The 41,320-nt window shown below is 57.7% G+C and carries 39 protein-coding genes and 3 pseudogenes; 16 read left to right on the forward strand and 26 right to left on the reverse strand.

What is annotated here, in order from left to right; genetic code table 11:
• Nucleotides 1–294: 294 nt before the first annotated feature.
• The 9 genes from hflX to dusB all read right to left on the reverse strand — a co-directional run bounded on the left by hflX (nt 295) and on the right by dusB (nt 12,026).
• Nucleotides 295–1,569 carry a GTPase HflX gene (gene hflX / locus ACJ5NV_RS19120; RefSeq protein ID WP_411646321.1) on the reverse strand — a complete coding sequence of 425 codons (1,275 nt, stop codon included), beginning with the start codon at nt 1,567–1,569 and terminating at the stop codon, nt 295–297.
• 2 nt (nt 1,570–1,571) lie between these two features.
• Nucleotides 1,572–1,805, reverse strand: coding sequence for an RNA chaperone Hfq (gene hfq, locus ACJ5NV_RS19125; protein WP_007204924.1), 234 nt, complete (start codon nt 1,803–1,805; stop codon nt 1,572–1,574).
• A gap of 113 nt (nt 1,806–1,918) precedes the next feature.
• Nucleotides 1,919–3,439 (reverse strand): TrkH family potassium uptake protein, encoded by a 1,521-nt coding sequence (locus ACJ5NV_RS19130; RefSeq protein ID WP_411646322.1) that lies wholly within the window; start codon nt 3,437–3,439, stop codon nt 1,919–1,921.
• On the reverse strand, nt 3,439–4,815 hold the full coding sequence (gene trkA, locus ACJ5NV_RS19135) for a Trk system potassium transporter TrkA (RefSeq protein WP_411646324.1): 1,377 nt from the start codon (nt 4,813–4,815) through the stop codon (nt 3,439–3,441). Before trkA ends, ACJ5NV_RS19130 begins: the two co-directional genes overlap by 1 nt.
• Nucleotides 4,815–6,215 (reverse strand): nitrogen assimilation response regulator NtrX, encoded by a 1,401-nt coding sequence (ntrX, locus tag ACJ5NV_RS19140; RefSeq protein WP_411646326.1) that lies wholly within the window; start codon nt 6,213–6,215, stop codon nt 4,815–4,817. The genes trkA and ntrX overlap by 1 nt, the downstream gene beginning before the upstream one ends.
• 10 nt (nt 6,216–6,225) lie before the next feature.
• Complete coding sequence (locus ACJ5NV_RS19145) at nt 6,226–8,439, reverse strand: sensor histidine kinase NtrY-like (RefSeq protein ID WP_411646382.1); 2,214 nt, start codon at nt 8,437–8,439, stop codon at nt 6,226–6,228.
• 139 nt (nt 8,440–8,578) lie between these two features.
• On the reverse strand, nt 8,579–9,952 hold the full coding sequence (locus tag ACJ5NV_RS19150; protein WP_411646328.1) for a response regulator: 1,374 nt from the start codon (nt 9,950–9,952) through the stop codon (nt 8,579–8,581).
• Nucleotides 9,952–11,028, reverse strand: a complete 1,077-nt coding sequence (locus ACJ5NV_RS19155; RefSeq protein ID WP_411646330.1) for a two-component system sensor histidine kinase NtrB — start codon at nt 11,026–11,028, stop codon at nt 9,952–9,954. The genes ACJ5NV_RS19150 and ACJ5NV_RS19155 overlap by 1 nt, the downstream gene beginning before the upstream one ends.
• Complete coding sequence (gene dusB / locus ACJ5NV_RS19160; RefSeq protein WP_411646332.1) at nt 11,025–12,026, reverse strand: tRNA dihydrouridine synthase DusB; 1,002 nt, start codon at nt 12,024–12,026, stop codon at nt 11,025–11,027. The genes ACJ5NV_RS19155 and dusB overlap by 4 nt, the downstream gene beginning before the upstream one ends.
• 185 nt (nt 12,027–12,211) lie before the next feature.
• On the opposite strand from dusB, the gene ACJ5NV_RS19165 reads away from it, so the two are divergent.
• From ACJ5NV_RS19165 to ACJ5NV_RS19185, 5 genes are all read left to right on the forward strand, one after another.
• Entirely contained in the window at nt 12,212–13,345 is a 1,134-nt protein-coding gene (locus ACJ5NV_RS19165) for a bifunctional 2-C-methyl-D-erythritol 4-phosphate cytidylyltransferase/2-C-methyl-D-erythritol 2,4-cyclodiphosphate synthase (protein WP_411646334.1), read from the forward strand.
• On the forward strand, nt 13,342–13,830 hold the full coding sequence (locus tag ACJ5NV_RS19170) for a phosphatidylglycerophosphatase A family protein (RefSeq protein ID WP_411646336.1): 489 nt from the start codon (nt 13,342–13,344) through the stop codon (nt 13,828–13,830). The genes ACJ5NV_RS19165 and ACJ5NV_RS19170 overlap by 4 nt, the downstream gene beginning before the upstream one ends.
• Nucleotides 13,827–14,318, forward strand: a complete 492-nt coding sequence (locus tag ACJ5NV_RS19175) for a CinA family protein (protein ID WP_411646337.1) — start codon at nt 13,827–13,829, stop codon at nt 14,316–14,318. Before ACJ5NV_RS19170 ends, ACJ5NV_RS19175 begins: the two co-directional genes overlap by 4 nt.
• A 125-nt stretch (nt 14,319–14,443) precedes the next feature.
• A complete protein-coding gene (locus ACJ5NV_RS19180) occupies nt 14,444–14,752 on the forward strand; it encodes a hypothetical protein (RefSeq protein ID WP_411646339.1) in 309 nt (102 codons plus the stop codon).
• 244 nt (nt 14,753–14,996) lie between these two features.
• Nucleotides 14,997–16,178: an ammonium transporter gene (locus ACJ5NV_RS19185; RefSeq protein WP_411646340.1), complete on the forward strand. Its 1,182-nt coding sequence runs from the start codon at nt 14,997–14,999 to the stop codon at nt 16,176–16,178.
• Between the two features lie 176 nt (nt 16,179–16,354).
• Here ACJ5NV_RS19185 and ACJ5NV_RS19190 read toward each other — a convergent pair.
• The 10 genes and pseudogenes from ACJ5NV_RS19190 to ACJ5NV_RS19230 form a co-directional block, all read right to left on the reverse strand.
• A pseudogene (locus ACJ5NV_RS19190) lies at nt 16,355–16,666 on the reverse strand (5-deoxy-glucuronate isomerase); the annotation flags it as partial.
• Nucleotides 16,641–16,799: a 5-deoxy-glucuronate isomerase gene (locus ACJ5NV_RS20450; protein ID WP_459167133.1), complete on the reverse strand. Its 159-nt coding sequence runs from the start codon at nt 16,797–16,799 to the stop codon at nt 16,641–16,643. The pseudogene ACJ5NV_RS19190 and the gene ACJ5NV_RS20450, both read right to left, overlap by 26 nt.
• Nucleotides 16,779–17,195, reverse strand: a pseudogene (locus ACJ5NV_RS19195) (PfkB family carbohydrate kinase); the annotation flags it as partial. The gene ACJ5NV_RS20450 and the pseudogene ACJ5NV_RS19195, both read right to left, overlap by 21 nt.
• Before the next feature lie 3 nt (nt 17,196–17,198).
• Nucleotides 17,199–18,053, reverse strand: coding sequence for a Gfo/Idh/MocA family oxidoreductase (locus ACJ5NV_RS19200; RefSeq protein WP_411646384.1), 855 nt, complete (start codon nt 18,051–18,053; stop codon nt 17,199–17,201).
• Between the two features lie 9 nt (nt 18,054–18,062).
• On the reverse strand, nt 18,063–18,197 hold the full coding sequence (locus ACJ5NV_RS19205; protein WP_411646341.1) for a hypothetical protein: 135 nt from the start codon (nt 18,195–18,197) through the stop codon (nt 18,063–18,065).
• Nucleotides 18,198–18,212: 15 nt separating this feature from the next.
• Nucleotides 18,213–18,992, reverse strand: a complete 780-nt coding sequence (locus tag ACJ5NV_RS19210) for a TIM barrel protein (RefSeq protein ID WP_411646343.1) — start codon at nt 18,990–18,992, stop codon at nt 18,213–18,215.
• Nucleotide 18,993: 1 nt separating this feature from the next.
• A complete protein-coding gene (locus ACJ5NV_RS19215) occupies nt 18,994–19,212 on the reverse strand; it encodes a hypothetical protein (RefSeq protein ID WP_411646344.1) in 219 nt (72 codons plus the stop codon).
• 12 nt (nt 19,213–19,224) lie between these two features.
• On the reverse strand, nt 19,225–19,377 hold the full coding sequence (locus ACJ5NV_RS19220) for a hypothetical protein (protein WP_411646345.1): 153 nt from the start codon (nt 19,375–19,377) through the stop codon (nt 19,225–19,227).
• Between the two features lie 392 nt (nt 19,378–19,769).
• Entirely contained in the window at nt 19,770–20,858 is a 1,089-nt protein-coding gene (locus ACJ5NV_RS19225; RefSeq protein WP_411646347.1) for a Gfo/Idh/MocA family protein, read from the reverse strand.
• Between the two features lie 3 nt (nt 20,859–20,861).
• Nucleotides 20,862–21,572 carry a GntR family transcriptional regulator gene (locus tag ACJ5NV_RS19230; RefSeq protein ID WP_411646349.1) on the reverse strand — a complete coding sequence of 237 codons (711 nt, stop codon included), beginning with the start codon at nt 21,570–21,572 and terminating at the stop codon, nt 20,862–20,864.
• Nucleotides 21,573–21,675: 103 nt separating this feature from the next.
• Here ACJ5NV_RS19230 and ACJ5NV_RS19235 point away from each other — a divergent pair, with 103 nt between their 5' ends.
• From ACJ5NV_RS19235 to ACJ5NV_RS19260, 6 genes are read left to right on the forward strand one after another with little or no spacing between them, the layout of a single operon-like run.
• Nucleotides 21,676–22,830: an LLM class flavin-dependent oxidoreductase gene (locus ACJ5NV_RS19235; RefSeq protein ID WP_411646351.1), complete on the forward strand. Its 1,155-nt coding sequence runs from the start codon at nt 21,676–21,678 to the stop codon at nt 22,828–22,830.
• Nucleotides 22,830–23,714, forward strand: coding sequence for an aldo/keto reductase (locus ACJ5NV_RS19240; RefSeq protein WP_411646352.1), 885 nt, complete (start codon nt 22,830–22,832; stop codon nt 23,712–23,714). The genes ACJ5NV_RS19235 and ACJ5NV_RS19240 overlap by 1 nt, the downstream gene beginning before the upstream one ends.
• Complete coding sequence (locus tag ACJ5NV_RS19245) at nt 23,711–24,196, forward strand: flavin reductase family protein (protein WP_411646354.1); 486 nt, start codon at nt 23,711–23,713, stop codon at nt 24,194–24,196. Before ACJ5NV_RS19240 ends, ACJ5NV_RS19245 begins: the two co-directional genes overlap by 4 nt.
• Before the next feature lie 57 nt (nt 24,197–24,253).
• Nucleotides 24,254–25,009 carry a TRAP transporter small permease gene (locus ACJ5NV_RS19250; RefSeq protein WP_411646356.1) on the forward strand — a complete coding sequence of 252 codons (756 nt, stop codon included), beginning with the start codon at nt 24,254–24,256 and terminating at the stop codon, nt 25,007–25,009.
• The gene (locus ACJ5NV_RS19255) at nt 25,009–26,550 is read left to right on the forward strand and encodes a TRAP transporter large permease (protein ID WP_411646358.1); all 1,542 of its coding nucleotides are present in this window, start codon (nt 25,009–25,011) and stop codon (nt 26,548–26,550) included. The genes ACJ5NV_RS19250 and ACJ5NV_RS19255 overlap by 1 nt, the downstream gene beginning before the upstream one ends.
• Before the next feature lie 42 nt (nt 26,551–26,592).
• A complete protein-coding gene (locus ACJ5NV_RS19260; RefSeq protein WP_411646360.1) occupies nt 26,593–27,654 on the forward strand; it encodes a TRAP transporter substrate-binding protein in 1,062 nt (353 codons plus the stop codon).
• Between the two features lie 507 nt (nt 27,655–28,161).
• Here the strand turns inward: ACJ5NV_RS19260 and ACJ5NV_RS19265 are convergent.
• The 5 genes from ACJ5NV_RS19265 to ACJ5NV_RS19285 form a co-directional block, all read right to left on the reverse strand.
• Entirely contained in the window at nt 28,162–29,298 is a 1,137-nt protein-coding gene (locus ACJ5NV_RS19265; protein WP_411646362.1) for a sensor histidine kinase, read from the reverse strand.
• Nucleotides 29,295–30,299 (reverse strand): ATP-binding protein, encoded by a 1,005-nt coding sequence (locus ACJ5NV_RS19270; RefSeq protein ID WP_411646364.1) that lies wholly within the window; start codon nt 30,297–30,299, stop codon nt 29,295–29,297. The genes ACJ5NV_RS19265 and ACJ5NV_RS19270 overlap by 4 nt, the downstream gene beginning before the upstream one ends.
• Nucleotides 30,296–30,646 (reverse strand): ATP-binding protein, encoded by a 351-nt coding sequence (locus ACJ5NV_RS19275; protein ID WP_411646366.1) that lies wholly within the window; start codon nt 30,644–30,646, stop codon nt 30,296–30,298. The genes ACJ5NV_RS19270 and ACJ5NV_RS19275 overlap by 4 nt, the downstream gene beginning before the upstream one ends.
• Nucleotides 30,647–30,707: 61 nt before the next feature.
• The gene (locus tag ACJ5NV_RS19280) at nt 30,708–31,061 is read right to left on the reverse strand and encodes an STAS domain-containing protein (protein ID WP_411646368.1); all 354 of its coding nucleotides are present in this window, start codon (nt 31,059–31,061) and stop codon (nt 30,708–30,710) included.
• Nucleotide 31,062: 1 nt separating this feature from the next.
• A complete protein-coding gene (locus ACJ5NV_RS19285) occupies nt 31,063–31,938 on the reverse strand; it encodes an STAS domain-containing protein (RefSeq protein WP_411646370.1) in 876 nt (291 codons plus the stop codon).
• A 179-nt stretch (nt 31,939–32,117) separates the two neighbouring features.
• On the opposite strand from ACJ5NV_RS19285, the pseudogene ACJ5NV_RS19290 reads away from it, so the two are divergent.
• The 3 genes and pseudogenes from ACJ5NV_RS19290 to ACJ5NV_RS19300 all read left to right on the forward strand — a co-directional run.
• Nucleotides 32,118–32,321 (forward strand): annotated as a pseudogene (locus ACJ5NV_RS19290) (IS481 family transposase); the annotation flags it as partial.
• Nucleotides 32,322–32,525: 204 nt separating this feature from the next.
• On the forward strand, nt 32,526–33,170 hold the full coding sequence (locus ACJ5NV_RS19295) for a DsbA family oxidoreductase (protein WP_411646372.1): 645 nt from the start codon (nt 32,526–32,528) through the stop codon (nt 33,168–33,170).
• 102 nt (nt 33,171–33,272) lie between these two features.
• On the forward strand, nt 33,273–34,469 hold the full coding sequence (locus ACJ5NV_RS19300) for a multidrug effflux MFS transporter (RefSeq protein WP_411646374.1): 1,197 nt from the start codon (nt 33,273–33,275) through the stop codon (nt 34,467–34,469).
• Between the two features lie 63 nt (nt 34,470–34,532).
• On the opposite strand, the gene mfd is transcribed toward ACJ5NV_RS19300, so the two are convergent.
• A complete protein-coding gene (mfd, locus tag ACJ5NV_RS19305; protein WP_411646375.1) occupies nt 34,533–37,979 on the reverse strand; it encodes a transcription-repair coupling factor in 3,447 nt (1,148 codons plus the stop codon).
• A 39-nt stretch (nt 37,980–38,018) separates the two neighbouring features.
• Complete coding sequence (locus ACJ5NV_RS19310; protein WP_411646377.1) at nt 38,019–38,543, reverse strand: component of SufBCD complex; 525 nt, start codon at nt 38,541–38,543, stop codon at nt 38,019–38,021.
• 123 nt (nt 38,544–38,666) lie between these two features.
• On the opposite strand from ACJ5NV_RS19310, the gene hemB reads away from it, so the two are divergent.
• Nucleotides 38,667–39,665, forward strand: a complete 999-nt coding sequence (hemB, locus tag ACJ5NV_RS19315; protein WP_411646379.1) for a porphobilinogen synthase — start codon at nt 38,667–38,669, stop codon at nt 39,663–39,665.
• Nucleotides 39,666–39,825: 160 nt separating this feature from the next.
• Nucleotides 39,826–41,148: a methyl-accepting chemotaxis protein gene (locus ACJ5NV_RS19320; RefSeq protein ID WP_411646380.1), complete on the forward strand. Its 1,323-nt coding sequence runs from the start codon at nt 39,826–39,828 to the stop codon at nt 41,146–41,148.
• Nucleotides 41,149–41,320: the final 172 nt, after the last annotated feature.

Here is a 41,320-nt window from a genome sequence, read left to right on the forward strand (position 1 = left end):
TATCTGCGCCAAGCATAGGGAATCACATCATACGTGATCTGGGAATCCTGAATCTGAAAGCCCGCGACACGCTCTAATTCCAAATTGAATTTCCCACTATCACTCAGGTGTCGCTGTATTAACTTGCATGTCTGACTTGCTTTTTAATGAATGCAGACATTGGTGTACATGCAGCGAATTAGTGATTTGTCCGCAAAGTCGACGCTCACTTATACTGCAACGAAAGTCCATATTGGCGCTGGCGTCCCGATTGCCGTTTGCTTTCGGTATTTCAATCGGAATGCTGTCGGACTTTCAGAGCCTGTTGAACCGTTCTTTTTGCAGCGCGGTCCAGAGGACGGAGAGTTCGTAGCCCTCATCACTGCTGGTTTCTTTGACCACGACGCCTGCATCGAACAGCCATGCCCGTTTTTGCCCTTCGGCGAAACCCAGTGACAGTGTTTCTTCGCTGCGTGGGTCTTTGATCTTTTCCGACACAGCGGTCAGCAATCTGTCCATCCCCTCGCCCGTGCTGGCGGAGACGGCGAAGAGGTCGTCGTTGCGGCTGGCCTGGGTGACGGCGCTGTCGCGTGCGTCGCCGTCAAGCTTGTCGATCTTGTTCCAGACCTCGATCAATGGTGCCCCTTCGGCGACGCCCAGACTGTGCAGGATCGTGTTCACATCCTCGGCCTGATCTTCGGATTGCGGGTGGCTGATGTCGCGGACGTGTACGATCAGGTCGGCCTCGAGCACCTCTTCGAGCGTGGCGCGGAAGGCGGCGACCAGTTCGGTGGGCAGATCGCTGATGAAGCCCACGGTGTCGGACATGATCACCTCATCCCCGCTGGGCAGGGCGATCTTGCGCATGGTTGGGTCGAGCGTGGCAAAGAGCATGTCTTTGGCAAAGACCTCTGCCCCTGTCAGCCGGTTGAAGAGCGTTGATTTACCGGCGTTGGTGTAGCCCACAAGGGCCACAATCGGGAATGGCACCTTGGCCCGTGAGGCACGGTGCAATTCACGGGTTTTGACCACTTTGGCCAGTTGTCGCCGCAGACGGCCCAGTTGTTCGTCGATGGCCCGCCTGTCAGCCTCAATCTGAGTCTCGCCCGGTCCGCCCACGAAGCCCAAGCCGCCCCGCTGCCGTTCCAAGTGGGTCCAGGCCCGTACAAGCCGCGTCCGCTGATAGGAGAGTGCGGCCATTTCGACCTGCAACACGCCCTCTGCTGTGCGAGCGCGGTCGCTGAAGATTTCGAGAATCAACCCGGTCCGATCGAGCAATTTGACCCCCCAGGCTTTTTCCAGATTGCGTTGCTGGACCGGTGTGACGGGGCCGTCGATCAGGACGAGTTCAACCTCACCCGCGTGCAGCACAGTCTTGAGCTCTTCGATCTTGCCTTTGCCGAACAGCATGCCCGGATGCATTTTGGGCAAGCGCACCACATCAGCGCCGATCACTTCGAGATCGGGCAAGGCCGCGGCCAGAGAGACCGCCTCTGCCAGTTTGGGTTCAGGTGCACGGCGATCCCGATCCGTTTTCAGATCGGGATGCAGCACCCAGGCGCGGGTGACCGGCCTGTCATGTTCTTGCAAGGTTACTCTTCACCTTCATAAAGGCTGATTGGCTGAGCTGGCATAATCGTTGAAATGGCACTTTTGTAAACAAGCTGGGATTGCCCATCACGGCGCAGCAACACGCAGAAGCTGTCGAACCATGTAATGACACCTTGTAGTTTAACACCGTTCACCAAGAAAATTGTCACAGGTACTTTGGTCTTGCGGACGTGATTAAGAAATGCGTCCTGCAGATTGGCCTTGTCGGCAGCCATGGCGAAACCCTTTTTTGTTCTTGCGGCCGCGCATCGGCCCCCCTCGTTGTGGTTGCAGTATGTCTTGGCGCTTCGCGAGTTTCCACCCCCAAAAAGCACCCGTTTCCCGCAGCTTAGCGTTGCCAGATTTCAGGGTTGAACAGGGCGATAATTGCCAGTGTTTCCAGCCGTCCCAGAACCATCGCAAAGGCAAGGATCATCTTGGCCGCATCGGGGATACCGGAAAAGGCGATGGGGGTTTCGGCGGCGATTGTGGCCAACGGTCCGGTGGTGGACAGCGCGGCGACGGTCATCACCATTGAGGTTTCGAATTGCACCCCGGTCAGCGACAGCATGACCATGACTGCTGCAATGCTGAGCGCGAACATCATGAAGAATATCCATGAAATATAGGCCCCTTGCTTGCGAATGCGCCGTGCTTCGCGCCCACCGCCGCCCACGGATGAAGGGTGCACAAGCCGTTCTTGTTCCCGTTCCCCATGCCGGTAGAGCGCGTAAATCCGCAGCAATTTCACCCCGCCAGCGGTGGTCGCCACCCCGCCCCCGATCAGCGAAAGCCCGATCAGAAACAGCCCCGGCGTTTCCAGCCCGGACCAGAGTGTTGCGCCCTCCCAATACCGGGATTCAAAGCCGGTTGTGGTCAGAAAAGAGGTCACGGTGAACAGCGCCCCCCACAAAGCAGAGGCCATATCCCGCAGTGAGGCCGCATCGCTGCTTTCTGCGGCACCCAGAAAATGCCGCAGAAACAGCAATCCGGTGACAGACCCGATCAGAAACATTGCGGTCAGGAATTCCGGGTCTTTCCACAGCGCCTTTTCACTTTCGCCAATCAACCCTCGGCTGAAGGTCAGCCGCGACAGCGCGAAGATGAAGAACCCGATGACCAGCACTTCGCCCCAGAACCCTGATGCGGCATAATAAAGCCCGTTGATCGGGGAAATGCCGGAGGTCGATAGCGTCGACATGGCGTGGCAGAGGGCGATATAGGGGAACTCTCCGGCGATGACGAGGCCGAGCCAGAGCAGAAAGGTCAGCCCCACATAGATCGGTGCGAGTGACATGGTGTAGCGGATCAACCGTTCGGACGGGTCGGCGATGCGGGTGATCTGCTTAAAGGACTGCCCTGCCCCGCGCCCTGCTGTGGCTGTTGCCCGCACCTCAAACCCGCCGAGGTTCATGGGCGCAAATATCGACACGGCGGTCACCCAGACCAGCAGCCCGCCCAGCCAGCCCACCAACGCCCGCCAGAGATGCAGCGACGGCGTCAGCCGCCCGGCGGTGTCATAGACCGACGCCCCGGTGGTGGTGAAGCTGGACACCATTTCGAACCATGCGTTGATGTAGGTGGTGTTCCCCACAGCCTCGTAAAAAGGCACGGCGAACATCAGCGGCAGCAAGGTGAAGGCCGCCAGCAGGCTGAGCAACTGGCTGCGCGCCACGCTTTGCGGGGCATAGCCTGACGTTGCCAGCGCCATCAGCAAGGTCAGGATCGAAAACAGGATGAACCCGTAAAAGAAGATCCGCATTGTGGTGAAATCTTCCATCACCACCCCATGCGCGGCGGGCACGATCATCGCGAGGGCGCCAAGCCCCATCAGCACCACAAAGAATGGCAGGCGCGCGATCCACTGCATCAGAAGAAGTCGATCGAGACCTGCAGGAGCCGCTCGACCTCTGGCACGTCATTGGCCATTGCAAAGATGGCGATCACGTCGCCTTCGTCGATCCGCGTCTCTCCGGTTGGTTTGACGAGCTTGCCGTTTTTCATCACCCCGCCGATCAGGGTACCTTCGGGGAAGGCGACCTCTTTGATCCGCTGGCCCGCGATCGGCGATGTGCCGAGCACCTGTGCTTCGATCACTTCGGCCTCGGCGTCGCCGATGGAATAGACGCCCCGCACCCGCCCGTGCCGCACATGCCGCAGGATCGAGCTGACGGTAGTGGCGCGCGGGTTGATATAAGCGTCGATATCAAGCGGCCCCATCAGTGGCACAAGGGTCGGGTCGTTGATCAGGCAGATCGCCATCTGGCAGCCCATTTCCTTGGCCCGGACAGAGGCAAGCAGGTTGGTTTTATCATCATCGGTGACGGCCAGTACCGCATCGGCAGAGGAGATATTCGCCTCTTCCAGCAGGGCGCTGTCCAGTCCGTCGCCGTTCAACACAATAGTCCGGTCCAGCACGTCGGCGGCCCGTTCAGCCATTTTGCGGCTTTTTTCGATCACTTTGACGCGGACCCGTTCGGTGCGCGATTCCAGCGCCCGTGCGACGCTAAGCCCGACATTGCCCCCGCCAATGATAACAACCCGTTCCTGTTTTGAATGGGTCTTGCCAAAAATTTCCAGCGTGCGGGTCATGTCCTCTGTGTCGGTGAAGATATAGCAATCATCGCCCACAAATATCTGGTCACCGGGGGATGGCACGAAAAGCGCCCCGTCGCGCCGGATGCCAACGACGATGGCCCGCAGCGTCGAGAACAGATCAGTCAGCTGCCGCAGCGGCGTGTTGATGACCGGGCAATCCGCATCAATCGTGATCCCCAAAAGCTGCGCGTGGCCCTCCAAAAAGCTTTCAGTGTCAAAGGCGGCTGGTGATGCAAGCCGCTGCAATGCGGCTTCGGCCACTTCTTTTTCGGGTGAGATGACCACATCAATCGGCAGGTGGTCGCGCCGATAGAGGTCAGAATAAATCGCGTCGAGATAGCTTTGTGCCCGCAGGCGCGCGATTTTGCGCTGGATGGAGAAAACCGAATGCGCCACCTGACAGGTGATCATATTCACCTCATCCGAATAGGTGGCGGCGATGATCATATCCGCGTCGCGGGCCCCGGCCCGGTCCAGAACGTCAGGATAGCTGGCAAAGCCCGCGATCCCCTGCACATCCAGCGTATCCGTGGCCCGGCGTACCAGCTCCGGGTTATTGTCGACAACGGTCACATCGTTGTTTTCATTCGACAAATGCCGGGCGATCTGCCAACCGACCTGACCCGCGCCACAGATGATGACTTTCATTATGCCTCGCCTTCAACATAGGCGACCCTGCCGCCTGCCTTGTTCGATGTCACAACGCCTAGCGATTTCAGCTTGCGATGCAAGGCCGAGCGTTCCATGCCAACAAAGGAAGCGGTCCGGCTGATGTTGCCGCCGAAGCGATTGATCTGGGTCAGCAGGTATTCGCGTTCAAAGAGTTCGCGCGCTTCGCGCAGTGGCAGCGTGGCCAGCCCGCCCGCCAGCACGATGCGGCCTTCTTCGCCGCCGCCTTCTTCGGACGCGGGCAGTTCCTTGGCGGTGATGTCGCCGCCGGATTCGCCCAGGATCAGCACCCGTTCGATCACATTCTTAAGCTGGCGCACGTTGCCCGGCCACAGCATCGTTTGCAGCAGTGCGCGTGCGTCATCGGCCAGCTTGCGCATGGGTAGCCCCTGCGCTTTGTTGAAAATTTCGATGAAATATTCGGCCAGTACGGGGATATCTTCGCGTCGTTCTTCCAGCGAGGGGACACAGATTGGCACAACGTTCAGCCGGTGGTACAGCTCTTCGCGGAAGGTGCCGCTAGCGATCCCGGCGGTCAGATCCTGATTGGTGCTGGAGATCACCCGCAGATCAACCTGAACCTTGTCGGAGCCACCCACCCGCTGAAACCGCTGTTCCACCAGCACCCGCAGAATTTTGGACTGTGTGCCAAGCGGCATGTCGGCGACTTCGTCAAAGTAGACCACGCCGCCATTTGCCTCTTCCAGCAGGCCCGGTTCGATGCCGCGGGCACTGTCTTCGCGTCCGAACAGTACCTCTTCCATCCGGTCCGGCGCGATGGAGGCCGAATTGACGGTCACAAAGGGCGAAGACGCCCGGCTGGAATTGGCGTGGATATAACGTGCGGCGATTTCCTTGCCCGCGCCGGCAGGGCCGGTCAGCATCACGCGCCCGTTGGATTTAGTGACCTTGTCGAGCTGTGATTTCAGCGTACGGAAGGCGGCGCTGTCGCCCAGCATATCGGCGCTGGCCACATCGCCGCGTTTAAGTTCGATGTTTTCGCGCCGCAGCCGCGAGGTTTCCATTGCGCGTCGAATGACCACCAGCAATTGGTCGATATTAAAAGGCTTTTCGATAAAATCATAAGCCCCCTGTTTGATCGCGGCAACGGCGATTTCGATGTTCCCGTGCCCGGAAATGATCACAATAGGGATATCCGGGTGGTCACGTTTGACGGATTTCAGGATATCGATCCCGTCCATGTTGCTGTCTTTGAGCCAGATATCCAGCACCATCAGCGCGGGTTTTTCCGTCGCGATTTGTGCCATGCATTCATCGGACGTGCCTGCCAACCGCGTGGTGTAGCCCTCATCCTGAAGAATTTCTGAGATCAGCTCTCGGATATCGCGTTCGTCATCCGTGATCAGAATATCGCCCATAATCTCGTCCTTATGCTGGTATTTTTGTTGCCTGGGTCTGTGCCGGTACCACAGGAAGGGTGATGACTGCACAGGCACCGGCGTGGTCCTGGCCGTCAAAGGTATCGGCATCCGTCAGGATGAGGGTGCCGCTGTGTTCTTCGATGATTTTCTTGACGATCGGCAGCCCAAGCCCGGTGCCCCGGTCGCGCGTCGTTACATAGGGTTCAAACAGCCGCGCGCGATCTTCGGGCAGGCCGATGCCGTTGTCTTGGATCGTGATCGAGGCGGTGCCGTTCACGGCGGTCATTTGCACCCGGATTTCGGGTTTATACTGCGCCTCTGGATAGGTTTCCTGAAAGGTGGTCGTGGCTTCGCCCGCGTTTTTGATCAGGTTGGTCAGCGCCTGTGTGATCATCGTGCCGTCCAGTTCGGTCAGTACGGGCTGTTCTGGCAGGGTGGCGCGGATTTTCACGTCTGGTTGGCCTGCTTTTTGCAGGGCGACCGCATCGCTGACAAGCAGGGTCAGGTCGTTGGTGGCAAGCTTGGGTTCAGGCATCCGCGCGAATTTTGAGAATTCATCAACGATGCGCCGCAAGTCATTGGTTTGCCTGACGATTACATCTGTCATCTGGTCAAGCTTGTCCGCTTCTTCGCCGACCTGCCCCCGGAACTTGCGTTTGATCCGTTCCGCCGAAAGCTGGATCGGGGTCAGCGGGTTTTTGATTTCATGTGCGATCCGCCGCGCCACATCGCCCCAGGCCGCCATCCGCTGCGCGCTGACAAGGTCCGTCACATCATCAAAAGCCACCACGTAGCCTTCGAGCGCCCCATCGGCGTTGCGCCGGGGTGACATGCGCACCAGCAGGCTTTCTTGCTGGCCTTTGCGGATTAAATTGATCTGTTCCTGCACGCTGTCGCTGTCTGCGCTGCGCACCCGATCAAAAAGCGTCGCGAATTCCGGGATCGCGACCGAAAGCGCGCTGTCGGCGTGATCTTCGCCCACTGACAGCAACCGCCGGGCGGAGGGGTTCACAAAGGCGATGCGCCCGTCTTCGTCCAGCCCGACAACGCCAGACATGACGGAACTGAGCACGGAATCAAACAGCCGCCGCCGCCGTTCGGTCATCCGGTTGGTTTCCAACAGCTCGTCCCGCTGGCCTTTCAGCCGCCCGGTCATCTGGTTGAAGTAGTGCCCCAATTGCGAGATTTCGTCATCGCCGTCATCTTCGATCACGCGCACGTCCAGATCACCTGTACCGACCCGCTGCGAGGCCGAGACAAGCCGCCCGACAGGCCGTGACAGCCGTTCTGCAAACCACAGCCCGCCCCAGATTGCGCCAAGGATCAGGATCGCGGCAAAGCCCAGATACAGCAGCCCAAACTGGAACAGCAGCCCGCCCCGTTCATTGGCCAGCAATTCGTATTGTTCCACCGTTTCGGTGGTATCATCGAGCAGCGACAGCACGTTCCCGTCCACCGGCCGCGTGACGTAAAGATAACGGTCCCGAAAGGCGGGCAGCGGGATCAGTGCCCGGAATTCGTTGTTTTCGAGATCCTCGATGATCGTCAGCCCCTGATCATCCGCCCGCGCGAAATCCTCGGCTGAGGGTCGTTCATAGCCAAATTCATAGGACCGCGCCCCGCGTGCCGCGATATTGCCCAGCCCGTCGATCACGAAAGCCTCGCTGAGGCCCCGCTCCACCTGCGACTGCACGTCGCCCAAGGCGCGCCGCACCTCGCCGTCATCCATGAACAGGTTGTTGCGCCGTTCGCGGTTCAGATAGGCGGCAAGCCCCTGCCCGTCTCGTGTCAGTTCTTGCCGGTGTTCTTCCTCGTAGGCTTGCGCGGTGGTCAGCGAGGTGCGCAGCACGTTGCCGACCGGTTCGGAAAACAGCCCATCAAGCCCAAGCGAAATCAGCAGCACAGAGAACACGGCGACCAGCACCGTCGGAATTAGCGCGGACAGCGCAAAGACGCTGGTCAGCCGCAAATGCAGCCGAGAGCCCGCGGATTTCGCCCGCCGCGCGGAGGTCATCCGGGCGACCTGCCGCATGACCACAGCAAAAACCACCAACACATAGATAAGATCGCAGAGTAGAATGATCCGCAACGCAAGAGAGGCCGCACCCTGATCAAAGGGGCCGATGATCAGATAGGTGGCCACAGCCAGCACCGGGCCAAGCAGGATCAGCCCGAATGTCACGCCATTGCGCACGTGACGCTGGCGCTGCCACCGCGCCATCTGCGTCAGATTAAATCCCAAAAGGGTACGCTGCACGCGCATCGCCCTGCCTTTATATGGGGGGTCGCCCCACAATACCGCCTACATCTGTAGTCATCCGACAACGCTGACGCATCGGTGCCACTGTTCTGTTGCGGTTTTACATCAACTTGCGGCGGCGTGTCACGCGGATATCGAGATCAGTGATCTTCTTACGCAATGTATTGCGGTTGATACCAAGCAAATCAGCGCATTTTGCCTGATTTCCACCGGTTGCGTCGAGGGCGATTTCAATCAGCGGGGCTTCGACCTCTTTCAGGATGCGGTTGTACAGGCCGGGCGGTGGCAGCACCCCGCCATGCAAATCAAAATAACGGCGCAGGTGCTTGCCGACGCTGGCTGATAGCTTTTCGCCTTCGCCCCCGCTGCGCAGCGGTTCGATGGCGGGTTGATTGCCCAGCACCATTTCGACCTCGGCCCGGGTGATTTCATCCTCGGCAGCGGTAAAAACAAGGCGTCTGACAGCATTTTCCAACTGGCGCACATTGCCCGGCCAGCTATAGGCCCGGATCAGATCGACGGCGGCGTCACCAAAGCGGCGCACAGGCGCGCCGTCCCGTTCGGACCGCGCAAGGAAGTGTTCGGCCAACAGTGGGATGTCATCCACCCGTTCCCGCAGAGACGGCACGTCGACGGTCACACCGCTGAGCCGGTAGAACAGATCTTCACGGAATTTACCCTCTTCCATGCGGGCCATCAGGTCGGATTGTGATGTGGCCATAATACGCGGCGCATTTTCGCCGAGCGTATCGAGCATCCGCACGATCCGACCTTGCGCATCGTCTGAAAGGTCGCTGACCTCATCAAACAAGAGCGATCCGCCCTTGGCACGGCTGAGCACGGTGGACGGGCCGTCCATCCCTTCCAGATCGCTGGCCGAGACGACGACAAAAGGCAGGCTGCGCCGGTCGGAGAAATCATGCACGGCCCGCGCGATCAGCGATTTGCCTGTCCCGCTTTCGCCAGTGATCAACACGGGCAGTTGGGTGTTCATCACCCGCGCCACCAGCCGGTAAAGCGACTGCATCACCGCCGTGCGCCCCACAAGTGGCAGATCGCCGCCGCCATCGCTGGTCGTTGCCTCTGGGCTGCGGGTCACGGGGGACCGGCGTTTAATTTCCAGCGCACGGGCGGCGCGTTTCATCAGGTCGGGCAGATCGAACGGTTTTGGCAGGTAGTCATAGGCGTCCGCCTCTGCCGCTTGGATGGCGGTCATGATCGTGTTCTGGGCCGAGATCACGATGACCGGCAGGCCCGGTCGTGCCTCTGCGATCTGGGGCAGCTGTTCCAGCCCGTTTCCGTCCGGCATGACCACGTCAGAGATCACCAGATCGCCTTTGCCTTCGTCGACCCAGCGCATCAACGTTACGAGCGAGGATGTCGCATGCACCTTGCACCCGGCGCGGGTCAGCGCCTGCGTCAGCACGGTCCGGATTGTCCGGTCATCATCGGCAACAAGAACGGTCCCGTCCATCAGCTTTCTCCTGTGTCGTTATTTTTGGGGGCCAGCGGCAGCGAGATCCGAAAGACCGTGCGCCCCGGCACGCTATCGACAGATATCCAGCCGCCGCCTTCGCCGATCAGTTTCGATACCAGCGCCAGCCCCAGGCCAGTGCCGTTTTCGCGCCCCGATATGAAGGGTTCGAAAATGTCGTCGGCGATTTCTGGTGGCAGACCCGGGCCATCGTCGATGATCTCAATCTGCAACGGCAGGCGGGCGTGGCTGCCATCGGAGCGTCGCACCCGCAGCGAGGTGTCGTAGAATGTATGCAGCCGGACGGAGCCACCTTCGCGGTTCGCCTCGGACGCATTCTTTAGTAGGTTAAGGAAGACCTGAAGCAGCTGATCCGCATCGGCCAGCGTCTGCGGCAGTGACGGGTCGTAATCTTCGATAAAGAGCATATGCGCGCCGAAACCCACGGCGGCGGACTGCCGCGCCCGGTCAAGCACATCGTGAATGTTGATCGGCTTCAGGCATGGCGGGCGTAGGTTGCCGAATTGTTCAACCTGCTCAAGCAGTTTGACGATCCGACGGCTTTCTTCGACGATCAGGTCGGTCATTTCCTGATCTTCTTTGGACAGTCCCATCGACAATAGCTGTGCCGCCCCGGTAATGCCCGCAAGCGGGTTCTTGATTTCATGGGCCAGCATTTCCGCCATACCGATCGCCGATTTTGCGGCTTTTTCAGAGGAATGATGCTGGTTGATCCGGCTGGCAATCTCGCGCGGGCTGATCATCACGATCATCGCCTCTTCCGCGCCTTGCAGCGGGGCGAATTGAATGTTGCAGAGCATGGGTGGCCGTTCCCCGCTGCCCACATCGACATCATTGACGAAAAGCGAGGTTCGGTTTTGCCGCGCCCTTGCAAAGGGTGCTTCGAGCGGGGCGTCGATCATCACCTGATCCCAGAGCTTTTGCCCGGTCAGCGCCTTGGTCGACATGTTCAGGAATGTTTCTGCTGCGGGGTTGCTGGAGACGATGGTATCATCCCCATCCAGCAGCAACGCGGGCACGGGCAGTGACGACCAAAGCGCGGTATCAACGATCATGCGGCCACCTGTAAGTTCAGCGCGCCCGGCAACAGGCGCAGGACATCGGCAGGTTCTGCCGCTGTGAGGATTTCTTTGCGCAATGATCCGGGTGTGCCCGCGTCATCCATGTACCAGCCCAGATGCTTGCGCGAGACCCGGCGGCCCAGTTCATTTCCGTAAAAAGACAACATCGCCTCGTAATGGTTACAGACCATATCGGTCAAATCCTTGCCCTGTGGGATCGCGGGCGCGTCAGTGCCGTGCAGCGCGGCGGCCACCTGCGCCAGCACCCAAGGCCGCCCCTGCGCGCCCCGCCCGATCATCACTCCGTTTGCGCCAGAGCGTGCAAGCGCGGTGCGTGCTGTGTCGCTATCCACGATATCGCCATTGGCGATCACCGGGATGCTGACCGCATCGCGGATCGCCCTGATTGCAGCCCAGTCGGCTGATCCTTTATAGAACTGGCAGCGGGTCCGCCCGTGGATGGTGACCATCCGAATGCCTGCATCCTCGGCCCGTTTGGCCACATCTGCCGCGTTCAGACTGTCATGATCCCAGCCGAGCCGGGTTTTCAACGTCACGGGAATATTGACCGCCTCTACCACTGCCGCGATCAATGACAGCGCATGATCCGGCGTGCGCAGCAGCGCGGAGCCGGAATAGCCATTTGTCACCTTCTTGGCGGGGCAGCCCATGTTGATGTCGATCATCGCCGCGCCGTTCGCTTCGACCATACGGGCGGCTTCGGCCATCCAATGCGCCTCGCGCCCTGCGATCTGGACCGCTGTGCCTGCCTGATCAAATCCCAGTTCAGCCCGTTCGCGCACGCCGGGCTTGGCTTGCACCATTTCCTGGCTTGCCACCATTTCACTAACCACCCAGCCCACGCCGAAAGAGCCGACCAACTGCCGGAATGGCAGGTCGGTGATCCCGGCCAGCGGCGCAAGTGCGACCGGTGGCTGTAGGGCCACATTGTCGAGTTGGATCGATTCGTCGTTTGCCAAAGGAACAGTCATTCGCCTAAAGGGTGAGCATTATCTTTCAGTTATGTGGAAATCGCTGTCTTCACAACGATACCTGCGGGTCAAAGTCCACACAAAACAGCATATGCACAATTATTAATCACTAAGCACGCAAAACTGACGAATTGCACGTCAACGCCGCTGCGCCTAAACCTTGGCTGACACATGACAGGACCGCCATGACAACCACCGCAATCATCGTCGCCGCAGGTCGCGGTATCCGTGCCGGGGGTGAAATACCCAAGCAATGGCAACAGCTTGGCCATTGTTGCGTGGCCGCCCATGCGATGCAGGTCTTTGCGGATCACCCCGGCGTGGCCCGCATGATCCTTGTGGTGCATCCAGATGATGCAGAAAGTGGCAGCCTGCCCGCACTGCCCGATGCGCAGATTGTACCCGGCGGGGCCACACGGCGCGCGTCAGTGCTGGCGGGCTTGCGCGCGGCAGAGCCGCATGGCGGCAAGGTTCTGATCCATGACGCCGCCCGCCCGCTGCTGAGTGCGGCGATCATCGACCGGGTCATTGCCGCGCTGGACACCCATATCGGCGCCGCCCCTGCTGTGCCGGTGACGGATACGCTTTGGTCCGGCGCAGATGGGCTTGTGACCGGCTTGCAGGATCGCGCGGGCTTGTTCCGTGCGCAAACGCCGCAGGGGTTTCACCTTGCCCCGCTGCTGGCCGCGCATCAGACGGTGAAGGGAGAGGCCACCGATGATGTGGCCGTGGCCCGTGCGGCAGGGCTGGACGTGGCGATCGTGGCGGGCGATGACACTAATATCAAGATTACCACCCCCGGCGATTTCGCCCGGGCAGAGCGGCTGATGGGGCAAGCGATGGATGTCAGATGTGGCAACGGGTATGATGTGCACCGGTTCGGGCCGGGCGATTATGTCTGGCTGTGCGGTGTGCAGGTGCCCCATGATCGCGCGTTGCAAGGCCATTCGGATGCGGATGTGGGCATGCATGCGGTGACCGATGCGATCTACGGCGCGCTGGGCATGGGCGATATCGGCCAGCATTTTCCCCCGTCAGACCCACAGTGGAAAGGGGCCGCGAGCCATATCTTTCTGGAACATGCGGTGCAGCTTGCGGCGGATTACGGCTATCGGATCAGCAACGTGGATTGCACGCTGGTCTGCGAATACCCCAAGATCGGCCCGCATCAGCCCGCAATGAAAGTGTCACTGGCGCAGATCATGGGGCTGTCGCCGGACCGGATCAGCGTGAAGGCCACAACTTCGGAGCGTCTTGGCTTTACGGGCCGAGGCGAAGGCATCGCTGCAATTGCAACAGCTACATTGGTGAAACCATGACCCATCTGATCGCAACCTTCTTTTACGCAGGCCACCTGCGCCCTGCCCCCGGCACCTGGGGATCACTCGCCGCCCTGCCCGCCGCTTGGGTCATTTATGTGCTGACCGGCCCCTGGGGTTTGGTCGTTGGCATCTTGGCCAGTTATTTCATCGGGGTCTGGGCCACGGCAGAGGAAACACGGGGTAAGGATGATCACGACCCATCTGAAATCGTGATTGATGAGGTCTGCGGCCAGTGGATCGCCTTGCTGCCGGTGATGTTCGGTGCGGCCCGGATGGGGGCGGATGTGCTTGCGCTCTGGCCCGGTTGGATCGCGGCGTTTTTGCTGTTCCGCCTGTTTGATATCACCAAATGGGGGCCAATCGGCTGGGCAGACCGCAAGCACGGGCCAACCGGCGTGATGCTGGATGATGTCATCGCCGGGATCTTTGCGGCCATCGGTGTCGCCGTTCTGGCCGGGATTGCCCATGGAGTTTTGATGTGAAACCGCTCGTCGATGCCGCCCGCGCCAAGGGTATGATGATCGCCACCGCCGAAAGCTGCACCGGCGGCATGGTCAGCGCGGCGATCACTGACACGCCGGGCAGTTCAGAGGTGTTCGACCGTGGTTTTGTCACCTACACCAATGCCGCAAAAGAGCAGATGCTGGGCGTGCACGCGGCAACGCTGGCGGCTTTTGGCGCGGTGTCAGAGGAGGTCGCGCGCGAGATGGCGACTGGCGCGCTGGCCTATTCGCAGGCGCAGATCGCGGTATCCATCACCGGCATCGCAGGCCCCGGCGGGTCAGAACACAAGCCAGAGGGGCGCGTCTGTTTCGGGTTGGCCGATGTGCAGGCTGTCCGCACCGAAACGGTGGAGTTCGGGGCGCTGGGCCGCGACAAGGTGCGGCAGGCCGCCTGCGATCATGCGCTGGGTATGCTGATCGCGGCGCTATCCCAACCGGTTTGCAGCCCGAGCCAAGCCCACCAATGATAGACAGCAGTCCAAAACTTATCCGTTGATTACGCAGCTGTTTCATGCACGCATTGCAACTCAGGGATTATTGATTTTCGCACAAAACCCTATAGGCTGTCACACGAATTAGCCGTTGGATCAGAATGAAACCTATAGCTATCGTCGCTTGGCTGTCTTTTGCAGGCGCTGCAATTTTCCTTTTTCTCTTTCTGAATGCGGGTATTTTCGCCTATCTTTCAGCAGCGATCGCGAGCCTTTTCGCCGGTCTGGCCTTTCTCGCACTGCATAAGATCATAGAGCTGCTCACCGAAATTCGGGACAACATTCGAGCCGCCCCTGCCGCATCAAACCCAGCCACAGAGGATAGGTTGGAGGTTAATGAGCCAACGCGAAGCATTGCAGAGATTGAGGCGAGCATCGAAAATGCCAAACAACGGCACATGACTGACTGACCCAACCCCATTTGATGTCCCGTGAAAAATTCAGCGCTCCCGATGTTCCGATGATGTCGCTCGCCATCCCCATATTCACCGCCAGCCTGATATGTTATCAATTCCGGCAGATGCAGCCTATTTTTTAGGCACTCTTTGAATTGCCGCATTTGCAGGCACCTTAAATCGCGATTGCCGCTTTTGTTGGCAATTCAATTCCGCCCTAACCCCCGCCAATGGATTTTACACGACCAAGGAGGGGACAATGAACGGAGCGGATACCGCGTGGATCATCGTGGCGACGGCACTGGTGTTATTCATGACATTACCAGGGCTGGCGCTGTTTTACGGCGGGCTGGTACGGGCGCGCAACGTGCTGAGCGTATTCATGCATTGCTATGCAATTGCCTGCCTGATGAGCCTTTTGTGGTTTGCCTTTGGCTATTCCATCGCCTTTGGCGCAGGTGAGAGTGGCTATTGGGGCGGGCTGGGCAAGATGTTCCTGCAGGGCATCGACGCGGACACGCTGGCAGGCACCCTGCCCGAGGTGCTGTTCTTTGCGTTCCAGATGACATTTGCAATCATTACTCCGGCCCTGATCGTCGGGGCTTATGTGGAGCGGATTGGCTTTGGCTTTGTCTTGCTGTTTTCCGGCCTGTGGATGCTGCTGTGCTATGCGCCGGTGGTGCATTGGGTCTGGGGCGGTGGGATGCTGGCCGATGGCGGGATTTTTGGTGAAATCGGTGTGCGCGACTTTGCAGGCGGGATCGTGGTGCATGAAACGGCTGGTCTGGCCGCGCTGCTGCTCGCCGTTGTTCTGGGTGCACGGCGTGATGCGTCCAAACCGCCACATAACCCCGGCATGGTGATGATCGGCGCGGCGATGCTCTGGGTTGGCTGGTTCGGCTTTAACGGCGGCAGCCAGCTGGCCGCAGATGGCGGGGCCGCGATGGCGATCACCGTCACCCATATCTCGGCCGCCGCAGCGTCACTGACCTGGGCTTTGTGGGAGCGGATCAAATTTGGCAAAGCATCCCTTGTGGGCATGGTGACGGGCACGATTGCGGGCCTTGCCTCGATCACCCCGGCGTCGGGCTTTGTCGGCCCGGTTGAGGCGCTGATCATCGGTGGCGTCGCAGGTATCCTGTGCCAGGAGGCCGTGACCCTGATCCGCAATGGGTTAAAGATCGACGACACGCTGGATGTTTTCGCGGTGCACGGTGTTGGTGGCATATTTGGCACGATCATGATCGCCGCCTTTGGTGCGGGAACATGGGCGGCGCAGCTGGGATCACTGGCGATTGTCGGCATTTATACAGTTGTGGTGACGCTGGCGCTGATCTTCATCTGCCGCCTGATCACCCCGCTGCGGGTGGATCACGAGACCGAAGTGACCGGTCTGGATCTGACGGTGCATGGCGAACGGGCTTACGAATTTAATTCGTAGGGGTTTGCATCGCATGAGAATGCATTGGAGGTCGCCCTTGCTGGGGCGACCTTTTCGTATTTGGGAGAGGGAAACAGACATTGCTGCGCCCGGTCATCACGGTCTCGCTGCATACGACCTAAAAACGAGATTGCTGGTTCCTGATGTATTTGCCCCGTGACAGCTACACTTGCCAGTTAGGCATCCCGTTCCGTGATCCATTCGACCTCAGGTGCGGCGACGAAGCTCCAGTTGCGGCGTAGGCCTGCCATGACGTTGAGGTAATACATTTCAAACCCGTAGGGTGCGCCGCAGGGGTGGTGCCCGTGCGGCACGCAGACGACATCCCCGTCCGACACGGCCATCGTTTCATCCAAGCGCCTATCGTCGGTATAGATGCGCCGGATGCCGAACCCGTTAGCCGGGTTCAAGCGGTGGTAATAAGTTTCTTCAAGATAGATGATGCGCGGAAAGTCATCCTCATCATGGCGGTGGCTTGGGTAGGATGACCTCTCGGTTACCTGTCATTTCGGCGGCGGTTTCACCAGGCCGCAACCGATAGAGAAAAAACCCAACATAGCGCCAGCCGGCACTTTCGGGCGTGATCTGATGCACTTTGCCATGTGTTCCAGTTGGGACCACCGCACGGGCCGAGCGGACAAAATCAGGGTCAATGTCATCTTCACATAGCGCCATATCGGCACAGTTTTCACGGTAGAAGATCAGCGGAAATTGTTCCTGATCTCGAATACCCAGCAACACCAAAGCCTTCAGACGGTCCGGGTCTGTGATAACTCCTTTGGTTTCAACACCTTCACGGGCGAGTTGTTACAGAATGAACCGCCCCATATGTTCATCACCCACGCGGCTGATGAGGCCAGATTTCAGGCCAAGCCGTGCCGTGCCACAGGCGATATTCGTCGGCGAGCCGCCGATATATTTGTCGAACGCCCCCATATCTTTGAGCCGCACGCCAATTTGCGCCTCGTAAAGATCAACGCCAACCCGACCGATTGTGATGACATCCAGTTTTTTCATGCGTCAGCCCAATATTTCGCTCATGTTCACGGGTCGGCCTTCTTTGACGGACCGCGTTGCCGCTTCGGCCATTGCAAGCGCAGCAACCCCATTCTCCAAGGTCACTGGCATCGCAGTGCCACCTTCCAACGCTGCCACGAAAGCGTTCCACTTTGCTGCGTAGGCTGGCATGTAACGTTCAAGGAAGAACAGCACAGGTTTGGCGCTGCTGACACCTGCTGCGGTGGATTTCACCAACAGATTTTCGTTCAGGTTGCCCACTTGCAGCATTCCTTCGGAGCCCTGCACTTCAACGCGCTGATCGCCATAGCCCGCGCGGCGGGTGTTACGGATCGTGTTGATGCTCCCGTCTGCGTAAGTCAGTGTCACGGCGGCCGTATCCACGTCACCTGCTTCCCCGATGGCCGGATCAATAAGGCAGGACTCAACCGCAGAGATCGTCACAGGCCCCTGCCCCATGATGAAATTCGCCATATCGAAATCATGGATCATCATGTCGCGGAACAAACAGCCCGATACTTTGATGTATTCCACAGGTAGCGGGGCCGGATCGTAAGAGGTGATCGCCAGCATTTCGGCGCGGCCGACCTCGCCCGCGTCCAATGCCGTCTTTAACGCCGCAAAATTCGGGTCGAACCGGCGGTTGAATCCGATCATCACGGGCTGGCCGTTTTTGGCAGCAGCGGCCTGACAGGCCTGCGCGCGCGCAAGGCTCAGATCCACTGGCTTTTCACAGAGCACAGCTTTGCCTGCTGCTGTCTCTGCTTCGATCAAGTCAGCGTGCGTGTGCGTCGAGGTTGCAATTAGAACCGCATCAATGCTGTCATCTGCGATGATGGCCTCGGTGCTGCGCGCGATACTGCCATATTACGTGGTCAGCTTTTCAGCGTTCTGCGGCATAAAATCCGAAATCGCCGCCAATGCGCTGTTGGGATTCGCGGTGATCGCTGTTGCATGTACGCCCGCGATGCGACCAGCGCCAAGGAGTCCGACTTTGATCATGCTCAGGATCTTTCATTAGAGTTCAAGCGTAAAGGCCGCACGGAACGCCGCGAGCGCGTCATCCGCATTGTCTTTGGCATAGGCTTCCATACAGACGGTGCCGTCATAGCCCATCGTGTTCAAGGCACGTGCAATCATCGGCCAGTTCATTTCACCTGTGCCGGGCTCGTGGCGACCGGGGTTGTCGGCCACTTGCACTTCGCCGATCCATGGCAAACAGGCCTGCGCGTGCCGGATCACATCCCCCTCGCCCACCTGCGTGTGGTACAGATCAAGATTGATGCGCAGCTGCGGGCGATCCACAGCCGACACGAGGTTCAGCACGTCGGTTGTTGAATTGAACGGGCATCCGGGGTGGTCGCGCAGATTGAGGTTTTCGAGTGTGAAAACAACGTCTTCCTCTTCGGCCATTTCACAGATCCGGTGAAGGGTATCGCGCGCGCGCAGCCACATGCCGGGGGCCACATGAGCGAGCTGTTGGATCGGCAAGCCTTTATCGTCCAGCCCTGTCCCATGCAGGTTGAGCCGGTCCACCCCCAGACGTTTTCCGACCTGTATGGTTTCGCGGGCGGATTTCAGCAGCATCTTGGCCCCTTCGGCATTGGCCAAACTGCCCTTGAGATAGCCGTTCATGATAGTGAAATGCGCGCCAGTCTTTTCCAGCGCCTCCAGATCCCACGCGGGCCAGTTCCACAGCCCCACACCGAACCCCAATTCATGCAGGCGCGCCGCCCGCCAATGCACAGGTTTGTCCTGCCAAAGCATTTCCGCACAAGCGGCAAGCTGGAACGCCATATCAAATATCCTGCAATCTAAAGTCGGGTTCCGCGGTCGGCATATCGCCCTGCGATAGCGTGGCGATTTTTTCCAAACCTTCAAGCGTGTTGAGAAGAATATCTTTGTGCTTTATCGACAGCACCGCCGTCAACAGCCTGTAACAGAATTTCGGGCACCCGTCCGCGCCGAGACCATGTGCCCTGTCAAAGGTGACGACAGCAACCGCCAAGACGCGCATGGCGCAACTGACTTACGAGAACAGCATACCGCCGTTGATGTCGATATTCGTGCCTGTCATAAAGGCGCTGTCGTCACAGGCTAGGTGTTTGATCCCACAGTTTGATGGTGTGATCCGTGCACTGAGAACCAGTGCCATTGCAGTCGTGGTTAGGTTTTTAGTCATGGTCTTCCTCCCTTTACGTGATCTCAGGTCCTCCGCCCGAGTTTAGGTCTTGGTCGCAAATTTGAATTCGTGGATGCGGACACCGTAAGTCCCTCCGCCCAAAATCTTGCTTGCCACTCCTTCGCAGCCGTCAGACAGCATTACAGTGTAATGAACAGTTTCTTCCTAAGTGCACCAAGAAGCCTCAATCCGGTCGTGCCGGCAGTCATGCCACATCTCGACATGGCCAAGCGCGGGTAGAATTGTCGGCGCCAAAAGCACCCGGTCAAAACCCGCCGCCTCCTCCATCGGCTGAACGCCAACGACGTTGCTGTACCTGCCCTGAGTTGCTGCATCAGCAATTGCTGCGTCGGCAAAAGACAGGGAAGTCCGCATAGTTGACCTTCACAACTCTAAATTATCACCGCCTGTCCCGTGCGCGCGCTTTCTTGGGCGGCGAGGCCCATAGCAACGGCCTTCGCACCGTCACTCAGGGTCACCTCAACCCCGCCCATTCCGCGCACCACGGCATGAAACCGCTGGTGCTGATAAAACGTTGATCCGTTGTGATCCCCCGCCGCAAGCAAGGCCGGATCAACAGGGATCTCAGCGACAATCGGACCCTGCGGTGCGCGGGGTGAGATGATAACCTGTGGCACGGGCGCAGGCCCCAGCTTAGCCGGCCAAAAGCGCCCCGGTCCGGGAACCAGACATTCAATCTTACCCTTCGGGCCAACGGCGCTGATCTCTTCTTGATAACGGCTCCCTTCAGCGAACATGCACAGTTCAAGCATCGCGCGGGCACCGCTATCGAAATCCACGATGACATAACCCGCATCCCAAATATCCGGGACTTCGCCGTCGTAAATCTCGTCTAGATGATTGTTCACCTGCCCCGCACTGGCCATCACCCGAACAGGCTCCGCCTTAAGGATATGGCGCATCAAATCAAAGAAGTGACAGCATTTTTCAACCAGCGTCCCGCCGGTGTTCGCGTTAAAGCGGTTCCAATCACCGACCTTGGGCAGGAACGGAAAGCGATGCTCGCGGATGCTGAGCATTTTGACACCGCCCGTCGCCTGTTCTGCCTGTTCAATCAAGGCAGCAACGGGCGGCATATACCGATATTCCATCGCGACCCAAACGGGATGGCGATAGCCCTTAAACAACGCATCAAGGGCAGCTTTATCGCTCGGGTCCGTAAACAGCGGCTTTTCACATAAAATGGGTAAAGGACGCGTCGCAACAATCTGCGCCAATTGGGTCGCGTGCAAATGGTTGGGGCTGACAATCACGATGGCATCAAGAGTTTCATGGGCCAACAGCGCCTCAAGCGAGGGCGCAACAACCGCATCACCCGCCAAATCCGCACAGCTTTGGGCCAGTTCTTCAACAGGATCATAAACCACAGACACGCGGCCCTGGGGCAAAAGGTTAATGTTCAAGATATGCTCGCGCGCCATCATCCCGCAGCCGACAATCCCGTAATTGACCATATCCATAAGTCAGCTCTTTCCTAGACGTGAGACGTAGTTGATTTGATGAGGGTCAAACCAAGTCATTGAAAATTCAACAATTTCACCAGTTTGTGCGCGGCCCGTGCGTTCAATATATCCAGCCATATCCCCCGCCTTTAGGCCAAAGCGCCCATCCACCCAAGACGGCACAGACGCTATATTCACACGGTCCTCGGCCGAGGTGATGACGATCCCCAAAACGTCCGAGTAATAAAGATAAAGGCTCTCGGAAACCGCGTCCTTATCCACAGCATCCGTTACGGCCCCATCAAGCCAGATTTCTTCCATCGCGGCCGGAACACGATCCATGAAGCGCAACCGGCGAAACCGGAACCCATTTGGGCTGCGAAATCTAGCCTGAGCGGGGGCAGCCATGTGGTCAATCGACAGGACTTCAGCCGTAGGCAACCCGCCGCCCTGCAATCTCTCAATCCGCAGAAAACTATAAACAGAGCTCACATCCGCGCGCGCACGGACGTAATTGCCCGATCCCTGAACCCGCTCAAGCAGCGCTTTTTCCACCAAAACCTCTAGGGCATGGCGCAGGGTCCCGACAGCAATGCCCAAGCTTTCAGCCAACTCTCGTTCAGGCGGCAAACGCGCCCCATCCGCCAACCGCCCTGACGCAATATCACGGATCAGCAATTCTGCGATCTGCACATATTTAGGAAGCGCGCTAGGGCGCTGACGATCCGACATCTTCACCCTCCTCGCAGCGGTGATATGAAATTGATACAGGATTGATGCACCACATTTTGGATGCTAGGCAAGAGGGAATACATCACTTCTAGGGGGGAGAATCATGACAGTCGTTCCAGTGACCAGCCCGGACCTCGACGCAAGCGAGGTCTCTTGGTTTTCCGCCCTATGTTCAGATGACTATGCCTATCTCGGCGTGCCTGATGGCGCGCTCAGGTCGTCTTGGGAACACTGCCGCGACATCGTGCTTGAGGCCGAGGCCCAAGGCTTTCGCAATGTCCTCGCCCCCTCCTCATTTCAAGTCGGCCAAGACACGCTGAGCTTTGTGGCCGGTATGGCGCCCCTGACCGATCGCATCAATATGCTCGCCGCTATTCGCTGCGGTGAAATGCAGCCGATCATGCTGGCCCGCACCGTCGCGACGCTTGATCACATGATGAAAGGCCGTCTGACCCTCAACATCATTTCATCTGATTTTCCCGGTGAAGTCGCTGAATCCAGCTATCGCTACCAACGCTCCCGCGAGGTGATTGAGATCCTCAAACAGGCGTGGACGCAAGACGAAATCAACCACCAAGGGCAGGTTTACCAATTCGAGGGCGTCCCCACGGCCCCCGCCAAACCCTATCAAACAGGCGGCCCACTGCTGTATTTCGGCGGCTACTCTCCCGCAGCCCTCGATCTGTGTGGTGAGCATTGCGATGTCTATCTGATGTGGCCCGAACCCGAAGAAAACCTTGCCCAGCGGATGCGCGATGTAAATGCCGTGGCCGAGAAATATGACCGCACCCTAGACTATGGTCTGCGCGTCCACATGATCGTGCGCGATACCGAAGCCGAAGCCCGCGAATATGCAGACCATTTGGTCAGCAAGCTTGACGATGAATACGGTAAGTTGATCCGTGACCGCGCCCATGACAGCATTTCCCTTGGCGTCGCCCATCAAGCCAAGGCCCGCGAACTGGCGGATAAATTCGGCTATGTTGAACCAGGCCTTTGGACAGGCGTTGGTCGTGCGCGGTCAGGCTGTGGTGCGGCTTTGGTCGGGTCAGCCGACCAAGTCCTTAGCAAAATCGAAAACTACCGCAAAATGGGCATCCGCAGCTTTATTTTCTCGGGCTACCCCCATATCGATGAAGCCAAGTATTTTGGTAAACTCGTAATGCCCCAGCTTAAGACCTGCTCACTGCCCCATGCGTATGGTCGTGTCCCAGACGGCACGCCCGCAACCCCTCTTGGAACTGGACCACGTATTTAATGGAACGCATATCCCTTGCCCCCGATCTGTCTTTGTCACGTATTGTCTACGGTATGTGGCGTCTTGGGGATGTCGACGACACCTCTCCCAAGACCGTGCAAGCCAAGATCGAAGCCTGCCTGGAACAAGGCATCACAACCATGGATCAGGCCGATATCTATGGCGGCTACATGGCCGAGGAAATCATGGGCGCAGGGCTGACCCAATCCATCAAAGACCAGATCGAAGTTGTAACGAAATGCGATATCCTCATTCCGGCCGGCCGCTATTCTGACGTCCCGGGGAAATACTACGACACCAGCCGGGATCATATCCTCGCCTCTGTCGATCATTCGCTGCGACTGATGGGCATTGATAAGATCGACGTGCTGCTGATCCACCGCCCCGACCCCTTGATGGACCACCATGAAACAGGGGCCGCCTTGGACGAAGTCGTGGCCAGCGGCAAGGTGCGCAGCGTCGGTGTATCCAACTTCAAACTGCATGACTGGACGCTGCTGCAATCGGCGATGAAATCCAAACTGGTTACCAATCAGATCGAAGTATCCCTGACCGCCCATGACGCCCTAACCAATGGCGATCTGGCTTATCTGCAGGAACGCGCCATCCCGCCAATGGCGTGGTCACCTTTGGGCGGTGGCGCGCTAATGACCCAAGACACGCCGCTGACGGCCGTCATGGATGAAGTCGCAAATGCAAATTCTGTAGACCGCGCCGCAGTGGCTGTAGCGTGGCTACTGGCACATCCAGCCAAAATACTGCCCGTTATGGGAACCAATAATCTCAACCGCATCAAAGGCTTCTCGGACGCTCTTACAGTCGATATGTCGCGTACCACCTGGTTCAAACTCTATGAGGCCGCCCTCGGCCATGAGGTTGCGTGAACACATTTGACCCAACCCTGGATCCGCGCGCTTTTCGTGACGCTTTGGGCCAATACGCGACTGGCGTGACTGTTGTGACGGTCCCTTCTCAGGAAGGGCCGATTGGGATCACGGCCAACAGCTTTGCCTCGGTCTCACTCGATCCGCCGCTGGTCTTGTGGTCCCCGGCAAAATCCTCGCGCAGGTTTAACTACTTTTCCGCCGCGCAAAACTTTGCGATCCATATTCTGGACGCCAACCAACAAGATATCTGCAACGGTTTCGTCAAAGACAAATCCGCCTTTGCGGGGCTTGATTGGGACGTGGGCGACCACAATGTCCCGCTAATCAACGGATGTCTGGCACGTTTCAGTTGCCGCCTACAGGCTGAACACGACGCGGGCGATCATACAATTATTGTCGGTAAGGTCATCTCTGCAAGTGCCCGGACCGGCACACCCTTAACGTTCCAGGGAGGGCGTTACGTCTCGATAGAAACCTGAATACTGGACTGTAAGACTTTGATGAGTATACATAACCACTGACTGGGAGGGCAAAACGTGGGAGGAAGACTGGCGGTCATTGCAACGGCATTGGGCTACGGTGCCCTGCTGTTTATCGGCGCCTTTGAAGACCGCCGCGAAGCCTTTGCCGACACCTTTGGCATCGGCGATATGGCCTTTGTTGGAATTCTTGCCACCGTGTTCTGGCTGATCTGCCTCGCCCGCGCGCCCCAAGCCGCCCGCGCCCACAGTGTGATCAACGAAACGCTCCATGTCGCCTGCAAATGGATCTCGATCAGCGCATTGATCCTCATGGTCTGCTTCATCCTTCTGCAAGTCTTCATGCGCTACGCCCTCAACGACGCCCCTAACTGGACAGAAGAAGCCGCACGGTTCGGAATGCTTTGGATGACAGGGCTTATGGCGCCAATTGCCTACCGCCACGGGGGCTTTGTGGCCATTGATATGCTCGAACGCGGCCTGTCCGGACGTCTCTCTGCGATCTTGTCTTTGGTCCTCCTTCTCATGTCCATCGTCGTGCTGCTGGTCATGTGGGACAAGGGGCTGAACAACCACGTTGATACCATGTCCGGTCGCGGTTGTTCTTCCACCCTGCGCTGGCCCTTTGGCATTGAGATCGGCAAATGCGGCCCCAAATTCAGTAGCTATTACCAATTCCTTGCTCTTTGGGTCGGGGTGAACCTGCTAATCCTCGTCGCCGTAGAACTGATCCTGCGTCAAGGCCTGAAATTATTCGGCAAAGACGCCGGCCTCGCCCCCTTGGGCGATGACAACATGGCGAGTGCATCCTGATGTTGATCTGGTTCCTCCCGCTCTTTTTGGTCATCTTGATGATCGGCACACCGGTCGTCTTTGCACTGTTGTTCGCGCCGGGTTTCATGACATGGGCCACGGGCAATGAACGCGACCTCGCAATTCTGTATCGCAATGTTTACAACGGGATAGATAGCTTTCCTCTCATGGCCTTGCCGTTCTTCATGCTGGCCGGTGAAGTGATGAACCGCGGCGGCATCACCACACGACTGGTCGAATTTTCCCAAGCCTTCATGGGCCATCTGCGCGGTGGGCTGGCACAAGTGAACATCCTGTCCTCCATCCTCTTTGCGGGCCTGTCAGGCTCGGCGGTGGCCGATACATCGGCACTTGGCTCAACCCTAATCCCAGCGATGGAAAAGAACGGCTACTCACGCAAATTTGCCGCCGCCATCACCGCAGCCTCAAGCGTTATCGGGCCAATCATCCCCCCCTCAGGCATCATGATCATCTACGCCTATGTCATGGGCGAAAGCGTCGCGGCCCTGTTCTTGGCGGGCATCGTGCCGGGCATTCTGGTCGGAGTGGGCCTGATGGTCATGGTGCGCCTCATGGCAGATCGTTATGATCTTCCCAAGGCCGAGCGGATCGTGACCAAAAACCAAACGATCGCCCCGATCGAATACTGGCTGTCGTTCCTTTTGCTGCGCATCAATCTCGCAGGATTGCTCTATGCCGTTTCGTCCCTTTTGATCACACTGTTCACGGGACCTCTTGAGGTGAATGGCTGGATCGTTGCCCTGTGCATGGTGATCCCAGCCCACCTTATCTTGGTCGCCATACGCAGCCGTGTCAGCGCCGATTTCCGCACCGTCTGCAAAAAAGGTGTCGTGCCTTTGCAAACCCCCATCATCATCTTGGGCGGTATCCTGATTGGCGTGATGACCCCGACAGAAGCCTCAACAATCGCCGTGGCTTATGCGCTCCTCGTCTCGGTTTTCGTGCTGCGATCCCTGACATGGGCCGACTTCTTTGACGTGCTGCAACGCTCTGCCCTCACCTCCGCTGCCGTCCTCCTGCTGGTCGGTGCAGCCGTCGCATTCAAAACCATCGTCGCCACATCCGGCGCGGCCACCACAATAGCCGACGTGATCCTTGGATTGTCAGAAAACCCGCTCATCCTGCTGTTCCTGATCAACATTCTGCTGTTCGTCGTCGGCATGTTCCTAGACGCGGGCCCCGCCATCATCATCCTTGGACCCATCCTTGGCCCCATCTTCACGGACATCGGCGTCCACCCTGTGCATTTCGCCATCATCATGTCCGTCAACCTTACCGTCGGACTGGCCACCCCACCCATGGGCCTTGTGCTTTTTGTGGCCTCGACGGTCAGTCGCGAAAAGGTTGAAACCATCGCATGGGCAATCCTTCCCTTCCTCGCGGTCGAAGTGATTGTCATCTTTCTTATCACATTCATCCCACAAATTTCGATGACAGTGCCCTATCTCGCGGACTTCCTCGGATGCCCGCCAGACAGTGGATACATGGCTTGCATTAGCCCAGGTCCACCAACAAACTGAACGCAACAACCAAGCATCACTCAATCTGGGAGGATTAGACACATGATGAAATATCTTGCAACGGCTGCCACTATCGCAGCCTACACACTGGCCGCAGCGCCCGTAGCTGCAGATGGCCATGCCATCACCCTGCGCGCCACGGCGAACTCCAATGAAAACGACGAAGACTATGACGGTCTGATTGTGTTCAAAAACTACGTTGAATCCGCCTCTAACGGTGCGATCAACGTTGAACTTTTCATCGGCACGCAGCTGTGTTCCACCGGTGCGGAATGCCTCGAAGGTGTGTCTGAAGGGTCCATCGACATCTACATCTCAACCTCTGGCGGGGCCGCTGGAATCTTTCCATATGTGCAAGTCCTCGACCTGCCGTACCTAATGTCCGATGACCGCGTTGCTGAAGCCGTCCTTCAAGGCGATTTCGTGCGCACCATGCGCGACATGGCTTTGGAAACATCCGACGACACCATTCGCCTGATGACTATCGGCAACACCGGCGGCTGGCGCAACTTTGCCAACACCCAGCGTCCCGTCATGACGCCTGCTGATATGGAAGGTCTCAAGATCCGAACTGTTGTGGCTGACCTGCCTCAGGAACTCGTGCGCGCCCTTGGCGCGTCCCCAACGCCGATCCCATGGCCTGAACTGTTTACGTCCTTCCAGACAGGCGTCGTCGAAGGCTCCAAAAACGGCATCACCGACATCATGGGGATGAAATTCCCGGATGCGGGTCTGCAATACGTCACGCTGGATGGTCACGCCTACATGGGTGCCCTTTGGTGGATGAACAACGAGCGTTTCACTAGCATGGACGAAGCCCAACGCCGCGTCATCGTTGATGGCTTCTATGCGCTTCAGCAGGCAACCTTCGCCTCCCCCAAGCGTAAATCGATCCAAGCCTACGCAGACTTCGTCGCAGGTGGCGGCAACCTTTATGTGCCAACCCCTGAAGAGAAAGCCATGTTTGCCGAAGCCGCTGCCCCGGTGCAGGATTGGTTCCGCGCCAATGTCGATGGTGGTGATCAAATCCTCGACGCGCTTATCGAAGCTGTCTCCGAAGTCGAAGCCGACCTCGCCGAAGGCTACGAGGCCGACCTGAACTAAGCGTTCACTAGTTTGAAAAACGAAAGGGCCGTCCCCAGTATTGGGACGGCCCTTTTTTGTCTCAAGCGGCTAAGGTCTTGTGTGGATAGATCCTGATTAGCAAGATAATTTTGAGCAAATTTCGTGCATTTGTCAGAGGCAGTCGTGTGTCGGTTTGCGGCCTCGCATGATGTCAGCTCCTCAAATCCAGCTTGTCGCGACGTAGACGCAAGCGGTAAACCGTTCGCAAACTAGAGCGTTCCGGTTTCGAACGGCATCTGGCGAATGATAAATTGAATTCGCACAGATTCACCCAATCCATTTCTGTCAGTTCCTTTTGCAGGCTTCGTCTGAATTCAAGCAGAAATCCATTCGTGAGCTGTTTCGAAACGAACCTTCTGCTGTGGCAAACGCAATGCTCGCTTTGACACGCAAACGCCAAAAATAATTGCTCCGCTTTAAACGATACTTGTTAACTGAAACGAAAACAATTTAGGAACTTTGCACAAATTCCAATTTGCACGAAAGCTAGTGAGTGGGCGAAAATATGATCTGCACGGTCAAACCGTCGTCCCCTGTCACATTCAAGGTTGCATCGTGCTGAAAGCTCAAGGCCCGGATTAACTGCCAGCCAAGTGAACTTGATCGCTCTGGGCGGCTTGCGCCTGGGGCCAGGCCGACGCCATCATCAGAAACTTCCAGCTGCATGCCGCCTTCGGGTGTAGGCGTCAGATTCACCGCGATTTCACCATCTGTGCGCCCGCTGAACGCATGCTTATAGGCATTTGTGATGAGTTCGCCAACGATCAGGCCAATGTCGAATCCAAGTCTGCCATCCAACTCTAGCTGACTGCAATTTACGTTGATACGGATATTCATATCCGGTGCGGTGAACGCGCTCTCTGCGTTTGCCGCCACGGCGTGTAATAGGTCCTCTGCCATCAAAGTTCCCGCATTTGCGGATTTCTGCATCAGTTTATGTGCGTTGGACAGGGCGCCAACACGTGTTTCAAGCTGGCTGAGAACAGTTCGCGTTTCGCTATTGGACGCGTGTGATTTTGTCATTCGGATAAGCGCCGAAATCAGTGCTAAATTATTTCCCGTCCGATGGTGCATTTCCTTCAGTATCATATCGCGATCGGCCAATGTTTCCAAAAGCTCGCGGTTTTGCTGTGTGAGCGCCGCCGCCGGATCCGTCGACTCAATATCTTGGAGCGCATCTGTCGCCTCGCGCACGAGGGTCTCAGCGCTGATCAGTAAACTCGCAGATCGGAAGGTGACGTTGATCTTCGTACCCTCGCTACCGGTCTCAACGTGGAATTGTTCCGCAATCCGCTGAACACCGCGCAGACCCAATCCAAGGCCACCTGTCGATCCAGGTGTGGCCGCACCCTCCAAACGATCGCTTGGAATGCCGCGCCCCTGATCCAGTACAGACAATGAAAGAGCAGGACATCCCTTGACCTCTGCAATCGCGAAGCTGGCCCGCCCTTTGCGGCCATGCTCAATCGCGTTGCGACCGAGTTCAACAATCGCGGTGACCGTCCGCGTATGCTCGAACGTACTGAATTTCAAAACCTTGGTGAGAGCCATCGCGACGTCGCGAAGCCGGACGATATCCGCGCTTTGTTCCAGCCGAACAGTGGTCAGTCGGGCTGTCTTCATCCAAGAGACCCTCCTGCTGATAGCCGCGCGACAACAATGCTGGCATCGTCGCGGCCGCGAAACGCACGGTCGAGCAGGAAGCCCGCGATGAGAAGCGGGTTGCGGTGCAGCAGCCCAGGGCGAAGATGATCATCCCGCAATGTCTTGAGCCCATCGCTATGCAAAATCACCAAATCCCCCGGCGCAAGTTGAACTTCGTCCTCAAACCCACGGTTTGGTGCGCCACCGACGCGACCGTCGCGGACCGCAAACCGCCTGATACCTTGACCGCTGATGCAGATCGTTGAAATGTTACCTAGCCCGGCGTAGCTGAGTTTCATCTCTTGCGTATCTATCCGGATCATCGAGGCCACGGAACCGCGTGTCCCGACGAGGCTGCTGGTCGCGTGCGCCAATGTCTGCATCGGGTCGCCAGAGATTGCTATGGCCGCCGCAATCAGTTCTGCCGCAGCCTCGGCCGCGCGGCTGCCATGCCCCAGCCCGTCGCAAAGCAGAATGTCCGTCAACCGTGGTGTCTGGCGCAACAACCAGTCGTCGCCGCAAACCTCTTCGGCCGGGTGGCACACGCGTAGGCCAGCGACGTCGACGGCGGTCGAGATCGGTGTATTCAGCGCGTCAAATGTGCATACGATTGTGGTGCCATCTTCGGTAGATGTGAAAATGTCAAAACTGTCCGAGAGTCGCCGGATAGCACCCAGCCCCATGCCAGCAGAGTCAGTTGAGCTTGCACCGTCCAGAAACATCCGGTCGACATCCATGATGCCAGGCCCGTTGTCAGAGAAGAGCAAGACAAGCCGCTCGAGTCCCGGATGGCGGATCACTTCAATCAGCGCTCGCCCGCGGTCTGCATAACGCAGGATGTTGGTTGCTGCCTCGGTTACGACGATTGCCAGTTCGTCCTGCCGCAAGTCCGACAGCCCAATCTGGGTGGCGTAGCGACGGGCCAAGCGACGTATCGCTGCCACGGCGCTGCGGTCATCGATATCAATCCAACGTTTCATAGCTTTGTGCTCATCCGCACGAATGTACCGTTACCCGGCTCTGTCACGATCTCAAAGCCATGTGACAAGCGACGCGCCCCCCCAAGCCCTTTGCCCAGCCCTCTGCCTGTGGTGAACCCGTCCATCATTGCTCGCTCAATATCCTCGATTCCTGGCCCTTTGTCGCGGCACTCCACAACCAGATATTGCGCGCGGCTGTCAAGGCAAACGCAAATCTCACCCCCTCCGCCATGCACGATAACATTTCGTGCGATTTCGCTGACCGCTGTCGTGAAGCGTGTGACTTTAATAGTCGAAACGCCGTGTGCCTTCATTTCGCGCGCCACCATTTGACGCGCGGCGACCACGTCGCGACTTTCCTTCAGGGCTAACCGGGCAAGCAGCGTCGGAGGAGATGGCTTGATTGGGTCAGCCACGCCGCAATTGAGACAGAGCGTGGGTGAGGCTAAGCGCGGTCTTGGTTTCCGGCAGATACATGCCAAGTTCGACAAGCGTGACCGAGACCGCCGGCCGCATCCCGACGACATATGTCTCGGCGTCCAGAAGCCGAGAGATACTGGCAAGCTGCGCAATAATCCGGCCCACAAAAGTGTCCACGATCTCAAGCGCGCTGATGTCTAGGATCACACCGCGCACCGTTTCATCCGCGATCCTGTGAGACAGGGTATCCTGCAGGTCCATGATCTCAGTATCGGTCACATCGTCCTGGATCGACACCAGCAATGCGTCCTCGACAAGATGGATCGAGGTGACAGCCGACATCTCAGGCGTCCCGTGTCTTTTGGATCGAATAGCCGACCGTCTTAAGCGCGTCAGCTAGTGCGGTACGGATGCTTGATCTGGTGGAAACTGTGCCCACATCAATGCCGAGTTGCACCATGGTCTGCGCGATCATTGGACTGATGCCGGAAATGATGCATTCGGCCCCCATCAGGCGGACCGCCGCAGCGGCACGTAGCAGGTGTTGTGCGACCTGCGTGTCCACAGTGCCTACACCAGTGATGTCGACAATCACAACCTCGGCCTGCCGATCGAGAATAGTCTGAAGAAGGTTTTCCATCACTTCCTGCGCGCGAGCGCTGTCAAGCGTACCGATCAGCGGTAGGGTCAACACCCGGTCCCACAGCTCCACCACCGGGGTCGACAGCTCAAGCATTTCTTCGCGCTGACGTTCGATGATCTGTTCGCGCTCGGCGATAAAGACCTCATTGGTGTAGATTGCGAAGGCATCCACCAGACGAGTGACCAAAAGAACCTCTTGGATTAGCGCTGCCGGATCGTCTTTCAACTGCGTTTCGAGCTGCTTGAACAGCGGGGCTTTCAGCGCCAGTACAAAGGTCGCCATCTCGGTCGGGGTCACACCACGGCTGACACGATCTTTGGTGACATCGGCGAGCACCGCGCGCAGATCTTCCCATTCGGCATCTGTAAAGTCGAAATCGCTGTCCACCGTCGCGTTGCGCACACCCTTTGAGAAGCTCTTCAGCAATTCAGCATTCTGCGCCCGGCTTTCGTCATCCGAGAACAGGTCAGATCGCTTAACCCCCTCACGCACCTGCGTGCCAAGCCATGCCTCTACAATCTTGGAAAAGTCGCTTTCGAGAATCTTTATGATATTTGCGGTGGCAGACTGGGGCATTTACGGTCTCATGTTATTTTCCTGACTGCAAATACGCTTTTATTCTCTGTCCAGTCAACGAAGTAATACAAGTGTTCAGCCCCAACGACTTGGACATCTATGTGTTTGATCCCACGGTTTGATGGTGTGATCTTTCGTTGGACTGGGAGGAAGCACTATGGGACAAATTCATCATCGGTGCGACAGTCACAAGGTATCACTACGACAGCCACGAAGAGTTGCGCAGCCATCTCAGCGACGTCCTGGACGCCTATAACTTCACTCGTCGGCTCAAGACGCTTAGCGGTCTCACGCATTACGAATACACCTGCAAAATCTGGACTTCACAGCCAGAGCGATTCATCCTAAATCCGATCCACAAGATGCCGGGACCGAACACATAGGACTGACGCTGACTACTCACGCAGCCCGCGTTTTGTACTCATGCTCAGGCCACGCATCATTGCAACCTTTTACGTGGCCACAGACGTGATAGACCCACCTTAACTTGGCGCATTGCGGGCGAAAGAACGGACGCCCTTATCGTCACACACACCCTGCCACGCGGGGCCAATGAAAAGTGCTGCAGCACGAATGGGAGACCGCGTATGGTCAAACTTGATATCATTTCCGATCCGATTTGCCCATGGTGCTATATCGGCAAAACCAATCTGGACAAGGCACTGGAACAGTTCCCGGATCACCCGTTCACCGTCGAATGGCACCCATTCCAACTGAACCCGGACATGCCCGCTGGCGGAATGGACCGGCGTGCCTATCTCGAAGGTAAATTCGGCGGGAAAGAAGGTGCCGTGCAAGCCTATGCGCCCGTGGTCGAACACGCCGAAAAATCCGGCGCGCTGATCAATTTCGACAAGATCGAAAAAACTCCAAACACCATTGACGCGCATCGGCTGATCCATTGGGCCGGGATCGAACATCGGCAAAGCTTTGTCGTTGACCTGCTTTTCAAAGCCTATTTCGTTGACGGGCGCGACATTGGCAGCCACGAAGTACTGGCCGATATCGCCGACACGGCCGAGATGGACGCAGCCATGGTGACAAAACTGCTCGCCTCTGATGCCGATACGGCCGACATTCAGGCCCGCGATGCGCATAGCCGCAAGATGGGGGTGACTTCTGTCCCCACATTTATCGTCGCAAACCAGCATGCGGTGCCCGGCGCGCAACCGCCTGAGACTTGGGTCAAGATCATTGGCGAGATCATGGAACAGCTGGATCAGGCCGAATAATGAACCTAGCGCTGCCATGGCAAATTGACGACTGGCACGGGGTGACGCGCGCGCCGTAAAGGGGCGGCTGCCGCCCTGACCTATCACTGTCTGGATTTGACCATGAAACGTATTTCCCAAACAGAGTTCATCGCCCTGATGGCGATGCTCTCAGCCACCATCGCGTTCTCGATTGATGGCATGCTTCCGGCCCTACCCGAAATCGGGCAAGAACTGACGCCTGAGAACCTCAATCTGGCGCAGCTGATCCTGACCAGTTTTGTGCTGGGCATGGGGCTTGGCACGATGTTCACCGGCCCGCTGTCCGACCGTTATGGGCGCAAACCCATTATTATCGGCGGTACAATCCTATATATCATCGGCTGCATCGCCGCATGGCTGGCGTCGAACATCGAGATCATGCTGGCAGCACGGGTCGTTCAGGGGCTCGGCGCCGCGGCACCACGTGTGGTTGCCATGGCGCTGATCCGCGATCTGTATTCCGGGGCCAATATGGCGCGAATAATGTCCTTCGTCATGGTCGTCTTTTCCATGGTGCCAGCGCTGGCACCTACGCTGGGGCACTATATTATGCTGGGCTTCGGCTGGCGGGCAATCTTTGCGGCCTTCATACTCTTTTCACTAATCGCCATGCTCTGGCTCTGGTGTCGCCAGCCAGAGACACTGGCCCCCGAAAACCGCCGCCCCCTCAGCACCAAGGCCCTTGGCAGCGCCGTGGCAGAGATGTTCGCGCATCCCACCGCGCGCCTGTCGATCCTGATCCAAACGCTGACCTTTGGAATGCTCTTCATCACGCTGTCATCCACCCAGCAGATTTTCGACATCACCTTTGGTCAAGGCGGATACTTTCACCTTTGGTTCGGCGGGATCGCTATTGTCGCGTCATCTGCCAGCCTACTGAACGCGCGGTTAGTGGTACGGGTCGGCATGCGTGCGATCATCAAGGCGATGTACATGGCGCAGATCGTGATCACACTTGTGATGGTCGGGATCACCCTGCTGAATGGCCCCTACTGGCTAGCCTTCGGCATCTATGTTTTCTGGACTGCCTCCAGTTTCTTTCAGGCCGGGCTGACCATCGGCAATCTCAACGCGCTCGCGATGGAAGACATGGGCCATATCGCAGGTCTCGCAGCCTCTGTTATCGCAGCGGTGGCAACGGTAGGCGCTGTGTTCATCGCCGTCCCGGTTGGGTTGATGTTCGATGGCACACCAATCCCGATGGGTATCGGCATGCTGATCTGCGCCAGCCTCGCGCTTTATCTGACAACGCGGATCAAGCGGCCCGGCGAAGCGTGACAATAGGCAGAGGTCCCGGATCGGGTCCGGGACTGCGTTGCACACGGTGGCGGCGCTACGCTCCTACTTTGCTTTCTTCTTTTCCTGTGCCAGCTTGCTTGCCAGATCCCGTGCGATGTTGAACGCGCCTTGGATTTTTTCGCGCTCTTTCTCCCAATCTCGACGGATGACGATCTTATTGTCCTTCACCTTTGCCGTGCCGCGCTGATCATGGATAAACGCCACCAACCCCTCGGGCGAGGCGAATTTGTCATTGTGGAACCGGATCGTGGCGCCCTTGGGCCCCGCATCCAACTGCGAAATCCCGGCGCGTTTGCACATCGCCTTGATCCGCACCACCAGCATCAGGGTGTTCACCTCTTTCGGTAGCGTCCCGAACCGGTCGATCAGTTCCGCTGCAAAACCTTCCAGTTCCACCTTGGTGGTCAGCTCTGACAAGCGGCGATAAAGGCCAAGACGCACATCCAGATCGGGCACATAATCTTCGGGGATCAGCACCGGCACGCCCAGATTGATCTGCGGCGCCCATTGGCCATCGTCGATGATACCTTCTGCCGCACCAGACCGGATCGCTGCAATCTGATCTTCCAACATCTGTTGATACAGCTCGTACCCCACTTCGCGCATCTGGCCGGACTGTTCTTCGCCCAACAGGTTGCCCGCACCGCGAATATCAAGGTCTTGGCTGGCCAGGGTGAACCCAGCCCCAAGACTATCAATCGACCCCAGCACCCGCAGGCGTTTTTGCGCGGTATCCGTCAGTTTCTGGCGCGGTTTTGTCGTCAGATAAGCATAGGCGCGGGTCTTGGACCGGCCTACGCGGCCCCTGATCTGATAGAGCTGCGACAGGCCGAACATATCGGAACGCCAGACAATCATTGTATTGGCGGTTGGGATATCCAGACCGCTTTCCACAATCGTCGTGGCCAGCAAGACATCATATTTTCCGTCGTAAAACGCGTTCATCCGGTCGTCGAGCTCACCCGCCGCCATTTGGCCTGTGGCGCTGATATAGCTGACTTCGGGCACTTCGCGTTTTAGCCAGTCTTCCATCTCGGCCATATCCGAAATGCGCGGCACGACCACGAAACTCTGCCCGCCGCGGTAATGCTCACGCAACAACGCCTCGCGCACGGTGATCGTGTCGAATTCGCTGACATAGGTGCGGATCGCCAGTCGGTCGATGGGCGGTGTGCCGATGATCGACAGGTCGCGGACGCCCGATAGCGACAATTGTAGCGTACGCGGGATCGGTGTGGCAGTCAGGGTCAGCACATGCACATCGGTGCGCAACTGCTTAAGCCGCTCTTTATGCTGTACCCCGAATTTCTGTTCTTCATCAATGACTAGTAGGCCAAGGTTCTTGAACTTCACGCCCTTCGCCAACAACGCATGGGTGCCCACCACGATATCAACCGTACCTTTGCTGATCCCATCACGTGTCAACGCAGCATCCTTGGCGGACACGAACCGCGACAAAGGCCGGACATTGACGGGAAAGCCCCGGAAACGCTCTGCAAAGCTTTGATAGTGCTGGCGCGCCAACAGCGTGGTCGGTGCGATAATCGCCACCTGAACGCCTGATAGCGCCGCGACAAAGGCCGCGCGGATCGCCACCTCGGTCTTACCAAAGCCCACATCGCCGCAGATCAGCCGATCCATCGGACGACCGCTGCCCAGATCCTCTAGTACATCGGCAATCGCCGCCAGCTGATCATCCGTTTCCGCGTAAGGAAAGCGCGCTAAGAATTGATCCCACATACCATCCGGTGGGTCCAGCGCGGGCGCTGTGCGCAGCTCGCGCTCTGCTGCAACACGGATCAGCCGTTCGGCGATCTGGCGGATACGCTCTTTCAGCTTGGCTTTCTTCGCTTGCCACGCGCCACCGCCCAATTTGTCCAACAGGCCCGTTTCGTGGCCGTATTTCGACAGCAGCTCGATATTCTCGACTGGCAGATAAAGCTTTGAATCCTCAGCATACTCCAGCAGCAAACATTCATGGGCCGCACCCAATGCGGTCACCACCTCCATCCCGACAAAACGACCGACACCGTGATCCACATGGACTACCAAATCACCGGGTGCCAAACTGTTGGCTTCGCTCAGGAAATTCTCGGCCCGGCGTTTACGCTTGGTCTGGCGGATCAACCGGTCACCCAGCACATCCTGTTCCGAAATCACGGTCAGACCGGGGGCTTCATATCCGTGGTCCAACGGCCAGACCGCCAGATGCAGCCCCCGTTTGCCGACGCGGCTGAAATCTGTAACAGGGATTGCCTCGGCGATCCCCTCATCTTCGATCAAGCCTTCCAGCCTCTCGCGCGCGCCTTCGGAATAGGACGCGACCACCACCGGCCCAGAGTCCAGCGATGCGCGAATATGATCGGCCAAGGCACCAAAAAGACTTAAGTTTTCCTGCTGCCGCTCCGGTGCAAAATTGCGCCCCGTGCGTCCACCCGCGTCAATCACACCGGGACCAGTGGCCTGTTTGTTTGGCGAGAATTGCAATACGCGCTTATCTGCAACCGCAGCCATCCAAGCCGCATCATCAAGATAGAGCAGCTCTGGCGGCGCAGGCTTATACACGCTATCCATCCGGCCCTTCCGGCTTAACGCGTGCATCCGCGTGCCATATTGGTCCTTGATGCTATCCCAGCGCGCCAGCCGCATTGGCGTCATCTGGTCATCCAGTGTCACTGTCGCGCGGGGTAGGTAATCGAACAGCGTTTCCAAATCGTCCTGAAAGAAGCCCAGCCAATGTTCGACCCCGGCATGTTTGCGGCCTGCCGACACAGCCTCGTAAAGCGGATCATCAGTCCCTGCCGCACCGAATTCGATGCGATAGTTCTGACGAAAACGCGTGATCGCGGCCTCATCCAGAATGACCTCTGACACTGGCGCCAGTTCCACCTCGGTCAACTTCTCTGTGGTCCGCTGCGTTGCGGGATCAAAGCGGCGCGCACCATCCAGCACATCGCCAAACAGATCCAGCCGGACCGGCCCGGACTGCCCCGGCGGATAGATGTCGATGATCCCACCGCGCACAGCATAATCACCCGGTTCCATCACTGTAGGACTTTGGGTAAAACCCATACGCACCAAGAAGTTGCGCAGCGCATCTTCATCCACGCGATTACCTACAATCGCGGTAAACGCAGCCTCGCGCAGCAGACTGCGCCCCGGGACCCGCTGGGTCGCCGCCGCCAAAGATGTCAGCAACACAAAGCGTTCGGGCATCCCGTGGGCCAACGCGGCCAGCGTTGCCATGCGGGATGCTGAAATATCGGCGTTGGGGGACACGCGGTCATAAGGCAGACAATCCCAAGCGGGAAAAGTAAAGACCGGCATATCCGGCGCAAAGAACGCAAGCGCAGCCTGCATCGCGGCCAGACGTTTGTCGTCGCGCGCGACATGTATGACAGGGCCGCCCTTTGCGGTCTCTTTCAGGATCAGCTGCGCATCGAACCCTTCCGGTGCACCACTGACAGTAAAATGTTTGGGATCAGACATGCAGGCTGAACTACCGCGCGGCGCGGACATGTCAACTGCTCAATAGCCGACAGGGACCGACAGGTTGAAATACATACCATACATCGCCGTGAAAAAGATCGCGACGACACCAATGCTCTGGATGATCAGCCGCAGGTGCAGCAGTTCCTTGATCAGAACCTTCCCGGTAGGCTGCTTGAGCTCATATTGGTGGCTTTTTCGCAAGTTCATCACCGCAACGATCGTTACAGGCAACATCAGCAACAGAATGCCCTGCGCCAATTCGCTTCCGTAATAAAACGCCATCATCGCGATACTGCTCAGAATAAAGGCCACAAACGCAGACAACCACAGCCCTGCAATATGGCTCAACTGCATCAGGCGGCGCACATTGATCGCCACAAGCTGGTCCAGATCATGGGCAGCTGCGCCGCCTTCTTTGCGGGCCCGATAGATCATGTCAAACGGAACCCCGATGATCCAGTGGCTAAGCACTGACCATGTTACCCCAACCGCGAGCCAGTACCAAATATTGGAAAAGGTCCGTAAATCGATGACATGAAAAACCGCGTTATTCCAATGCACTGTTTTGAAGACTCATTTTTGTGACTGATGGACGGGACACTAGCGCCGCGATCCGCCCTTGCCCAGACTTGTGAAGCATCTAAATCCATGCAACCAAGCTCGTAAATGCAGAAAGGCTCGGCCATGGACCCGATCATCGCTCCCTTCCCCGCCGCGCGGTTGCGCCGGATGCGCAACTCACCCGCCCTGCGCGCGCTCTCACGGCAGAACACGCTGACGGTCGATGACCTGATCTGGCCGGTTTTTGTCATGGATGGCAAAGATGATGAAACGCCTGTGGCCTCCATGCCCGGTGTCAGCCGCAAGACAGTCGACCGGATCGCGAAAGCGGCCGTCGAGGCACAGTCCCTCGGCATCCCCGCCATCTGCATCTTTCCCTACACCGGTATGGACGCGCGGACCGAAGATTGCGCCATGGCCTGGGACCCGGACAACCTGACCAACCAGGCCATTCGCGCCATCAAGGATGCCGCCCCCGATATCGCCGTGATGACAGATATTGCACTCGACCCTTATAATACCAACGGGCACGACGGCTTTGTTGAAAACGACGAGATCGTGAATGATCGTACGGTCGCGGCACTGGTCAAGATGGCATTGGCGCAGGCCGATGCCGGGGCCGATATCCTTGGTCCGTCAGACATGATGGACGGGCGGATCGGCGCGATCCGCACAGCGCTCGAGGCCGAAGGACACCATAACGTAACAATCCTCAGTTATGCCGCCAAATATGCATCAAGTTTCTACGGTCCCTTCCGCGACGCGGTCGGTGCATCAGCGGCACTGAGCGGGGATAAGAACACCTATCAGATGGACCCCGGCAACAGTGATGAGGCATTGCGCCTCGTGGCCCGTGACCTTGCCGAAGGCGCGGATATGGTCATGGTCAAACCCGGCATGCCTTATCTGGATATCTGTCGACGGGTCAAAGACAGCTTTGGCGTGCCCACTTATGCCTATCAGGTGTCAGGCGAATACGCGATGTTGCAGGCTGCAGCGCAGAACGGCTGGCTGGATGGTGAAAAGGTCATACTGGAAAGTTTGCTCAGCTTCAAACGGGCGGGCTGCGATGGGGTATTGACCTATTTTGCACCGGCGGTGGCGGAGGCGCTGAGGCGCTGATTTTGGTGCGGTGTCGGCAAAATGTCACAACACCGTCAGGCATCTGAAATGCGCGTGCGGTAGCGCAGAAGCCACAGCTCTGTTTCCGCTGATAGATCAACACTCTGGTAACACCTCTGCACTAGGAACCGAACGTCATGTGTTTCTATGCGGAGGGTCAATGTACTTTTTCTCAAAATCCAAAACGGATGAAACCATCCGTGACCCCCTTTTGGAGATGATTGACCGGACGCAAGCTGTCATTCGCTTTACTGTGGATGGCAAGATTATCACCGCGAATGAAAACTTTCTAAAAACGCTCGAATATCGGCTACCTGAAATCGAAGGCAAACATCACAGCATTTTCGTCGATCCCGATTACGCGCGGTCATCAGAATATCGGGATTTCTGGTCAAAACTCGAAAAGGGTGTCACGTTCACCGATCAGTTTCCACGGGTCACCAAATCTGGCAAGATCATCTGGATTCAGGCGACTTATTCAGGCGTATCCGGACCGGATGGCAAGATCGCATCTGTGGTCAAAATCGCGACAAATATCACCAAACGCCGCAGTGCAGTCAGTGAAATTGGCAAGGCGATGGTCTCTCTTAGCAATGGCAATCTGACGCATAAGCTGCATCATTTTGACGTACCGGACCTCGACGAAATTGGCACCACATATAACAAAGCGACGCAGCGGATGGATGAAATCCTGAAAACGGTTGCAGACGTCGCCAACCAAGTGCGCACGATCAGCCAGCAAATGGACAGCGCATCAATTCAGCTATCACAGCGTACGACGTCACAGGCGGCCACATTGGAAGAAACCGCAGCCTCGCTGGAAGAGCTAACCACAACAGTGAAATCTTCAACGGAAAGCGTTCAGGATGCTGAGCAACTGGCCGCCGCGACTGTCGCCAGCGCCCGACAAAGTGAAGAGATCGTAGAGCGGTCAATGAATGCAATGGCCGAAATCAAAACCTCCTCGACCGAAATTTCCAAAATCATCTCGGTGATTGACGACATCGCATTCCAGACGAATTTACTGGCCCTCAATGCCGGGGTCGAGGCCGCCCGCGCAGGCGAAGCCGGGCGCGGCTTCGCGGTCGTCGCGTCAGAGGTACGGGGTCTCGCCCATCGGTCTCAAGAGGCCGCAGGAGAAATCAAATCCCTGATCGGGCGCAGCAGCGATCAGGTCGCGCGTGGTGTCGATCTGGTGAACAGCACCGGAAACGAACTCAAAAATATCATTCAGAGCATCGGCACGATCAGCAGCACGATGAGCAACATCAGCGAAGGCGCCAAAGAGCAATCCATCGCGCTCAACGAAATCAACACTGGCGTCGGACATCTGGATAACGTCACCCAACAAAATGCCGGTATGGTGGACCAGATGGCCCAATCCAACACCAGTTTGCTGACCAATGTCGAAAACCTGATTTCGCAAGTCGTGCAGTTCCAAACCTCCGGAGGCAAACCGGTACAATTCCGCCGTGCGGGATGATTTGGGGCGGTAATCTCTACGAAATTTAGGTCTGCCTGAAAGTATATCCCAAATCCTACCGGCGCGAGCCGGTAGTGGTTTAGTGCAGGCACCGCCTAGAGCGTGTCGCGTGTTTTCAGATTCAGGATTCCCAGATCACGTATGATGTGATTCCCTATGCTTGGCGCAGATA

This window comes from Loktanella agnita (assembly GCF_046640325.1).
In the GTDB taxonomy this organism is placed as follows: Bacteria; Pseudomonadota; Alphaproteobacteria; order Rhodobacterales; family Rhodobacteraceae; genus Yoonia; species Yoonia agnita.

Coding starts and splice junctions, on each gene's coding strand:
- ntrX (WP_411646326.1), bottom strand. CDS start 6,215: ATGGGCGATATTCTGATCACGGATGACGAACGCGATATCCGAGAGCTG.
- ACJ5NV_RS19240 (WP_411646352.1), top strand. CDS start 22,830: ATGGAACGCATATCCCTTGCCCCCGATCTGTCTTTGTCACGTATTGTC.
- hfq (WP_007204924.1), bottom strand. CDS start 1,805: ATGGCTGCCGACAAGGCCAATCTGCAGGACGCATTTCTTAATCACGTC.
- ACJ5NV_RS19300 (WP_411646374.1), top strand. CDS start 33,273: ATGAAACGTATTTCCCAAACAGAGTTCATCGCCCTGATGGCGATGCTC.
- ACJ5NV_RS19170 (WP_411646336.1), top strand. CDS start 13,342: ATGACCCATCTGATCGCAACCTTCTTTTACGCAGGCCACCTGCGCCCT.
- ACJ5NV_RS19320 (WP_411646380.1), top strand. CDS start 39,826: ATGTACTTTTTCTCAAAATCCAAAACGGATGAAACCATCCGTGACCCC.
- ACJ5NV_RS19265 (WP_411646362.1), bottom strand. CDS start 29,298: ATGAAGACAGCCCGACTGACCACTGTTCGGCTGGAACAAAGCGCGGAT.
- ACJ5NV_RS19215 (WP_411646344.1), bottom strand. CDS start 19,212: ATGCGCGTCTTGGCGGTTGCTGTCGTCACCTTTGACAGGGCACATGGT.
- ACJ5NV_RS19180 (WP_411646339.1), top strand. CDS start 14,444: ATGAAACCTATAGCTATCGTCGCTTGGCTGTCTTTTGCAGGCGCTGCA.
- ACJ5NV_RS19295 (WP_411646372.1), top strand. CDS start 32,526: ATGGTCAAACTTGATATCATTTCCGATCCGATTTGCCCATGGTGCTAT.
- ACJ5NV_RS19285 (WP_411646370.1), bottom strand. CDS start 31,938: ATGCCCCAGTCTGCCACCGCAAATATCATAAAGATTCTCGAAAGCGAC.
- ACJ5NV_RS19255 (WP_411646358.1), top strand. CDS start 25,009: ATGTTGATCTGGTTCCTCCCGCTCTTTTTGGTCATCTTGATGATCGGC.
- ACJ5NV_RS19210 (WP_411646343.1), bottom strand. CDS start 18,992: ATGGCGTTCCAGCTTGCCGCTTGTGCGGAAATGCTTTGGCAGGACAAA.
- ACJ5NV_RS19185 (WP_411646340.1), top strand. CDS start 14,997: ATGAACGGAGCGGATACCGCGTGGATCATCGTGGCGACGGCACTGGTG.
- ACJ5NV_RS19220 (WP_411646345.1), bottom strand. CDS start 19,377: ATGACTAAAAACCTAACCACGACTGCAATGGCACTGGTTCTCAGTGCA.
- ACJ5NV_RS19130 (WP_411646322.1), bottom strand. CDS start 3,439: ATGCAGTGGATCGCGCGCCTGCCATTCTTTGTGGTGCTGATGGGGCTT.
- ACJ5NV_RS19150 (WP_411646328.1), bottom strand. CDS start 9,952: ATGGACGGGACCGTTCTTGTTGCCGATGATGACCGGACAATCCGGACC.
- ACJ5NV_RS19270 (WP_411646364.1), bottom strand. CDS start 30,299: ATGAAACGTTGGATTGATATCGATGACCGCAGCGCCGTGGCAGCGATA.
- ACJ5NV_RS19280 (WP_411646368.1), bottom strand. CDS start 31,061: ATGTCGGCTGTCACCTCGATCCATCTTGTCGAGGACGCATTGCTGGTG.
- ACJ5NV_RS19155 (WP_411646330.1), bottom strand. CDS start 11,028: ATGATCGTTGATACCGCGCTTTGGTCGTCACTGCCCGTGCCCGCGTTG.
- hemB (WP_411646379.1), top strand. CDS start 38,667: ATGGACCCGATCATCGCTCCCTTCCCCGCCGCGCGGTTGCGCCGGATG.
- mfd (WP_411646375.1), bottom strand. CDS start 37,979: ATGTCTGATCCCAAACATTTTACTGTCAGTGGTGCACCGGAAGGGTTC.
- ACJ5NV_RS19225 (WP_411646347.1), bottom strand. CDS start 20,858: ATGGATATGGTCAATTACGGGATTGTCGGCTGCGGGATGATGGCGCGC.
- ACJ5NV_RS19205 (WP_411646341.1), bottom strand. CDS start 18,197: ATGATCAAAGTCGGACTCCTTGGCGCTGGTCGCATCGCGGGCGTACAT.
- trkA (WP_411646324.1), bottom strand. CDS start 4,815: ATGAAAGTCATCATCTGTGGCGCGGGTCAGGTCGGTTGGCAGATCGCC.
- ACJ5NV_RS19260 (WP_411646360.1), top strand. CDS start 26,593: ATGATGAAATATCTTGCAACGGCTGCCACTATCGCAGCCTACACACTG.
- ACJ5NV_RS19235 (WP_411646351.1), top strand. CDS start 21,676: ATGACAGTCGTTCCAGTGACCAGCCCGGACCTCGACGCAAGCGAGGTC.
- ACJ5NV_RS19230 (WP_411646349.1), bottom strand. CDS start 21,572: ATGTCGGATCGTCAGCGCCCTAGCGCGCTTCCTAAATATGTGCAGATC.
- ACJ5NV_RS19165 (WP_411646334.1), top strand. CDS start 12,212: ATGACAACCACCGCAATCATCGTCGCCGCAGGTCGCGGTATCCGTGCC.
- ACJ5NV_RS19145 (WP_411646382.1), bottom strand. CDS start 8,439: ATGGCGCGGTGGCAGCGCCAGCGTCACGTGCGCAATGGCGTGACATTC.
- dusB (WP_411646332.1), bottom strand. CDS start 12,026: ATGACTGTTCCTTTGGCAAACGACGAATCGATCCAACTCGACAATGTG.